This is a genomic window from Phaeobacter sp. JH20_26, from assembly GCF_048056275.1.
Lineage (GTDB): Bacteria > Pseudomonadota > Alphaproteobacteria > Rhodobacterales > Rhodobacteraceae > Phaeobacter > Phaeobacter bryozoorum.
Genome location: NZ_JAYMWL010000019.1, coordinates 54,340 through 109,694 on the forward strand (window position 1 = coordinate 54,340; position 55,355 = coordinate 109,694).

The 55,355-nt window shown below is 60.5% G+C and carries 56 protein-coding genes and 2 tRNA genes (2 of these 58 only partly in view); 33 read left to right on the plus strand and 25 right to left on the minus strand.

Translation table 11 applies throughout. The annotated features are described in order from the left end of the window. From VWY60_RS15600 to VWY60_RS15620, 5 genes are all read left to right on the plus strand, one after another. Positions 1-849 carry the 3' portion of a carbohydrate kinase family protein gene (locus VWY60_RS15600; RefSeq protein WP_416541227.1) on the plus strand. The gene continues 138 nt to the left of window position 1, outside the view, so 849 of the gene's 987 nt are visible here — the last part of the coding sequence; its start codon lies off the left edge, out of view; the stop codon is at positions 847-849. Between the two features lie 80 nt (positions 850-929). Further along, on the plus strand, positions 930-1,862 hold the full coding sequence (locus VWY60_RS15605; protein ID WP_416592526.1) for a substrate-binding domain-containing protein: 933 nt from the start codon (positions 930-932) through the stop codon (positions 1,860-1,862). 67 nt (positions 1,863-1,929) lie between these two features. Further along, the gene (locus VWY60_RS15610) at positions 1,930-3,441 is read left to right on the plus strand and encodes a sugar ABC transporter ATP-binding protein (RefSeq protein ID WP_416541087.1); all 1,512 of its coding nucleotides are present in this window, start codon (positions 1,930-1,932) and stop codon (positions 3,439-3,441) included. Continuing rightward, complete coding sequence (locus VWY60_RS15615) at positions 3,438-4,403, plus strand: ABC transporter permease (RefSeq protein WP_340546636.1); 966 nt, start codon at positions 3,438-3,440, stop codon at positions 4,401-4,403. Before VWY60_RS15610 ends, VWY60_RS15615 begins: the two co-directional genes overlap by 4 nt. Beyond that, complete coding sequence (locus VWY60_RS15620) at positions 4,400-5,374, plus strand: hypothetical protein (RefSeq protein WP_416592527.1); 975 nt, start codon at positions 4,400-4,402, stop codon at positions 5,372-5,374. Before VWY60_RS15615 ends, VWY60_RS15620 begins: the two co-directional genes overlap by 4 nt. Here VWY60_RS15620 and VWY60_RS15625 read toward each other — a convergent pair. The 8 genes from VWY60_RS15625 to VWY60_RS15660 all read right to left on the minus strand — a co-directional run bounded on the left by VWY60_RS15625 (position 5,369) and on the right by VWY60_RS15660 (position 13,452). Then, entirely contained in the window at positions 5,369-6,400 is a 1,032-nt protein-coding gene (locus VWY60_RS15625) for a LacI family DNA-binding transcriptional regulator (protein WP_416541089.1), read from the minus strand. The genes VWY60_RS15620 and VWY60_RS15625 overlap by 6 nt on opposite strands. Positions 6,401-6,594: 194 nt before the next feature. Beyond that, complete coding sequence (locus tag VWY60_RS15630; RefSeq protein ID WP_416538180.1) at positions 6,595-6,990, minus strand: RidA family protein; 396 nt, start codon at positions 6,988-6,990, stop codon at positions 6,595-6,597. Then, positions 6,987-7,901 carry a sugar kinase gene (locus VWY60_RS15635; protein WP_416541090.1) on the minus strand — a complete coding sequence of 305 codons (915 nt, stop codon included), beginning with the start codon at positions 7,899-7,901 and terminating at the stop codon, positions 6,987-6,989. Before VWY60_RS15635 ends, VWY60_RS15630 begins: the two co-directional genes overlap by 4 nt. Positions 7,902-7,962: 61 nt before the next feature. Next, positions 7,963-9,018, minus strand: a complete 1,056-nt coding sequence (locus tag VWY60_RS15640) for a D-TA family PLP-dependent enzyme (RefSeq protein WP_416592528.1) — start codon at positions 9,016-9,018, stop codon at positions 7,963-7,965. Further along, positions 9,015-10,481 (minus strand): M81 family metallopeptidase, encoded by a 1,467-nt coding sequence (locus VWY60_RS15645; protein ID WP_416541092.1) that lies wholly within the window; start codon positions 10,479-10,481, stop codon positions 9,015-9,017. Before VWY60_RS15645 ends, VWY60_RS15640 begins: the two co-directional genes overlap by 4 nt. A gap of 89 nt (positions 10,482-10,570) precedes the next feature. Continuing rightward, positions 10,571-11,608, minus strand: a complete 1,038-nt coding sequence (locus VWY60_RS15650; protein ID WP_416541093.1) for a DctP family TRAP transporter solute-binding subunit — start codon at positions 11,606-11,608, stop codon at positions 10,571-10,573. Positions 11,609-11,645: 37 nt separating this feature from the next. Next, positions 11,646-12,929 carry a TRAP transporter large permease gene (locus tag VWY60_RS15655; RefSeq protein WP_416541094.1) on the minus strand — a complete coding sequence of 428 codons (1,284 nt, stop codon included), beginning with the start codon at positions 12,927-12,929 and terminating at the stop codon, positions 11,646-11,648. A 1-nt stretch (position 12,930) separates the two neighbouring features. Continuing rightward, positions 12,931-13,452: a TRAP transporter small permease gene (locus VWY60_RS15660; protein ID WP_416541095.1), complete on the minus strand. Its 522-nt coding sequence runs from the start codon at positions 13,450-13,452 to the stop codon at positions 12,931-12,933. 190 nt (positions 13,453-13,642) lie between these two features. Between VWY60_RS15660 and VWY60_RS15665 the strand changes: the two genes are divergently transcribed. The 5 genes from VWY60_RS15665 to VWY60_RS15685 all read left to right on the plus strand — a co-directional run bounded on the left by VWY60_RS15665 (position 13,643) and on the right by VWY60_RS15685 (position 18,619). Then, positions 13,643-14,578, plus strand: a complete 936-nt coding sequence (locus VWY60_RS15665; RefSeq protein WP_416541096.1) for a MurR/RpiR family transcriptional regulator — start codon at positions 13,643-13,645, stop codon at positions 14,576-14,578. 181 nt (positions 14,579-14,759) lie between these two features. Further along, positions 14,760-15,377, plus strand: coding sequence for a paraquat-inducible protein A (locus VWY60_RS15670; RefSeq protein WP_340546647.1), 618 nt, complete (start codon positions 14,760-14,762; stop codon positions 15,375-15,377). Beyond that, entirely contained in the window at positions 15,344-15,979 is a 636-nt protein-coding gene (locus VWY60_RS15675) for a paraquat-inducible protein A (RefSeq protein WP_416538186.1), read from the plus strand. The genes VWY60_RS15670 and VWY60_RS15675 overlap by 34 nt, the downstream gene beginning before the upstream one ends. Further along, complete coding sequence (locus VWY60_RS15680) at positions 15,976-18,060, plus strand: MlaD family protein (RefSeq protein ID WP_416541097.1); 2,085 nt, start codon at positions 15,976-15,978, stop codon at positions 18,058-18,060. The genes VWY60_RS15675 and VWY60_RS15680 overlap by 4 nt, the downstream gene beginning before the upstream one ends. A gap of 1 nt (position 18,061) precedes the next feature. Further along, the gene (locus tag VWY60_RS15685; protein WP_416538188.1) at positions 18,062-18,619 is read left to right on the plus strand and encodes a PqiC family protein; all 558 of its coding nucleotides are present in this window, start codon (positions 18,062-18,064) and stop codon (positions 18,617-18,619) included. A 197-nt stretch (positions 18,620-18,816) separates the two neighbouring features. Here the strand turns inward: VWY60_RS15685 and VWY60_RS15690 are convergent, their stop codons facing one another. Then, the gene (locus VWY60_RS15690; RefSeq protein WP_416541098.1) at positions 18,817-19,839 is read right to left on the minus strand and encodes a GlxA family transcriptional regulator; all 1,023 of its coding nucleotides are present in this window, start codon (positions 19,837-19,839) and stop codon (positions 18,817-18,819) included. A 54-nt stretch (positions 19,840-19,893) separates the two neighbouring features. Here VWY60_RS15690 and VWY60_RS15695 point away from each other — a divergent pair, with 54 nt between their 5' ends. The 6 genes from VWY60_RS15695 (at position 19,894) to VWY60_RS15720 (ending at position 25,240) form a co-directional block, all read left to right on the plus strand. Next, positions 19,894-20,280 carry a RidA family protein gene (locus VWY60_RS15695; RefSeq protein WP_340546652.1) on the plus strand — a complete coding sequence of 129 codons (387 nt, stop codon included), beginning with the start codon at positions 19,894-19,896 and terminating at the stop codon, positions 20,278-20,280. 218 nt (positions 20,281-20,498) lie between these two features. Continuing rightward, positions 20,499-20,909, plus strand: coding sequence for a cupin domain-containing protein (locus VWY60_RS15700; protein WP_416541099.1), 411 nt, complete (start codon positions 20,499-20,501; stop codon positions 20,907-20,909). Positions 20,910-21,166: 257 nt separating this feature from the next. Continuing rightward, positions 21,167-22,621, plus strand: a complete 1,455-nt coding sequence (locus tag VWY60_RS15705; RefSeq protein ID WP_416535564.1) for a M20 family peptidase — start codon at positions 21,167-21,169, stop codon at positions 22,619-22,621. A 218-nt stretch (positions 22,622-22,839) separates the two neighbouring features. Then, positions 22,840-23,295, plus strand: a complete 456-nt coding sequence (locus tag VWY60_RS15710) for an ATP-dependent zinc protease (protein WP_340546655.1) — start codon at positions 22,840-22,842, stop codon at positions 23,293-23,295. After that, entirely contained in the window at positions 23,292-24,197 is a 906-nt protein-coding gene (gene rimK, locus VWY60_RS15715) for a 30S ribosomal protein S6--L-glutamate ligase (RefSeq protein WP_340546656.1), read from the plus strand. Before VWY60_RS15710 ends, rimK begins: the two co-directional genes overlap by 4 nt. Then, complete coding sequence (locus VWY60_RS15720) at positions 24,197-25,240, plus strand: succinylglutamate desuccinylase/aspartoacylase family protein (RefSeq protein WP_340546657.1); 1,044 nt, start codon at positions 24,197-24,199, stop codon at positions 25,238-25,240. The genes rimK and VWY60_RS15720 overlap by 1 nt, the downstream gene beginning before the upstream one ends. 66 nt (positions 25,241-25,306) lie before the next feature. Here the strand turns inward: VWY60_RS15720 and VWY60_RS15725 are convergent, their stop codons facing one another. After that, positions 25,307-26,197: an AraC family transcriptional regulator N-terminal domain-containing protein gene (locus VWY60_RS15725; protein ID WP_416541100.1), complete on the minus strand. Its 891-nt coding sequence runs from the start codon at positions 26,195-26,197 to the stop codon at positions 25,307-25,309. 286 nt (positions 26,198-26,483) lie between these two features. Between VWY60_RS15725 and VWY60_RS15730 the strand changes: the two genes are divergently transcribed. Then, a complete protein-coding gene (locus VWY60_RS15730; protein ID WP_416541101.1) occupies positions 26,484-27,296 on the plus strand; it encodes an SDR family oxidoreductase in 813 nt (270 codons plus the stop codon). Positions 27,297-27,532: 236 nt separating this feature from the next. After that, on the plus strand, positions 27,533-30,412 hold the full coding sequence (locus VWY60_RS15735) for a Hint domain-containing protein (protein ID WP_416541102.1): 2,880 nt from the start codon (positions 27,533-27,535) through the stop codon (positions 30,410-30,412). Positions 30,413-30,822: 410 nt separating this feature from the next. Here VWY60_RS15735 and VWY60_RS15740 read toward each other — a convergent pair. Together VWY60_RS15740 and VWY60_RS15745 are read right to left on the minus strand one after the other, a co-directional pair. Beyond that, positions 30,823-30,898 (minus strand) — tRNA-Ala (locus tag VWY60_RS15740). A gap of 175 nt (positions 30,899-31,073) precedes the next feature. Next, positions 31,074-31,400: a TIGR02300 family protein gene (locus VWY60_RS15745; RefSeq protein WP_416535560.1), complete on the minus strand. Its 327-nt coding sequence runs from the start codon at positions 31,398-31,400 to the stop codon at positions 31,074-31,076. Between the two features lie 100 nt (positions 31,401-31,500). Here VWY60_RS15745 and VWY60_RS15750 point away from each other — a divergent pair, with 100 nt between their 5' ends. The 3 genes from VWY60_RS15750 to VWY60_RS15760 all read left to right on the plus strand — a co-directional run bounded on the left by VWY60_RS15750 (position 31,501) and on the right by VWY60_RS15760 (position 33,305). Beyond that, a complete protein-coding gene (locus VWY60_RS15750) occupies positions 31,501-32,193 on the plus strand; it encodes a M48 family metallopeptidase (protein ID WP_416541103.1) in 693 nt (230 codons plus the stop codon). 86 nt (positions 32,194-32,279) lie between these two features. Further along, entirely contained in the window at positions 32,280-32,936 is a 657-nt protein-coding gene (locus VWY60_RS15755; protein ID WP_340546682.1) for a GntR family transcriptional regulator, read from the plus strand. Between the two features lie 219 nt (positions 32,937-33,155). Further along, on the plus strand, positions 33,156-33,305 hold the full coding sequence (locus VWY60_RS15760; protein ID WP_416545178.1) for a hypothetical protein: 150 nt from the start codon (positions 33,156-33,158) through the stop codon (positions 33,303-33,305). A 76-nt stretch (positions 33,306-33,381) separates the two neighbouring features. Here the strand turns inward: VWY60_RS15760 and VWY60_RS15765 are convergent, their stop codons facing one another. After that, positions 33,382-34,344, minus strand: coding sequence for an acetyl-CoA carboxylase carboxyltransferase subunit alpha (locus tag VWY60_RS15765; RefSeq protein ID WP_340546683.1), 963 nt, complete (start codon positions 34,342-34,344; stop codon positions 33,382-33,384). Between the two features lie 120 nt (positions 34,345-34,464). Here VWY60_RS15765 and VWY60_RS15770 point away from each other — a divergent pair, with 120 nt between their 5' ends. Next, complete coding sequence (locus VWY60_RS15770; RefSeq protein ID WP_416541104.1) at positions 34,465-35,301, plus strand: AraC family transcriptional regulator; 837 nt, start codon at positions 34,465-34,467, stop codon at positions 35,299-35,301. Positions 35,302-35,304: 3 nt separating this feature from the next. Here the strand turns inward: VWY60_RS15770 and VWY60_RS15775 are convergent, their stop codons facing one another. Then, entirely contained in the window at positions 35,305-35,901 is a 597-nt protein-coding gene (locus tag VWY60_RS15775) for a LysE family translocator (protein WP_340546685.1), read from the minus strand. Positions 35,902-35,974: 73 nt separating this feature from the next. Between VWY60_RS15775 and VWY60_RS15780 the strand changes: the two genes are divergently transcribed. Beyond that, the gene (locus VWY60_RS15780) at positions 35,975-36,427 is read left to right on the plus strand and encodes an Lrp/AsnC family transcriptional regulator (protein WP_416534626.1); all 453 of its coding nucleotides are present in this window, start codon (positions 35,975-35,977) and stop codon (positions 36,425-36,427) included. Between the two features lie 53 nt (positions 36,428-36,480). Here VWY60_RS15780 and VWY60_RS15785 read toward each other — a convergent pair whose 3' ends face one another. Both VWY60_RS15785 and VWY60_RS15790 read right to left on the minus strand, forming a co-directional pair. Next, on the minus strand, positions 36,481-37,086 hold the full coding sequence (locus VWY60_RS15785; RefSeq protein ID WP_416541105.1) for a hypothetical protein: 606 nt from the start codon (positions 37,084-37,086) through the stop codon (positions 36,481-36,483). Positions 37,087-37,138: 52 nt separating this feature from the next. Further along, positions 37,139-38,101, minus strand: a complete 963-nt coding sequence (locus VWY60_RS15790) for an L-malyl-CoA/beta-methylmalyl-CoA lyase (RefSeq protein ID WP_340546688.1) — start codon at positions 38,099-38,101, stop codon at positions 37,139-37,141. A gap of 315 nt (positions 38,102-38,416) precedes the next feature. On the opposite strand from VWY60_RS15790, the gene dgcN reads away from it, so the two are divergent. The 3 genes from dgcN to VWY60_RS15805 all read left to right on the plus strand — a co-directional run bounded on the left by dgcN (position 38,417) and on the right by VWY60_RS15805 (position 41,429). Then, entirely contained in the window at positions 38,417-39,418 is a 1,002-nt protein-coding gene (gene dgcN / locus VWY60_RS15795) for an N-acetyltransferase DgcN (RefSeq protein WP_340546689.1), read from the plus strand. 174 nt (positions 39,419-39,592) lie between these two features. Further along, positions 39,593-40,558, plus strand: coding sequence for an N-acetyl-D-Glu racemase DgcA (gene dgcA / locus VWY60_RS15800; protein ID WP_340546690.1), 966 nt, complete (start codon positions 39,593-39,595; stop codon positions 40,556-40,558). A 10-nt stretch (positions 40,559-40,568) separates the two neighbouring features. Beyond that, entirely contained in the window at positions 40,569-41,429 is an 861-nt protein-coding gene (locus VWY60_RS15805; protein WP_416541106.1) for a D-amino-acid transaminase, read from the plus strand. An 80-nt stretch (positions 41,430-41,509) separates the two neighbouring features. Here VWY60_RS15805 and VWY60_RS15810 read toward each other — a convergent pair whose 3' ends face one another. The 4 genes from VWY60_RS15810 to ald all read right to left on the minus strand — a co-directional run bounded on the left by VWY60_RS15810 (position 41,510) and on the right by ald (position 45,163). Next, a complete protein-coding gene (locus VWY60_RS15810) occupies positions 41,510-42,184 on the minus strand; it encodes a type 1 glutamine amidotransferase domain-containing protein (protein WP_340546692.1) in 675 nt (224 codons plus the stop codon). A 30-nt stretch (positions 42,185-42,214) separates the two neighbouring features. Further along, positions 42,215-43,246 carry an NADP-dependent oxidoreductase gene (locus tag VWY60_RS15815; RefSeq protein ID WP_340546693.1) on the minus strand — a complete coding sequence of 344 codons (1,032 nt, stop codon included), beginning with the start codon at positions 43,244-43,246 and terminating at the stop codon, positions 42,215-42,217. A 73-nt stretch (positions 43,247-43,319) separates the two neighbouring features. Beyond that, a complete protein-coding gene (locus tag VWY60_RS15820) occupies positions 43,320-43,904 on the minus strand; it encodes a TetR/AcrR family transcriptional regulator (protein ID WP_416541107.1) in 585 nt (194 codons plus the stop codon). A gap of 143 nt (positions 43,905-44,047) precedes the next feature. Then, positions 44,048-45,163 (minus strand): alanine dehydrogenase, encoded by a 1,116-nt coding sequence (gene ald / locus VWY60_RS15825; RefSeq protein ID WP_340546695.1) that lies wholly within the window; start codon positions 45,161-45,163, stop codon positions 44,048-44,050. A 137-nt stretch (positions 45,164-45,300) separates the two neighbouring features. Between ald and VWY60_RS15830 the strand changes: the two genes are divergently transcribed. The 3 genes from VWY60_RS15830 to ppk2 all read left to right on the plus strand — a co-directional run bounded on the left by VWY60_RS15830 (position 45,301) and on the right by ppk2 (position 48,586). Continuing rightward, complete coding sequence (locus VWY60_RS15830) at positions 45,301-45,759, plus strand: Lrp/AsnC family transcriptional regulator (protein WP_014875917.1); 459 nt, start codon at positions 45,301-45,303, stop codon at positions 45,757-45,759. A gap of 102 nt (positions 45,760-45,861) precedes the next feature. After that, positions 45,862-47,451 carry a GMC family oxidoreductase gene (locus VWY60_RS15835; RefSeq protein ID WP_416541108.1) on the plus strand — a complete coding sequence of 530 codons (1,590 nt, stop codon included), beginning with the start codon at positions 45,862-45,864 and terminating at the stop codon, positions 47,449-47,451. A 217-nt stretch (positions 47,452-47,668) separates the two neighbouring features. After that, positions 47,669-48,586: a polyphosphate kinase 2 gene (gene ppk2 / locus VWY60_RS15840; RefSeq protein ID WP_340546697.1), complete on the plus strand. Its 918-nt coding sequence runs from the start codon at positions 47,669-47,671 to the stop codon at positions 48,584-48,586. A gap of 480 nt (positions 48,587-49,066) precedes the next feature. Here ppk2 and rpsU read toward each other — a convergent pair whose 3' ends face one another. Continuing rightward, on the minus strand, positions 49,067-49,273 hold the full coding sequence (gene rpsU / locus VWY60_RS15845; protein WP_005614280.1) for a 30S ribosomal protein S21: 207 nt from the start codon (positions 49,271-49,273) through the stop codon (positions 49,067-49,069). Between the two features lie 241 nt (positions 49,274-49,514). Between rpsU and VWY60_RS15850 the strand changes: the two genes are divergently transcribed. Both VWY60_RS15850 and VWY60_RS15855 read left to right on the plus strand, forming a co-directional pair. Continuing rightward, the gene (locus VWY60_RS15850) at positions 49,515-50,237 is read left to right on the plus strand and encodes a COQ9 family protein (protein ID WP_340546698.1); all 723 of its coding nucleotides are present in this window, start codon (positions 49,515-49,517) and stop codon (positions 50,235-50,237) included. 91 nt (positions 50,238-50,328) lie between these two features. Continuing rightward, the gene (locus VWY60_RS15855; protein WP_416541109.1) at positions 50,329-51,321 is read left to right on the plus strand and encodes an NAD(P)H-quinone oxidoreductase; all 993 of its coding nucleotides are present in this window, start codon (positions 50,329-50,331) and stop codon (positions 51,319-51,321) included. 49 nt (positions 51,322-51,370) lie between these two features. Here the strand turns inward: VWY60_RS15855 and VWY60_RS15860 are convergent, their stop codons facing one another. Together VWY60_RS15860 and VWY60_RS15865 are read right to left on the minus strand one after the other, a co-directional pair. After that, entirely contained in the window at positions 51,371-52,228 is an 858-nt protein-coding gene (locus tag VWY60_RS15860) for a DUF2189 domain-containing protein (RefSeq protein WP_340546700.1), read from the minus strand. 214 nt (positions 52,229-52,442) lie between these two features. After that, the gene (locus VWY60_RS15865; protein ID WP_416541110.1) at positions 52,443-53,126 is read right to left on the minus strand and encodes a ribonuclease T2 family protein; all 684 of its coding nucleotides are present in this window, start codon (positions 53,124-53,126) and stop codon (positions 52,443-52,445) included. A gap of 142 nt (positions 53,127-53,268) precedes the next feature. On the opposite strand from VWY60_RS15865, the gene VWY60_RS15870 reads away from it, so the two are divergent. Both VWY60_RS15870 and VWY60_RS15875 read left to right on the plus strand, forming a co-directional pair. Beyond that, positions 53,269-54,039 (plus strand): DUF1013 domain-containing protein, encoded by a 771-nt coding sequence (locus VWY60_RS15870; protein WP_340546702.1) that lies wholly within the window; start codon positions 53,269-53,271, stop codon positions 54,037-54,039. A 255-nt stretch (positions 54,040-54,294) separates the two neighbouring features. Then, positions 54,295-54,371: transfer RNA gene (locus VWY60_RS15875), tRNA-Met, on the plus strand. Between the two features lie 152 nt (positions 54,372-54,523). Here the strand turns inward: VWY60_RS15875 and recR are convergent. Next, positions 54,524-55,123 (minus strand): recombination mediator RecR, encoded by a 600-nt coding sequence (gene recR / locus VWY60_RS15880; protein WP_416534616.1) that lies wholly within the window; start codon positions 55,121-55,123, stop codon positions 54,524-54,526. 157 nt (positions 55,124-55,280) lie between these two features. Further along, positions 55,281-55,355 carry the 3' end of a YbaB/EbfC family nucleoid-associated protein gene (locus VWY60_RS15885; protein WP_019298230.1) on the minus strand. The gene runs 270 nt beyond the window's last position, so the window shows 75 of its 345 coding nt (coding positions 271-345); the start codon falls outside the window, past its right edge; its stop codon occupies positions 55,281-55,283.

Sequence of the window (55,355 nt, forward strand, 5' to 3'; positions counted from 1 at the left end):
TGGCCGATGGGCGCCATCGGTCAGGATGACTTCGGGAAATTTATCAAGGCGCACTGTCATGAACTGGGTCTTCCAACGCATCTGATCTCGGAAAAACCAGACACCGCGACGGCACATACCCATGTCATGTCTGTTACCGGAAGATCGCGCACGTTCTTCTATCAGGGCGGCTCCAATGACGTGCTGTCTGATCAAGATTTCCCGACGGGCGTTTTTGAAAGCCATAAAGCGCGCATTTTCTATCTGGGCTACCTGACCCTGTTGGCCGATCTGGATCGGATCACGGATGATGGCAGCACGCCTGCGGCGAGGGTGCTCTCCCGTGCCGGCGCCGCAGGTATGACCACCTGCGTTGATCTTGCTTCGGTTGATCGCCCTGATTTCTCGAAGATCGTCGCGGCGACAATTCCACAAATCGACTATCTGATATTGAACGAAATCGAATTGGCCCGCGCGAGTGGCCAGACTCCACCTGTCGCCAGTCAGACGCCGAATATGCAGGACATGATCGAGATGGCAAAGGCGCTGATCAAAGACGGGGTCCGGCGGGCCGTGGTCGTTCACTGCCAGCAAATGGCGCTCTGGATTGGGGTTGATGGGCAGGTCGCACACGTCCCGGTCGTGCCCTTACCGCGTGAACTGGTCGCAAGCCCCTTGGGCGCAGGCGATGCCTTTTGTGCCGGAATTTTGTATGCGCTTCATGAAGGCTGGACACCGCAGCGTGCCCTGGAACTGGGCCATGCCATCGCAAGGGCCTCCTTGCGCGGGGTCACAGCCACCGAAGCCATCCCGAATCTGAACCAACTGACCGATCAACTGGATCGGCAGACAAAAGGCATCACGACATGAACCAGCTTCATGTGATGTCAAAACTGTCTTTAGAGGAGGAAAAGACAATGACTATCATCCCCAGACGTAGCTTTTTGGCAATGACGACCGCAGCAATGACGGCAATGCTGCCGCTCGGTGCGATCGCACAGGACGCCCCGGTAATTGCCAGCATCGTGTTCCAGGGCGACCAGTTCATGCAGTTCCTGCAAACGGGTGTGCGCGAAACCGCCGAAGCGGCGGGCGCAGAAGTACTGGAAATTAATATCGACGGCGATCAGGCGCGTGAAATTCAGGCCATTGATACCTACATTTCGCGCGGCGTCGATGCGATCGTGATTGCGCCACTTTCGGCCGCGAATTCGGGCCCTGCTTTGCAGCGCGCACGTGACGGCGGTATTGTTGTGGTTGCCCTGAACGGCGGCCTTGAGGATGCCAGCATTGCACACGCGACCTTCTCAACGGCCAACCGTGATCTTGGGGCATCCACCGGCGCTGCCGCCGCCAGCTTTGTAAGTCATAGCCTTGGTGGCAAAGCAAATGTCGCCATTCTGGCGTTCTCGTCGCTCTTGCCGGAACAGTCTGGCGACCGGACAGGCGGTTTCAAGGATGCTGTCGCTGAAGGCAATTCCATCGAGATCGTGGCCGAGCAGGACGCCTGGATGCCAGAAGCCGCAGTTACTGTGGCCACCGATATTCTGACCGCCCACCCCGAGGTCAATGTCATCTACGCGGCAAACGAAGGCGGCACCGTGGGGGCGATGCAGGCGGTGCGCAACGCGGGTCGTGCCGGTGAGGTCTTTGTCTTTGGCATCGACGGATCGGAACAGCTGGGTCGGGGTCTTTTGGCGGGCGACAATGTTCTGCAGGCGGTGACTGCTCAGGCGCCGCTCCAGATGGGTGCCATGGGTGCCGAAGCCGCCCTTGCCATTCTTGCAGGCGAAGAAGTCGAGGCACAAACCACTGTGCCGGCAATGCTTCTGAGCAGGACCGACGCGGATGGCGTCACCGCGTTCCTGGAAAGCATTCAGTAGAATCAATGGCAGGGGGCCGTGTTGGCCCCCTGTTTCACTGATCATCACAGGCAAAGGCAGGTAACCCGTGTCAAATCTGATCCTTGATCAGCTCACCAAGCACTACGGATCGGTCAAGGCACTTGACGGATTTGTACACGAGTTCACAGCCGGGCAGGTTCACGCACTGATTGGCAAGAACGGTTCTGGCAAGAGCACCTTCGTCAAGATGATGTCAGGAGCGATCCAGCCGACGTCAGGGTCGATCCGGATTGGCACTGTCGAGACACGGTTTTCCAATCCGCGTGAAGCGCAAGAAGCCGGCATCGCCACCGTCTATCAGGAACTCAGTCTTGTCCCGGAATTATCGGTCGAAGAGAATATCTTCCTTGGTCGGCTACCCCACAAACGCTCTGGCCTGATTGATTGGGCGCGGTTGCGTCGTGATGCCAGCGACCTGTTCAAAGAGATTGGTGGGCTGGACATCGCGCCGCAAACCCGCGTTGCGGATCTTTCGGTTGGTCAGCAACAAATGGTCGAAATCGTCAAAGCGATGAGTTTTCGACCCAAAGTCCTGCAACTGGATGAACCCACCTCTGCGCTGGCGCAGGCAGAAGTTCGGCAACTCTTTACTCTGGTGCGTCGGCTGCGCGAGCTTGGTGTTACCGTCATCTATATTACGCACCGGCTGTCTGAACTGGATCAGATCGCGGATACCGTCACCGCAATCCGGGACGGAAAATTCGTGGATTCCGTACCGATCAAGGAGGCCACCCCGGCCGTCATCCTTGATATGATGTTTGGCAATCTTCCGCCTCTCCAGCGCCCGACCAAGACGATAACGCGGGAAACACCGGTGCTGAGCGCGCGGCATCTTGCACTCGCATCCCATTTCGACGACGTGAGCTTTGATCTTTACCCGGGCGAGGTTCTTGGCATTGCCGGAATGCTCGGATCGGGACGAACCGAGTTGTTGCATTGCCTGTTCGGGGCCATCGTGGCGGATCAAGGTGAGATATCAGTGAACGGGCAGATCGTGGCGCGGCCCGATATCCCGACGATGAAGGCGCTGGGGATTGGCTACACCTCCGAAGATCGCAAGCATTCCGGCCTTGTGCAGCTGTTGTCCTCACATGCCAATCTGTGTCTTGCCGGACTGGATCGGATCGCACCCAAAGGCTGGGTCAGTCACCGTACAGAAAAGCCGTTTGTCGACCGCCAGATTGCGGGGCTTCACATCAAGGCCGGCGATCCGATGTTACCGGTCTCTTCTCTTTCCGGCGGGAACCAACAGAAAATCGTTGTCGGCAACTGGATGAACAACACGCCCGACATTCTGTTGTTTGACGAACCCGCCCGAGGCGTCGATGTGCAGGCGAAACGCCAGATTTATGAACTCATCTGGGAAAAGGCGCGCGAGGGTCTGAGCTCGATCGTTGTTTCGACCGAATTGGAGGATCTGACCGAATGCTGCGACCGTATCCTTGTGCTGCGGGATGGTCGTATCGCCGAAGAATTCATCAACGAAGGCCTTGATGCCAAGGATATCTATGCAGCTTGCATGGCGGCACCCACAACCCAACAGGAGAGCGATGCATGACGCGCGACAAATTCATTTCCCATCTGCGCCGAAATTCGATGCTGATGATCCTGCTGGTCTTGTACGTGATCGTTGCGACAACGGCGCAGGGCTTTTTCACCCTGAACAACCAGCTGAATATCCTGAGGAATATTGCCGTCCCGGGTATGATTGCCTTTGGCATGGCTCTGGTGATCATTGTCGGAGAAATTGACCTGAGCGTCGGCTCCATGGTGGCCGTGTCCGCCTGTCTGACCGCCTGGATCGTCGAGAAGCTGGCCGGAAACGCCATTGAACCTGCCACCTGGACCGTCATTGCCGCCTTTGCCGGGACGCTGCTGTTTGCGGCCTCGGTCGGGTTCATGTCGGGCAAACTGCGGCAATTGGTTCAGGTGCCGACCTTCATCACGTCTCTGGCGATGATGGCAACCCTTGCGGGCTTGGCCAACCTGATCACCAATGGCGTCCCGATTTCGAGCTTTCCAAGCTGGTATTACGTCATCGGGTCAGGCCGTTTCTGGGGTGTTCCGGTTCCGGTTTTCCTGCTGGCGATTGCCTTTGCCATCACCTTTACCATCTCGAATTTCACGGCGCTGGGCCGGTCGATCTATGCGGTCGGCGGCAATATGGAGGCCGCGCGCCTGTCGGGCATCAATGTCTGGCGCACCAAGACCATCTGCCTGATGATGACCAGTGTCTTTGCTGCAACCGGAGGTATTATCTATTCGTCGCTGGTCAATGCCGGCAATCCGACCATTGCGCGTGGGCTGGAGCTTGAGGTGATCTCGGCCGTGATCATTGGTGGCATCAGCCTGTTCGGCGGCAAGGGGACGATCTGGGGCGCATTCATCGGTGTGCTGTTTCTGGGCGTACTGCTGAACGCGATGACGCTGTGGGGTTTCAACCCCTATGTGCAGCAAGTGATCAAAGGCGGTCTGATCCTTGGCGCGGTCTTCATCAACTTTTTCATCGACCGAAAGTGACTTGGCTCAACTGGGATAAAGGGCGTGCGCGTCTCACCCGATTTGGTGCGATGCTGACCGACCTTGAGTTTGACCTCCCGGACGGTCGCCGCATTGCGCCTTTGCATAAAGCACCCTGGCTGGGTGAGGTGTTGCCCAATGGTGTGCCGCCGCTGCTTGCCTGGCTGCAAGGAGAGTGGCCCTGTGTTCCCTTTGGCATGGCGCCACAGGGCCCTCTGGCCGGGGATTGGGCCGGTCTCTCCCGCATGCCTGATCCATGGCCGCACGGGTATGCCGCCAATCACGACTGGCGCATAACACCCGATGGCCCGCAGGCGGTGCGTGCAGACATCGCCTATCCGGGGACCGATCCAATCCATCACCTGACACGGCGGGTGAGCGGGGTGAGCGGCAAGGCTGCGGTAGACATCGCTCTTGGCATCCATATGCGCCGCAAGGCCTGCCTGCCAATTGGGTTGCATCCGGTCTTTCGTCTGCCAGCGGCCACCGGACAGGCGCGTCTGTGTCCCGGGCGCTATAAGCAGGCGTTTTGCTACCCCGGTGATACCGGCGGCCCCCCCGGTATTTCACGCCCCGCGCCGTTCCGGTTGGAAGATCTAACAGGGTTCGGGTTTGATCCAGTGGCGCTGCCCTATCCTGACCGGTCCGAGACGCTTTTGCTCCTGAGCGGCACCGACGGGACCTTCGCGCTGGAGAACCGCGCCGAAGATTATCGCGTCACACTTGATTGGGATGCAGAGGTCTTTCCCTCGCTCATGCTGTGGATCAGCAATGGAGGGCGAAACGCGCCACCGTGGAACGGCCGCCATTGGGCGCTTGGGGTCGAACCCGTTTGTTCCGCATTTGATTTGGGATGCTCGATTTCAGCGACAGAAAATCCCCTGACAAAAACCGGTGTGCAAACGTCGCGCATGCTGGCGCCGGATAGCCCATTTGACACCCGCTACAGCATATCCATCGCCGCGCTATAGGGTCTTGGGTGCGGGTCCGGTGCTGTCACGTTCGACGATCTGCAAGCTTAGAGCTGAAAGATCCGGTTTCGCGAAACGCTCCGGGTTGATCCGGTTCAGAAGCGTTTTTGCGGCCAGCTCTCCCAGCAATGAAATCGGCTGATTTACGGTGGTCAGGGTCGGAAAAATATGGGCGCTTTGTGGCAGGTTGTCGAACCCGATCACAGAAATGTCCTGAGGCATTTTCAGACCGCGTTCATGCGCGGCATGGATCGCGCCGATTGCCGCGATATCGGTTGTCCCAATCAGGGCGGTTGGTCGGTTTTTCGCCAGCACGTCCCGCGCCAGGGCGAAACAGGCATCAAAGCTATGATCTTCGCCAAGAGACACGCTGACCGGTTCAAGCCCCTGAGCCGCCAACGCCTCTTTGATCCCCTCCAGGCGCAGGGTGATGGGTCTTGAATGGGTGGGCGCGCCAATGACACCAATTTGCCGATGCCCCAGGCGCAACAGATACTCTGCCATCAGACGCCCACCTTCCCGGTGGTCAACGGATACCAGATTCACCGCGATCTCGTCGGGAGAACGGTCAACGGCGATAATTGGAATATTCTGATCTGACAGCCGCGTGAAATTCTGGTTCGTTGCAACCGACGCTGCGATTATGCCATCCACTTTCTGGCCAATGAGGGTCGAGATATATCGTTTTTCATTCTCTTCATTCTCCTCGGTATTGCAGATCAGGCAGTGGTAGCCGTTTTGAAACAAGGCTTGCTCAAGCGCCTGCGCCAGAATGCCAAAGAAGGGGACATCAAGGCTCGGCAGCAGGACGCCGACCAGCCCGCTGCGACCGCTGCGCATCTGACGTGCGCCAGCGTTTGGTTCATACCCCAGCTCTGCAATCGCCTTCTCAACCTGCGCGCGCGTCTTGTCGCTCACCGAGGCGCTTCTGTTCAGAACACGCGACACCGTTCCAAGCGATGTCCCCGACAGTCTCGCAACATCTTTTACGCTTGCCGGCTGTTGTTTTGGAGGCTTTGACGGCACAGGAAATCACCTTGTCAGTTGTGCACCGAGTTTAAGTGACCGGGACAGTTTAGACCAGCTGTCAAAACCTGCTTCGTGACCTGGTATTGCCTCTGATACTGGTCGGTATTGCATGCGAGAATTTGGGTACATTTCTGGCAGGTGACGAGTGTGCCGATCCCGAAGGAACGGTTCTCGTTTGAAGCTGGCTTGTCCTAGAGGGGTTTATAGGCGATGGCGTCGATCTCGACCTTGGCGTCCACCATGATCTGTGAGCGCACTGTGGACCGTGCCGGTCCGCCGTTTGGGAAATAGCTGGCATAGACACGGTTGAAGGTCCAGAAATCACGCGGGTCATCGAGCCAGACGCCGATTTTGGCAACATCTTCCAAGGTGCAATCTGCCAGGGCGAGGGCTGCGATCAGGTTCTCCATAGTCCTGCGGGTCTGGCTTTCGATGCCGCCTGCTTCGATCTCGCCGTTTTCCTTCATCGCAACCTGCCCTGAGATGAACACCAGATCGCCTGCGCGCACGGCGGGGGAAAATGGCAGCGGCTGCCCCCCGGCGCCGGTTCTGTCATTGCCGATGCGCTCGATTGTTTTGCGGGTCATGTCGGACGTCCTTCTTTTGATTGCAGTGTTGGTCTGTGCGGGATCGGCGCAACCGCCCCGTAGCCGGTGGTGGACAATGCAGCGCCGAGGTTCGCATGTTCTGCGGCTCTGATGCTGTCGCCATGACGCAGAAGCTCGGACAGGAATATGCCGTTGAAACAATCACCGGCGCCGGTTGCATCGACCGATTCCACAACCGCCCCCGGAACAAATGTGACCCTCTGATTTTCCGATACCGCCACGCCGTCGCGACCCAATGTCAGAGCAATGATGCGCGCGCCGAGGTTGTGATAGAACCGGATGATCTCGTCAGGGCTTTGACGTCCGGTGAGCTGTCGGGCGTCATCAAGTCCGGGAAGCGCAATATCGACGTGGCGCATCAGATCATGTGTCACGGCGCGTGCCTCCTCCAGTGACCAAAGCGCAGTCCGCAGGTTTGGATCAAATGCCGTGGTCACGTTTGACGCACGCGCGGTCATGACGGCGTGATAGGTTGTGGCGCACATGGTGCTGCTGATGCCGAGATTGATCCCTGAGGCGTAGAATATCCTAGCGGTGCCGATGGCATGTGTTGGCAGGTCGTCGGGGGTCATCCTGCTGGCGGCGGAGTGCCGTCGCCGATATAGAAAATGATGCCCCAGGTCGTCGTGGAACACGAAGTAGAGGCCGGTTTCCCCGCCTGCGACTGTCGAGACCAGGCTGCTATCGACATGCTCGCGGTGCCAAAGCTCCAGCAGCGCCTGGCCAAAGCGATCATCGCCGAGGCGTGATATCAGGGAGGTTGCCGTGCCCTGTCTCGCCGCCGCGATTGCAACATTCGAGACATCGCCGCCATATCCCATTACTAGCTGCCCGTCGGGTTTTTGATTGAACTCGATGAGGGGTTCGCCGAGGCAGACAAGATCAGTCATTTTCCACCTCGCAGATCAGGGCCCGGCGGAGCCGGGTATTGGATGTATGGAAGGGAGGCTGTCACCAGACTGCCCCCCGCGCGGCGACGGGGCAGGCGCCCAGAGATGTGGATCCGCGAATGAGCTCGACCTGATCAAGCATGTTGCTGACCACACAGGCGTGGTTGGGAACGATCCTTAGACGGTCGCCAACGTTGAGATGGATCGCCTCGGCCCGCAGAATGCCGTGTTCCTCGGATAGGCTGTCGACCCGGATATCCGGGCGGCCCATTACGTGGCCATGACCGTTCAGGCCCAGAAGGTCCGAGGTCAGGACTTTGGAGCCGGCGTCAATGATTGCGCGATCTTCGGTCGGGACGGACACCACCGTTGCCAGGACTGTCAGAGCGCAATCATCCCATGTGCAGATGCCCCGCGCCACCAGCGAGCGATCATTGTAGACGTAGGTTCCGATCCTGTATTCGGTCGCGATCGGGACATCCTGCGCCTGCCACATGCCCGGTGAGCCGCCGCTGGACACGACGCTGACTGTCTCGCCCGTTGCGTGAATGCGTGCTCTGGCCTCTGCGAGCCAGTTCTGGACGGATGCGTCTTTTCCAACAGGGGGGTAGGTCATCAACCCGCGAAACGCCAAGCCGGGGCGCGAGGCGATATAGCGGGCCAAGCTTTCAGCTGCCTGAGCGGTTTGCACACCGCAGCGCCCGGCCCCGGTGTCGCACTCGACCAGCACATTCAGCGGGGCCTCGGCGGTTTCGAAGGCCTGGGACAGGCCGTCGACAGTTTCGGTGTTGTCGGCGACAACGCTCAGCTTCACCTGCTCTGACAGGGTCCGAAGCCGCTTCAGCTTGCGCTCGCCAAGAATATTGTAGGTGATCAGAACATCGTCAATTCCCCCTTCGGCCACCATGGCCTCGGCTTCGCTGATCTTCTGGCAGGTGATGCCAACCGCTCCGGCCGCGATCTGGCGCCGCGCCAGAAATGGCAGTTTGTGGGTCTTGATGTGGGGTCGCAGGGATAGGTTGTGCCTGTCACAATGGGCTTGAAATCGGTCGATATTCGCTTCGGCAATATCAAGGTCGACAAGGACTGCCGGTGTGTCGATCTGGGAAAACATCATGAGCCCTTCGATGCGTGCGGGTTTTCCACAATCGGCCAGATCGCGCGGGTCAGCCGTTTGTAAGCCGTCTTGGTGGGATCATTCGGATAGGGCCCGTCGACAGCGGCATAGAGGATCTTGGATGCAACTGCTGAGAATGCGCCGTGGAAGTGATTGGTGGATTTGACGACCAGAATTTTCTTGCTGTGGATATCAATGCCCAGATTGGTGAAGAGATCCGGCGAGAATGCCTGACTGCGGTTGGTATTCAGCACAACCTCGATGCCATCGACCCTGATGACAGAACAATCTCCCAGTGGAACAACCGAGGTCCCGAAGCTCTGCACCGCGTTGCGCTGGTTGCGAAGAACGGTCACGACGGCGTCTATCGGATCACCGGCAAATGCAGAGGTCTTGCTGCCAAATCGCAGCTCCAGTTCCGCACCTTCCCCGGCGGCGTGACACAGGCGGACGGCAATGGGATCCCAGATTGTGCCGAAGGCCGCAGAGGTGATGCCCTGGCGTAGCGCTTCTGCGAGGATCAGCGTGGAATCGCCAGCTACGCCGCCGCCCGGATTGTCCCAGACATCGGCAATGACCACGGGGCCGTTTGGTGCATTCTGGGCCAGTCGCAGAGCATCAGCGGGGGGCAGATATTCGGGTTTGGCGATACCTCGAAATGAAAACAACTCTTGCCCCAGCTCGCGGGCAATTTTCTCAGCTTTTGGCAGGTCGCCGTCAGTGATCACGATGATCTTTGCGCCAAGATCGGGGGAATCCCCGGCCATGAACCCGTGAATGGCTGAGACGGACAGAACCTCGCCCGCTGCTTCCATCGCCTTCATCCTGTCGACAAATCCGCGCATCGGGTTGCGGCTGGTCGGCAAGACATCAATCATGCGAACGTCGTAGACTGCTTTTGTTGGCGTGATTTCGCCACGGGCCCTACGCAGGGTCAGGTCTACGCAGGCTTCACCGGTCTCGACAAAATCGGTGTGCGGGAATTCCTTGAACACCGTTATGATGTCGGCATTCTTCACCCGCTTGTCACTCAGGTGGCTATGCGGATCGAAGCTGACGCCGATTGTGGTCTCGGGGCCGGCGATCTGGCGCACGCTCTCGATAAGCGATCCTTCGCAATCGACGCAGCCTTCGGCGATCATGGCCCCGTGCAGGCCAAGCACCACGGCGTCCAGAGGCAGTGCCGCCCGGACCTGACCCATAAGTTCCTGCTTCAGCTGGTGCCAGGTGGACGCATTCAGCAACCCGCCGGGTTCGGCCCATGTGGCGGTTCCTTCAATGAGTTCAAACCCTTCCTCTTTGGATCTTCGGCGAAGCGCGGGAAAGACGGCGCTGCACAGGGTCGGAGTGTCAGGGTGCTTTCCCGGAGGGGCGTAGAAGCTCTGCTCGAAATTGGAAAAATCCGTGCGCAACGGGGAAAACGTATTCGTTTCGGTCGCAAGAGATGCGCAGAAGATCCGCATTGTTGTGGTCCAATCCGTAGGGAGATGCCGGAGGTGTGTCTTGGCTTCCGGTGGGCGTTTCCGCCGGATTGCTCCGGCGGAAGGGAGGATCAATCGAGATAGGCGTCAGCGTTTGCCGCGGAGACGGCATCACGGAACTGGCTGAGCAGTTCGCGCGCCTTGTCATCCATGTTTTCGGCGACATGTGCTTCGAACGCAGGCTGAGCCGCCTTTGCCATCGCGGTGCGTTGGTCGGCTGTCAGGGCGGTCACCTCGATTTTGTCCATCAGCCCGGCAAGGCCGCGATCGGATGCCTCGATGATCCGGCTCAGGCCACGGCTGGCTACGACGCAGTTTTCTGCGGCGGTATGGATGGTTGCGCGTTCGTCATCTGTCAGACCTTCATAGAATGCGCGGTTCATCAGGAATGTGTATGGCGAGAACAGGTGGTTGGTCAGCGTCATATACTTCTGCACCTCGGCAAAATTTGCGAAGGAGATGATTGGAACCGGGTTCATCTGACCGTCGATGACACCTGTTTGCAGGCCCGAGTAGACCTCGCCCCAGGACAGTGGATAGGCTTCGGCACCAAGCGATTGCATGATTTTCTGGTGCGATGGCAGCGTCATGGTGCGCACCCGAATGCCGTCAAAATCCTCGAGATTGGCAATCGGTCGTTTTGAGTTGGTGACAGCGAAGAATCCGCCGGTGTCCGGGAAGCCGAGGACGACGACGCCGGGCAGTTCTGCTTCGATATCGGCTTTCAGCGCCTCACCAAAGGGACCGTCGAACACCGCATATGTGGACGCGTTACCCGTAAATGCGAAGGGCAGGTTCAGAATGTCGATGCGCGGATAATAGCTGGCCAGCGCCCCAGTCGATGTCAGTGTCGCCTGGATGATACCGTCCTGTAGCTGCTGCACGTGCTCGGCGGCAGATCCGAGCTGGTTGGACCCAAAAACTTCGACGGTCACCGCGCCATTGGTATCGGCGGCGACGAGGTTCGAAAACACGGCGGTACAAGCATGTGCCGGGTTTTCGAATGGGTCGGTTTTATTGTCATGGCCAAAGCGGATGACGCTTTCTGCGCTGGCAGCATTTGCCGTCGTAATGGCCGCGACGGCCAGTCCCGCGAAAAGAGATTTCATTTTTTCCTCCAGTTGGTTCTTGGTTGGTTGGGTCGTCTTATTGGGCGTAGCCAAGCGCTCTGGGCAGCCACAGGGCCGCGTCCTCCCAGAAGGCAAAGGCGAACAGGATGCCGATTTCCGCGATCAGAAACGGAAGGAGCTTGATCGAAATTCTCTCCAGTTTTTCACCGGTGACAGACGACAGAACGAAGAGGCAGGCCCCCACCGGAGGCGTCATCAGCGAGATGTTGAGGGCGAGAACAAAGATGATCCCCGCGTGGATCGGCTCAAGGCCGACGCTTTCGGTCAAAGGCACCAGAACAGGAGCCAGGATGATGAGAATGGCGGTGATATCCATCACCATGCCGATGAGCAGAAGCAGGCCGATAATGATGGCGATGACCATGTAGCGGTTGTCAGAGAGGCTCAGCACGGTCTTGGCAATCAACTGGGGGATACGTTCGAAACTCATCCACCAGCCAAGAATGCCTGCGAAGGCGATAATGACAAAGATAACGCCCATGATGCGCGCGGTGCGCACAAGCATCATGTAAAAGCTCTTGAAGGTCAGCGTCCGGTAAACAAAAACGCCGATGAACAGCGCATAGGCCACCGCGATAGAGGCCGCTTCGGTTGGCGTGACGACACCGCCCAGAATACCGCCCAGAATGATAACCGGCATCGCCAACGCCGTAAGCGAGGACAGGAATGTCTCCCAGATTTCTCGCAGGGTGGCGCCGCGGATGGCTTTCGGCAGGTTTTCGCGTTTGCCGCCGATGACTATCACAATCATGCAGACGAGGCAGATCACCAGCCCGGGCAGAACACCCGCCGCAAATAGTCCCGCAATAGAGACGCCCATCAATGAGCCGTAGACCACCATGAGACCCGATGGCGGAATGGTCGGCCCGATGATTGACCCAGCAGCGGTCACGGCACAGGCGTAGTCGCGTTTGTAGCCCTCCCGGACCATGGCGGGCACAAGCGTACGTCCGAAAGCGGCGGCGTCGGCCGTGGCCGATCCGGTCAGCCCGGCAAAAAACACCGACGCCAGCATGTTGGTATGTGCCAAACCGCCACGGAACCGCCCGACCAGAACCTGCGCGAGTTTGACAAGGCGGCTGGTGATCCCGATGTCATTCATGATCTCGCCGGCCAGAATGAAGAACGGCATGGCAAGAAACGGAAAGATGTTGAGACCGTTGAAGATCTTGCTCGGCCCAACCGCGAGAAAGTTTCCGCCCCCCATCTCGATAAGGCCGACAACCCCGGCAAGACCGATAGCAAAACCAATGGGCATGCCAAACAATACGAGAACGACAAATGCGGCGGCAACGATCATGCTATCGCTCCTCAGCCTGGCCGGGATCCATGACCGGCGGGCGGTCGACATAGGTGCCCAGATCACGCACCAGGACGAGCAGGATCTGCACACAACAGATGGCGGCAGCGGCGGGGATTGCGGCGTAGAACGGGGCCAGGCTCATCCCGAATATCATCGCGTCACGCGGGGCCCCGCTCATCGCGAAGCCGACGCCGTAATAGGCGACGTAGAGAAACAGCAGCAGCGTCAGAACATCCATCAGTATCAGAAGCGCCTGACGCATCCGGACCGGAATGGCATGGATAAATGCGGTCAGCCCGATGTGTTCGCGGCGTGAGATGCCGGAGGACACTGCAAGCATCGCGGCCCAGATCATGAGATATCGGGCGATCACTTCGGGCCAGGGGAGCTGCCAGTGAAAGTAGTAGCGGTCCATAACGCCCAGCCAGACATCCAGCACCAGAGCCAGCATCAATGCCGCGACAATCGCTTCGATCACCGCATTGATTTTCGCGCTTGTCTGCGCAAACGTCTGTCGCATGAACATCCCTCCCAAAAAGGCCGGCAGCGTAACCGAGTTACACAATTGCAGGGAAAACTGTGACCATCAAGACAAATTTGTTACTAAGGTCCGTTATTGCTGTTAAAACCCTCGTGTGGCGACCCCATCTTGCGAAAATTCTGCGCCCTGTGTAACTTAGTTCCGTTGCACTTTCTGAGGGAACTGAAACTTGAAAAGCCCCGCCAACTCGCTGCAGAACCGAGATATCCCGCCGCAAAACGCGCAGCTGAGCCCCGTTGATCTGATCTCCGTCCTACGTCGCACGGACGGTAGTTTTGCGTCGCAGGAGCAGAAGGTGGCGGATTTTGTGCTGGAGAACCTCAATACCATCAGCTCGATGACAATTGGGGATCTGGCAGACAAATGCGGTGTCAGCAAACCCACGGTTATTCGTTTCTGTCGCAGCCTTGGTTGCGAGGGCTACCGGGATTTCAAGCTGCGGCTCGCTCAGAATGTTGCGGTCAGTGCCCAATATCTGTTCGGCGACGCAGACGATTCATCGAACTCAGGAAATTCAACGCTCGATCAGGTTCTGGGAGCGGTATTTGCCACCCTGAATGTGATGCGGCGTCAGGTTGATGTTGACCAGCTGATGCAGGCCAAAGCCGGGATTCTGGGGAAACGCCAAATTCTGTTTGCCGGAATAGGCGGTGGATCGTCCACAGTCGCACAGGAAGCATCGAACCGGTTTTTCCGCCTTGGCATCCCGTCATACTTTGTCAGCGACAGCTACGTCCTGCAAATGCGCGCGGCTGCGCTTGGTCCGGAAGACGTTCTGTTTCTGGTGTCGGCAAGCGGTGAAGCGGATGCAATTGTGGGGGCGGCAGAAGTCGCCAATGGATATGGCGCAACAACCATCAGCCTGACGAAACCCGAAACACGCTTGTCATTGCAGACAAAGATCTCAATTCACACCGATCTGCCCGAAGACAACGACATCTATAAGCCAACCGCATCCCGCTATGCGCATCTGGCCATCATCGACACGCTTGCCATGATGGTCGCGCAGGAACAGTCCAGTGAAACCAAGGAAAACCTGAGGCGCATTCGTGCGTCCCTGACCGCCTACCATGGCCGGACAGGCCCGCAACCACTTGGCGATTGACGACATTCGAGCTGATCATAGGGGCGGGCGCGAGCAAGCTCTTGCAGGCGCGGAAGATATTGATGACCAGATAGGAGCGGCGTCGCCCGAAGGGCGGAAGAGGAAAGGCTCCCGTCGCAGGCCTAGGCAGAGTAACATCCGAATCGTTGCGGATTGCGCAGCTTGGCCGGGTGGGGATGATATGGACATCGAACAGCTAATTGCCTGTCCTGTCTGCGACGTGCTGCACCGCGACCAGGCTGTGGCGGCGCATACGGTGGCCAGATGCGCCCGATGTGGCACGGTGCTGGCGGCCCCCAGAACCGGTGCCATGACCCGGATCGCGATGTTGTCGCTGACCGCTCTGATCCTGCTGGTCGCCGCTGCCGGTTTCCCGTTTCTGGAGCTGAAGGCGCAGGGGTTGTCTCATCGGGCCTCGGTGCTGGATGCGGTCATGGCCTTCTCGCGCGGGCCGATGGCGCCGCTGTCTCTGGCGACCGGTCTCCTGATCGTTCTGTTGCCTGCCGCACGCTTCAGCGCGCTGATCTACACCTTGGCGCCGATGGCTCTGGGCTGGCACCCTGCGCCGCGCGCTGCAGCTGTCTATCGCTGGGCGGAGAAGCTGAAACCCTGGGCGATGGCAGAGATATTCATCATCGGTGTGGCGGTGGCCCTTGTCAAAGTCTCCGGCCTGGCGCAGGTCGGGCTGGGGCCTGCGTTCTGGGCCTTTGCAGCGCTGCTGGTGGTGACAATCCTGACCGACAATTCGATTTGCAGGCTGACTGTATGGAAAACACTGAAGACGCGCAGCGCTTCCTGACCGCCGCTGCGGCCGGTCTGGTCGGCTGCCGCGCCTGCGGCACGGCGAACCCCGGAGGCGCGCGGTCCTGTGGCTGCTGCGGCAGCAGCCTGGAGCCTGCCGGGCCGGGTGGCCTCCAGCGTGTCTGGGCCTGGCTCGTGGCGGGGATGATCGCCTATGTTCCCGCCAACCTATACCCGATGCTGCGGACCACCACCTTTGGTCGCAGCTCCGAGAATACACTGATTGGCGGCATAGCCGAGCTGTTCAGCCATGGCGCCTATGGGGTTGCCTTTATCGTTTTCCTTGCGAGCATCGTAATCCCGGTCGCAAAATTCCTGGCCATCGCCTATCTTGCAGTTTCGGTCCGAAGGCCCGCAGCCTTGGGCAGCCATGGTCGACTGGTGCTCTACGAGATTGTCGAATTCATCGGACGGTGGTCGATGATCGATGTTTTTGTCGTGGCGATCCTGACCGCCCTGGTCCAGCTGGATTTTGCGGCGGCCATCACGCCGGGGATTGCAGCGGTCAGTTTTGCATTGTCGGTTGCCTTCACTATGCTGGCGGCTCAAAGTTTCGATCCGCGCCTGATCTGGAACGCGGAAAAGCGAGAATATGAATGAGCACCCCTGAACCCGCCCCGATGACCATCGCTGCGCAGCGTGTCTCGCCCTGGCGGAACCTCTCTCTGGTCTGGCTGGTACCGCTGGCTGCTTTGGCCGTATCGCTTGGGGTAGCCTGGAAGGCCTATAGTGATCGCGGCGTCCTGATCCGCATTACTTTTGAGAACGCCTCCGGCATCGTGGCCAATGAAACGACAGTGCGCTATCGCGACGTTGTTATCGGCCAGGTCGAGGATGTGGGGTTTGCCGAGGACCTGAGCAAGGTCGCCGTATGGGCGCGTATCGACAAGAAGGTTGCCCCCTATCTGGATCGGGATGCCGCCTTCTGGGTGGTGCGCCCCGAAGTCAGCGCGCGGGGGATCTCGGGTCTCAGCACGGTATTGTCCGGCGTCTACATCGAAGGCGCCTGGGACCAGGACCGGGGCAGTGCCGAAATCAGTTTTGAAGGGGCCGACCGGCCGCCCCTTGTGCAGCCGGGCCGGGGTGGGCGGCGGATTACCCTGCGCACCAACGACGGGCGGATGATCTCCGAAGGCGCGCCGGTGCTTTTCCGCGGCATCGAGGTTGGCCGGCTGGAAAGCCCGCGTCTCACCGTCAGCGGCAACAGCATTGTTGTCGATGCCTTTATCGAGGCGCCCCATGACCAGCGGATCAATTCGGCGACGCGTTTTTGGGATACATCCGGCTTCTCGGTTTCCATTGGCGCCAGCGGGCTGTCGCTTGATGTGGATAGCATCGCTTCGCTGGTGGCAGGCGGGATCGAGTTCGACACGGTATTCGATGGCGGCCGACCGATCAGTTCGGGCGCCGTCTTCGACATCCACCCGGATGAGGCCGCAGCCCGCCGCACGGCCTTTGCCCGTTCGCTGACGGGCGGGGTCGCGGTTTCGGTTGCCTTTGGCGAGTCGGTTGCTGGCTTGACCAGCGGTGCCGCGGTCAAACTTGGCGGGGTGAAGGTCGGCGAGGTCAGCAGTCTGAACGCCGCGATCGAGAACGGAACCGACGAGGCAGAGGTCAGGCTGATTGCCAAACTGATGCTTGAACCGTCGTTGATGGGCCTGCCGCCGGGAGCGGGCGAAACCGAAGTGCTGGATTTTCTGGAGCAGGCGACCGCAGGCGGTCTGCGGGCCAGGCTGGCTGCGGCCGGGCTGTTCAGCTCTGAGCTGATTGTTGAACTGGTCACCTTGGATGCGGCGGAGCCTGCACTCTTCAATCGCAACGCGGAGCCCTTCCCCGAATTGCCCAGTGCGCCCTCGGACCTGCCCGATTTTACCGCAACCGCAGAAGGCGCATTGGAGCGGATCAGCGAGCTGCCCGTCGAAGAGCTGATGGCGCAGGCGATCGCGACCTTGGCCAGCATTGAATCCCTGGCCTCCGCTGAGAGTACCCGGCAGGCGCCTGCGGCGGCGGTGGCCCTGATGGATGAGACCCGGTCGCTGGTCGCGGACCCGGAGACGCGAGCGCTGCCGGGGGAGCTGCGTGCAGCTGTGGCTGACCTTCGCGATATTCTGTCTGAGTTGCAGCAAGGCAGAGCGGTGGCCAGTTTGACAGAGGCATTGGAGCAGGGCAGCCAGGCCGCATCCAGCCTCGCGGCGGCATCGGAGGAATTGCCGGCGCTGGTCAGCGATTTCCGCGCCCTGGCAGCCAAAGCCAACGCATTGGAAGCCGAAGAGTTTATCCGGTCCGCCAGCCAGCTGATGCAAAGCGCTGACAGCATGATCGATTCCGATGGCGCGCGCGCGCTGCCTCCGGCCCTGACCAGCGCGCTGGATGAAATGCGCCTCACCCTGTCGGAGCTGCGCAGCGGCGGGCTGGTAAACAACGCCAATGCGACAATGGCCTCGGCCCGCAGTGCTGCCGATACCGTCGCGGCCGCAGCCGAGGGGTTGCCGGCGCTCTCAGCCCGGCTTGAACGGCTGGTCGCACAATCCGAGACCTTGATCACAGCCTATGGCGCTCGCTCGAACTTCAACTCCGAAGCGCTGGATGCGCTAAGGGAGTTCAAATCGGCCGCCCGTTCGGTCTCCCAGCTTGCCCGCAAGATTGAACGTGACCCGAATTCCCTTTTGTTTGGAAAGTAAGATGAAAAAAGCCATGTTCCTGACGCTGACCCTTCTTGCGATGGCAGCCTGTGCTCCGACCAATGATGCCCGGTATCTGATCTCTGCGGCCCCGGGCGAGAAGATAGCCAATCTGCGCTCCCGTACGATTGAGGTCCGGCTGGCCTCTCTGCCGTCTTATGCGGCTGCGTCCGATATGGTCGCCGAGGGGGAAGGCGGCGCGCTCTTTGCGCTTGGTGGTGCGCAATGGGCGGATGATCCGGCTCGCGGCATAGCCGCCGCCCTGGCCCGTGGGCTGACGGAACGCACTGGCGCCTCTGCCGCAATCGAACCCTGGCCGCTGAACACCGGCCCTGACGCCCGTCTGGATGTAAGGGTGGACCAGGCCTATGCGCGTGCTGACGGAGTATTCGAGCTGACAGGCCAGTTCGCGGTCTCCTCCCCCGAAGGCACAGTGCGGGAATTTGTTAAGCGTTTCGACATCCAGACACCCGTCAGCGGTGAAGGGCCATCCGCAACCGCCGATGCGCTCGCCCTGGCCCTGGCGGACCTCGCCCGACAGATCTCTCTGGCAATGTAGTGGCCTGCCGCGAGGGGGACCATGAAAGGGGCACTGCATCGCCCTCACAACATTGAGCTGACAGTGTCTATTCGCTGTTGGGAGTCAAAGGACACCGATCAGGCCGCAGCTCACAGGGGGGTTCGGAGGCAACCCGGCCTTGCAGCAGGTTGAAGCGTGCCGGGTACACTCCGGCGACATCGGTCGGGCGCCCTTTGTCAGCGATTGCTGTGGTCACCACCAATGGCGGTTTCCCCGAACCGGTTCCGATAGTCGGTTGGCAGGATGCCTAGCAGTTTCATGAAGCTGCGCCGCATTTTCTGTTCAGTCATATATCCTGACAGCGCGGCGATTTCCTTGATGGGTTTCCTGCTGCGTTCCAGATATATTCGGGCGACTGCAAGCCGCCGCTCTTCGACGAAGCGCGAGGGGGTTTGGCCAAATTCATGTGTGAAATCGCGGTGCAGCGTCCGCTCGGTCGCGCCTGCTATCTCGGCCATCCTGGACACGCTCCAGGCGGCGCTCGGGTCTTGTTCGATGAGGTTATAGAGTTCGGTTAAACGCTTGCTTGATGTCGCCTGTGCCTTGAGCGGTTCTGAGTACTGAGATTGTCCTCCCTGCCTTTGCATGAACACCACCATTTCCCGAGCGACGCCCAGGGCAACCCGCCGTCCGTGATCCACTTCAACAAGTGAAAGGGCGAGATCAATCCCGGCCGTCACACCTGCCGAACAATGAAATTTGCCGTCATGGGTGAAAATCTCGTCCAGATGCCAATTGACACCCGGAAACCGCGCGCGGGCCAAGTCTACCCGTTCCCAATGTGTCGTGGCCTTTCTGCCGTTCAATAGCCCGGCAGAGGCGGTAAGGAGGCTACCTGAGCAGATCGAAACGAACCGCCTTACGTGAGGGTCCATTCGCGTCAGAAAACGTTGCAGGAGCGGATCATCAAGCCGTTGATCGACAACGGGGCCGCCCGGAACGATGAAGACATCCGCCTGGGTCATGGTTGCGAAGGATCCATGAGCGCGGAGGGTCAATCCAGTGTCGGTTACAACATCCGCGCCGTCCTCGCTTACAATGGCAATGTCGTAAGCTTGCCAACCCAAGATCTTGTTTGTGGATGTGAACACCTGTGCCGGACCGGCCACGTCCATCAGAAGGACGTCGGCGAGGCCCATGATGACAACAGATTGAGGGCGCTTTGTCTGATTTTGAAGGCAGATGGTCACGCCTGACATCAGTCATGCAGCCTAGGATGCTGTCAACAGCTTCCTTTGCAGTGAGACCAGCACATGCCACGCCAATTTATCACCGACGTCCCGGGTGTCCCCACATCACGCTCGCCGATTTCTCAAGCGGTCGTCGTTGGGAATACCTGCCATATCTCGGGTCAATTGGCCGTATATGAGGACGGCTACCGACCCGGCAGCGCAGCCGAAGAGACTGACAGGGCTTTCGATCTGGTGTTTAAAATCGCTGCCGCAGCGGGGTTCTCTTTGGAAGAGATCGTTTATGTGGATATCGCGTTTTCTGACATTGAACGGGATCTGGCGGAGGTAAATGAAGTCTGCCGAACGCGGTTCTCGCAGTTTCCGGCAAGGACGATCTATGAGGCTGCGCGACTGCCTTATGGTGCAAAAATCAAGATACAGGCCATCGCAATGAAAGACGGCCTGTGACGGAAGGATAAGGTCGCTTGCGGGATAATCATTGGTTTGGCTGCGGTGGCACCTTTTACGGGGGGCTGTCGCTGGCGGGCGTGAAACGTGGCGGCTCGGTGTGCTCGTCAACCTGTCCAATTCAAAGGGCATCGTCTTCGGTATGCGCCTGATGATTGGGCGAAGCTGAAGCGGATACCTGCTATTGATGATAAGACCATGCAAAGGGATGGGAAACGATGACCGGTAAGACAGACAACACGAAATCCGCGCAGACATCAGCTGCGCGAACCGCATCGGCAAGATCAAGCGACGTGGTGCGACACCCTTTTTCGGATGTTGCTAGACAGCTGACCGAAGCCGCGCCCTTTGACGTCGTGTTCGAGACGCCCGAGGTGACCGTGGAACTCTACGCGCCTGTCGGCATAGACAAACAGAAACCGCATGAGCGGGATGAACTCTATATTGTCGCGACCGGTACAGGTACTTTTTCGCGCGGTGACCAGTTGGTGCCATTCGGGCCAGGCGATCTGCTTTTCGTTCCCGCCCACGTGCCGCATCGCTTTGAGAGCTTCACTGACGACTTTAAGGTCTGGGTGATCTTCTATGGAGATGTGCGGTTCAAAGAGACAGGTGCCCATCCGAAATAGCCGCCAAAAGCGGAGCCTGAGAAGCGGCGGAACGGGTGCTGCGCGGTTCAGTCATGATCCCTGGTCCGCAGGTGGCGCTCACATCATGCCACAGCGTCCCGTAATGGTGTGGCGGTCGGTCGCCATCTCGAGATGGGGTGACAAACTTCGGGCTCCGCTTTCAGAAATTCGGGATGGCTGTCGTAAGGTCATCTTTGACAGGTTATCCAACTGTGTCTCTGCTCGGCGGTTAGGGCGTGTTGGGAGGGCGCGGAGACATGCGGACGATTTTTCGAAAGAGCCTGCTGGGGCTTTTGGGTGTGTTTATGGTCATGCTCGCCGTCCTTGCGATCAATACGATGCGATATCGGGCTGACATACGGACCGATGTGGCAGCCTATAGCCTGGGTGCGGATATTGGACAGGCGACGGAGTTGCTGTCCCGGGCTATTCAGTTTGAGACGGATAGCACCAAACCCGATGCGGCTGATTTCAGCGCCTTCACGGATTTTCTTCAGCAGGCGTTTCCGGGCGTCTTTGCAGCTGTGGATCTGGAGATGATGGCCGCGAACACGCCGCTCCTGAGGTGGCAGGGAACTGATCCAGACCTCGCCCCCGTTCTTCTGGCGGCGCATTATGACGTCGTGCCCATCGCACCGGGATCATTGGATCGCTGGGATCATCCGCCTTTCGCTGGTGTGGTTGCCGACGGCTATATCTGGGGGCGCGGGACGTTGGACAACAAGGGCGCGCTGATCGCAATGCTCAGCGCGGCCGAGCATCTCATCCAAGAGGGTTTCACCCCCAAACGGTCTGTCTACTTCAGCTTCGGTGGCGATGAGGAAGTCGGCGGCGACGGCGCGCGGTCTGTCGCCAAACATCTGAACCAACAGGGGGTCCAACTGGCCTGGACATTGGACGAAGGGTCTTTTGTACTCGACAACGTGATCCCCGGGCTCGATGTGCCGGTGGCAAGTATCAACCTGTCCGAAAAAGGCTTTCTGACAGTGAAACTGGTGGCAGAGGCCGAGGGCGGGCATTCTGCTCTGCCACCCAAGATGACGGCTGTCGGGCGTATCGCCCGCGCGGTTGATCGCGTGCAGAATTCACCGCTGGAAGGTGGGCTTGACGGTGTGACGGCTGAGTTCTTTGATGCTTTGGGTCGTCACTTTACCTTGGACAAGCGCGCATTGTTTGCGAACCAATGGCTGTTCAGCCCCCTGCTTGAAACGGGGCTTTCGAATGCGGCCTCGACCAATGCGATGCTGCGCACGACGACAGCGCCAACCATGTTGAGCGGATCAAACAAGGCCAATGTTCTGCCGACCGAGGCGACCGCCACGATCAACTTCAGACTTCACCCGCGGGATACTGCCGAACATGTGATTGCGCATATCGCGAAGGTCATTGACGACCCGGAGATTGACATCGTTTTTGATCCTGCGGCGGTGCGCGAAGCCTCTCCTGTTGCAAGCTCATCTGCGCAGGGGTTCGAGGATATCGAGAGCTCGATCCTATCGGTTTTTGGGGAGATTGCTTCCGTTCCCGGCCTGACAATTGCGGCGACGGATGCCCGCCACTACGCACAGGCTTCGGACAACGCATATCGCATCAATCCGTTCCTGGTCGAAGACGATGATATTGCGCGTTTTCATGGAACGAATGAACGCCTGTCGGTTGCAAACCTGGAGCGCGGGATCAATTTCTTTGGCGCCCTCATAACCAGACAGTAGCGCAGAACCGGCCCGCCGCTCAGCTGCCCCCGCCGCACGGTCGCTATTGAGGCGACCGGCGGCGGGGTTTCCGCGGATCGGGCAGACACCCCTTGTGGATGCTCATAACCCTCGCTGTTCATTTGCAAATGACCGTTCTGACAGTCCGCTACCCCAATTGGCTAATCATTCGGGAGCTGTCATAACAGGGGCAGCTATGGAAACAGGAGACGATTCATATGCTCGTTGTCGGCTGGCAGGAACGGGTTGATCTCCCGCTTCTTGGACTTACGAACCTGAAGGCGAAAATCGATACAGGTGCGCGCACATCGGCGCTTCATGCTACAGATATTGTGACGTTCGAACGCGATGGCGTTCCCTGGGTTCGTTTTCACACACGGTTCGACGATGATTCACACGACACCGACGTGGAATCTCCGATCCATGATCAGCGCGAGATCAAGAACACCAGCGGCATTCCGGAAACCCGGATCGTTATCCGGACCAGATTTCGGATATCGGACCGCTTGTGGAAGATTGATCTGTCGCTGACCGAGCGTACCGAGATGAAATTCCGCATGATCGTGGGGCGCACGGCCCTGCGCGGGCATTCCATCCTGGTGAACCCCGCCAAGCGCAATTTGACGGCACCGAAACCAGCAGCCGCAATCGTCGGCAGAAGGAAAAACTCATGAAAATCGCGTTGCTCGCCAGAAACGCCAATCTCTATTCCCACAAACGGCTGGTGGAAGCCGCCGAGGAACGCGGTCACGAGATCCACGTCATCAATACGCTGCGGTGCTACATGAACATCGCGTCGCGGCGCCCGGAGATTTATTACAACGGAGAAAAACTGGAAGGTTACGATGCGGTCATTCCGCGGATCGGGGCCTCTGTCACCTTCTATGGCATGGCGGTTCTGCGCCAGTTCGAGATGATGGGTGTCTACCCATTGAACGAGAGCGTGGCGATCGGGCGGTCGCGCGACAAACTGCGCTCAATGCAGCTTCTGGCGCGCGACGGGGTTGGCCTGCCGGTGACGACCTTCGCCCATGATCCCAAACAGACCGAAGAGGTGCTGGAGCTTGCGGGCGGTGCGCCTCTGGTGATCAAGCTGCTGGAGGGGACACAGGGGCTTGGCGTTGTTCTGGCCGACACGAATCGCTCCGCGAAATCGGTCATTGAAGCGTTTCGTGCGACCGACACGAATATCCTGATCCAGGAGTTCATCAAGGAAGCCGGCGGGACCGACATCCGCGCGATCGTGATCGGGGGACGGGTCATCGCGGCGATGAAGCGTACCGGGGCCGAGGGGGAATTCCGGTCCAATCTGCATCGTGGCGGCTCGGCGCAATTGATCAAACTCTCGCCGGAAGAGCGCTCAACCGCCGTGCGGGCTGCGAAATCCATGGGGCTGAATGCCTGTGGTGTCGACATGCTGCGTGCAAATCACGGGGCGGTGGTGATGGAGGTGAATTCCTCACCTGGACTGGAAGGCGTTGAAAAGGCGACCGGTCTTGATGTTGCTGGCAAGATGATCGAGTTCATCGAGAAGAACGCCAAACCCGGCAAAACCAAAACGAAGGGCAAGGGCTAATGATCAAACGCCCGGGGTTTGATATCGGCGGGGAGCTGATCCCGCCCGGCACCCGGCGCACCGTTGATCTGCCTGTCAGTTCACTGTCAGACCATACGCCGGTGAATATGTCAGCCCATGTCGTTCATGGCAAAACGGAGGGGCCGGTTGTCTTCGTCAGCGCAGGGGTGCACGGCGACGAGGTGATTGGCATCGAAATCGTACGGCGACTGCTGAAATCACCTGCGTTGCGGGGCCTCAAGGGCACGTTGATTGTGGTTCCGATTGTGAACTCCTTTGGGTTCATCAACCGGTCCAGATATCTGCCGGACAGGCGGGATCTGAACCGCTCTTTCCCTGGGAACGAGGGCGGATCGCTTGCTGCGCGTCTTGCGCATCTGTTCCTGAAGGAGATCGTGTCGCGCTCTGACGTCGGGATCGATCTCCACTCGGCGGCGATCCACCGGATCAACTATCCGCAGGTGCGCGTGTCGCCGGAGGATGCCGTGGCACGGGAGATGGCGGATGTCTTCGGCGCGCCGATCATCATGGAATCGGCGATACGACAGGGATCCCTGCGAAACTCGGCAAAGGAGCTGGGAAAGACCGTTCTGCTCTACGAGGCGGGTGAGGGTCTGCGATTTGATGAGGTTTCGGTGCGCGCCGGGCAGGCGGGCATTCTCAGGGTGATGAAATCATTGGGGATGATTTCCGCCCGCGGCGTGGCGCCCGCCAAGGCGCGCCCGCAGTTCTGCCCGTCCAGCAAATGGCTGCGGGCGCCGATGGGTGGCCTGTTTCGCAGCCTGAAGGCCGACGGCGATCCGGTGCGCCAGGGCGACGTACTGGGGGTGGTGTCTGATCCCTTTGGCGAAGAAGAAACCGAGGTCGTCGCGCCGTTCGATGGTATCATCGTGGGGCGGGCGGTACTGCCGGTGGTGAACGAAGGTGACGCCGTGTTCCATCTGGCGCGGGTTCAATCCATGAAACAGGCCGAGAATGCCATGGATGATCATTCATCACAGCTCGCGGATGATCCCATGTTCGACGAGGATGAGATCATCTGATCCAGGCGGCATGGGCATTTCAGTGTTCCCACTGTTGTCCGACAGCCCGCGGCGAGACAGGGGGGGCTAGGTCGGTGTCGCGGTATTGCGGTCCTGCCTTGGAGATCTGCCAAACTTGCGGGAGTATTCGCGCGAGAACTGCGCCGAGCTTTCATAGCCGACGGAAAAAGCTATTTCCGACACTTTTGCATCGGTTGACCTGAGCGCGTCGCGGGCTTTCAGTAGGCGCAGATCCTTTTGGTATTGCAGCGGGGATGTGCCGGTCACGGCCTTGAACTGTTCGAAGAAGGCAGAGTTGCTCATGCCGATCCGGTCGGCAAGCTCGCCGATTGCGATTGTCTGCGAGAGATTTGCCTGAAGGTCACGGGTGGCGAGATGGATGCGGCTTGCTGTGCTTTGGTGCCAGAGCAGCCGTTGCAGACCAGCCGCGTGCTGCCCGATCAGCAACCTAGCGTGGACTTCGCGGGCGGTGATCGGGGCCAGCACTTTTGCTGTCTCAGCCCCCTCGCATTGGTTGAGATAGCGCGAGAGGGCGTCCTCAAGGCCGGGATCGGTATCACACAGGCAGATCGAAAACGGGTCGCAAGGAGTGGATGTCGAGGCGGGCGGCACCGCAGATGCCAGAGACCGCAGCACATCCAGGTCCAGTGGGAAGACAAGTGCCGTGTAGGGGTGTTCGGCCGATGCCTGGGTGATGCGCGAGATGACCGGGAGTGTATGGCTGACCACGAGGGACTGGCCCGCGCTGACGGTGAGGGTTCTGTGGTTTGAGCCGACGGATTTTGCGCCCTGCAGAATCAGACATAACAAAGGTCTGTAGACGGTCGACTCCAGCCCCGTGCTGGCGTGGAGGCGCAGCATATGCGTGTTGCTGGCGTCGTGGTGTATCGCGCCATCCCTGACCCCCGACCGATCCAGTATCGCGGTCACCTGTGCGTATAGACTCTGCTTGGCCATGCAGCTTTTCCTCCAGGGCTGCTTCGGACATAGCAGTCGGTGAGGTCTCTACATAACAGAAATCACCAGTTTCGGAGGATCAGGCAAGTATTCTGGATAATCGAGAAAGAATAACGGCGGGTCGGAGAGCATTGTGGGATCAGTGATGGTTGTGAACTTCAACAGAGGGGAGATGCACCATGATGGAAAAGGCGACGAGCCGGTGCCTCACCACATCACCCGCCATGTCACGACGCGCGTCGGTATCGAAGAGATGTTCACGCAGAACCCCTGAAGGAGAGCGACTATGAAAACCATTCTGATTACGGGCGCCTCGTCGGGTATCGGCGAAGCCACTGCCAGACACTTTCAGGCGCAGGGCTGGAATGTCATCGCGACCATGCGAAGCCCCGACAGCACGGGCGAGCTGGCGGCACTCGACAACGTCCATCTTGCGCGGCTGGATGTGACCGACCCGGCGTCGATTGCAGTGGCGGTCAAACAGGGCATTGAGCGTTTTGGCCGAATTGATGTGCTGCTCAACAATGCAGGCTATGGCGCCTATGGCGCGCTTGAGGCGTTTTCGATGGAGCGGATCCGGCGCCAGTTCGACACCAATGTGATCGGGTTGCTGGAGGTGACCAAGTCCGTGTTGCCGCATATGCGGGAGAACCGGTCAGGCACGATCATCAATATCTCCTCCATCGGCGGACAGATCACATTCCCGCTCGGCACGCTTTATCATGGCACAAAATTCGCTGTCGAAGGTCTTTCGGAAGCGCTGCATTACGAACTGGAACCGCTGGGCATCCGGGTTCGGATTGTCGAGCCGGGCATGATCAGGACAAATTTCGGTGGCAGCTCCTTTGATTTTGCACTGGATGACAGCCTGCCTGACTATGCGCCCACGGCTGAGGCCATGGGGCGGGTGTTCAGCAGGCTGGCCTCCAGCCCGTCTGCCCCTGCAACCGTCGCCGAAGTGATCTGGGAGGCCGCCAATGACAGCGGCGACCGTCTGCGCTTTCGGGCCGGGCCAGATGCTGTTGCGCTTCTGGATCAGCGGCATCAGCAGGATGACGCCACATTTATCGGTGGCATCAAGGAGCTGATGAAACCATAGTTTCAACGGTTTCGGCGCTGGCTTTCAGCGGTTGCAAAGTGACGCAGGGAGATCGGGCCGGATATCGGTTCGGGCGGGCCGTTTTACGGCTGGAACACGCGTTTCGGCGCCAGTTTACTCTTTTTTATCGCAAGACCTCTAAATTGGCTTTGGTATGTGTAGATACCATTGGCCATGGGTCCGTTCCCACTGGTCATGAATACTGCGTTTTGATCAGCTAAGGATTGATACCCGCCATGCCCCGTCCAAGTTGGCTCGAAGATCTCCTTGCTACTCTTGTCGGTGGCCGGGGTAATGACAGAATGGGCGGCACCACCGGTGACGATACCATGGATGCCGGTGAGGGAGACGATACCGTTGCCGGTGAGGAGGGCAGCGATGTCATCGACGGGGGCCTCGGCAATGACGTCATCTATGGCGATATGGGGGACGGTTTTGCGCAGGGGGCAAACGCATCACCGCTGACGCTCGACATCAACAACATCCAGAGCGTGGTCCATGACGGCAGCACCGGCTCCGTCGGGAACTATGCGATTTTCAGGGATATCGCCAAGCTTGAGGATGGCACCAGCATCTCCGGCAGGCTGATCCTGCTTGAAAAATCCAACGCCAATATGTCGGTTGAATTCGGTTATACCGCCGGCGCGGAAATCCTCTTGACCGGGAACCAGCCGGGGGATCAGGCCAAATTCCGGCTGGAGTTTTTTGATCCCATAACCGGTGAAACGGTCTATCTGAACTCGACCGCGACCTTCAACGACATTGATGACAACAGTCAAACCGGCGACGCCGAGGCGGTGATCATCGATGGCAACAGTTTCACCTCTTTTGGTATTTCCTCCGATTCCTCGCTGACCACGGGTATCGACGGAAATGTGGTCAAGGCCACCGGTTCGGAACTGAACGATTATACGGATCAGGATTCCTGGTTCTCTGCCTCCTTTGAAGATCGTTCGTCGATCGAGTTCACCCTGCAGACCCGTGTCGGATTGTCGGGTTTTACCCTATCGGGTGATATTCTGGACGATCCGGTCACCACGATCATCGAACAGGGCGCCGATACCGTGCTGGCGGGCGATGGCAATGATATTGTCTATGGTCAGGGCGGCAATGACTCCATCATGGGCGAGGAGGGGGACGACCATCTGGAGGGTGGTGATGGTGATGACGTCATGGATGGCGGCGTCGGCGCGGATACCCTGATTGGCGGCGAGGGGGGCGATACCCTCGCCGGCGGTGACGGCGATGACTATATCGAAGGTGGTGCCGGTGATGACCAGCTGTCCACCGGAATTGGCAACGACACGCTGATCGGCGGCGAGGGCAATGACACCCTGAACAACTCGGCCGGCGATGACAGCCTGGTCGGCGGGGTTGGCAACGACAGCATCGTTGCGACCGACGGTTTTGACACGCTGGAAGGTGGTGCTGGCGACGACACCATGTACGGGGGCAATGACGGCGACCTCCTGCTTGGCGGCGCTGACAACGACCTGATGTATGGCGAGTCCGGAAACGACAGTCTCGACGGCGGTGATGGCAACGACGTCATGGACGGCGGCATTGGCAATGATACGTTGATGGGTGGTCTCGGGGCCGATACCATCTCCGGTGGTGACGGGGATGATTACATTGATGGCGGCGATGGCGACGACAGCCTGACCACCGGCCTCGGGAATGACACGCTGATCGGGGGTGCAGGCAATGATACCCTGCGCAACTCGGCCGGTGACGACAGCCTGGTGGGCGGGACCGGCGATGACAGCATCGTCGCAACCGATGGCAACGACACGCTGGAAGGCGGCGATGGCGCCGACACGATGTACGGCGGCAATGACAACGACCTGCTGGTCGGGGGCAGCGGCGCTGACAAGATGTATGGCGAAGCGGATGCCGATACGTTCCAGATGTCGGACGGCTTTGGCAATGACACGATCTCGGGCGGTGAGGCCGGCAATGACTCCGACCACATCGACATGTCGGCAGTCACCAGCAGTGTCACGGTAACCTATACCGGGTTTGAAGCGGGGCAGATCACCGACGGCGCCGATACGGTCACCTTCAGCGAGATTGAACGGCTGACCCTGACGAACCAGGGCGATGTGGTTGATGCCTCGGTTGACAATGCCGGTGTCAATATTGATGCCGGTGCCGGGGATGACACCATCACGCTGGGTAGCGGCCAGGACTCGATCATCGGCGGCGCCGGCGATGACCGGCTGATCCTCACCCAGGCGGGCGGCGTTGATACCGTCGGCGATTTCGATCTCAACGATGACGATGGCAATGGCTTCTACAACGATCAGCTGGATGTTTCGGGGCTGACTGGTGGCAGCGGAGTCGGCGGCGCGGTCATGACCAGCGATGTTGTCGTTTCCGACGATGGTTTCGGCAATGCCCTGCTGACCTTTCCGGGGGGTGAACAATTGGTGCTGCAGGGGGTTACCCCCGCGCAGATGAGCAGCCACAATCAGCTCTATTCAGCGGGGATCCCCTGTTTTACCCCGGATGTCCTGCTTGCAACGCGGCGGGGGGCGGTTCCGGCCGGTCAGATCCGGGTCGGCGATCTGCTGCAAACCGCTGACAACGGCTTTCAGCCGGTGATCTGGGTCGGCAAGCGTCATCTCAGCTCGGCCGAGCTGCTGCAGCGCCCGCATCTGCGTCCTTATTGCCTGCGCCCCGGTGGGATCCTCTCGCCCGAGCGTCCGATGCTGCTGTCACCCCAGCATCGCCTGATTGTCAGTGATCGCGCCCTGATGCCGGATCATTCCCGCGACGAAAAGTTCATCTCGTCGAAATTGCTGGCCGAAGCGGATCCAGACTTCACCTGCCAGATCGCGCATCACGCACCCGTCACCTATGTGCATCTGATGACCGAGCAACATGAGGTTATCTTTGCCGAAGGCATCGCGACCGAAACTTTCTGGCCCGGCCCCGAGGCCATCCGAGGCCTTTCGGTCGATGATATGCGAGAGCTGCTGACCTTGTTCCCCGACCTCGCTGCGGTGCATGGGTTGACCGGCGAGCCTGGACGTAGCCGCGTGCGCGGAGCCTATGGCGATCTTGCACGTCGATCCCTCAGGCGCCGCGACATCGGGCATCTGCACGCGGCCTGACACGGCGCGAGGGCGAGGGGCGCTGACGCTCGCGCGGCGCGAGGTGCCCGATCTGGGGATCGGCATGACCGCAAGGTGACCACGCCGCGTGACCGCATATCTGCTCGCAGCACATCTTTTCAAGCCATCGTCGCGTGCGGCGGGCGTCATGAGCGGATGGTGGTTGTGCTGTGGCCGTGGTCTTCGGCTCAGGGTCTATTATGCGCTGCCAAAAATGCAAAACGAGGAGATGGTCGCCCATTTGCCGCCCCCCGTTCTGACAGGAGAAAGGACTGCAAGGCGATCTTTCTGCCCAAGGGTGCGGATCAATGCAGCAGTGATTGTTGAGTGAAAACAGCACCGTGCGGCACAGATGAGCCAGTTAACGCTGTGGGGTGAGCCACGCCATCTTACTCATTTCAGAGGGGGTTTGGTGGAGCCTAGCGGGATCGAACCGCTGACCTCCTGCATGCCATGCAGGCGCTCTCCCAGCTGAGCTAAGGCCCCAAACCGCCGCGTTTCGTTTCCGTCTCGCGGTGTGTGACGGTGATTTAAGGGAGGCTGGCGCGGGCCGCAAGCGGAAAATGCACCATCGTCCGAGATTTTTTTGGCAGCTGAATTTCGGCTGTAATTCTGGCTGTCCGGGGGAGGTGGCAGCACCTCCCCCAAGGGCCGTGTGGCCTTAGGAATCGTCGTCTTCAGAGGCGACGTCGGCGATATCTTCAAGCGAGACGTTGTCCTCGTCGTCATCGTCATCCAGGACGTCGTCGCCCAGATCCAGATCGACGTCATCTGCATCATCAAGCACCGCGTCATCGCCGTCGGTGTTTTCCTTGGCCTTGCGGCTTGCCGCGTCTTCGGCGTCGGCTTCGATCATCCGGCTTTTGCCGTTGTTCAGTTCGACCACCTCGCCAGTGTATGGGCTGATGATCGGGTTCTTGTTCAGGTCATAAAAACGTTTGCCGGTTGTCGGGCAAACGCGCTTTACACCCCATTCTTCATTGGGCATGTGGATCCCCTTGATTTTCTGCTGAGTCGGTTCGACGATTCAGGTGCCTTGCCATATGCGCCGGGTGCTGTCAAAGCCTTTGCCAAAAGGGGAGGTCGCCATGGCTGATCATCACCTGCCCGGAGATCCGCCGGTTCCGCTGACGCTGCGCCGCTCGGCGCGGGCGCGGCGGATCAGTTTGCGGATCTCCGGGCTGGACGGGCGGGTGACGCTGACGCTGCCGGCGCGGGTGCCAGAGCGAGAGGCGCTGGCCTTTGCCCAGGAAAAGGAAGACTGGATCCGCGGCCATCTGGCGCGGCACCCGGATCCCATAGAGGTAGGCTATGGCAGCCTGCTGCCCATTGACGGGCAACCGCGACGGGTGGTGGCTGGAACCGGGCGTCGCCTGCTGTTGCAGCCGGGACAACTGGCGGTGCCGGGGGCGGTGAACGGGGCGGGGCCGGGGCGCCGCATCCAGCGCTACCTGCAAGAGCTGGCCCGCGACCGGCTGGCGGCGGCGTCGGATCAATATGCGGCGGCGCTGGGCCGCAGCTATTGCCGGATCAGCCTGCGGGATACGCGATCGCGATGGGGATCCTGTTCCTCCGATGGCGCGCTGATGTACTCTTGGCGGCTGATCCTGGCGCCACCGGAGGTGCTGCGCTACGTCGCGGCGCATGAGGTGGCCCACCTGGCGGAGATGAATCACTCACCGGCCTTCTGGGCCATCGTCCGAGAGCTTTACGGGCCATATGACGGGGCGCGTGGCTGGCTGCGCAGCGAAGGCAACAACCTACATCGCTACCGGTTCTGACGGCGCCGGGGCGCGCGGGGGAGGGCTCAGGGCCTCACGCTGTGAGAGCTGTTGACGTGACGTGGTTTTGTGATCACAAGAACCTCATGTCCAATCCCGTTCGCCCCACCGCCGAGCCGCCCACAGGGTCCGCCCATGATCGGGTCTACCGTACCTTGCGCACGCGGATCATGCATGGCGAGATGACGCCAGGGGAGGCGCTGACCCTGCGGGGGATTGGTCGCGAGTTTGATGTGTCGATGACGCCGGCCCGCGAATCGGTACGGCGGCTGGTGGCTGAGGGGGCGCTGTTCCTGTCGTCTTCGGGCCGGGTGTCGACGCCGGAGCTGACAAACGAGCGGATCGAAGAACTGGCGGCCCTGCGCGCGCTGATCGAGGTGGAGCTGGCCAGCCGGGCGCTGCCGCGTGCGCATATTGCCCTGATCGACCGGTTGCAAAGCATAAATACCAATGTGGCCGAGATGATCTCCAAGCGCGATGCGGTGGGCTATATCCGCACCAATCTGGAGTTTCACCGGACGCTTTATCTGCGGGCGCAGGCGCCAGCGATGCTGGCCATGGCAGAGACCGTCTGGTTGCAGCTGGGCCCGACCATGCGGGCGCTCTACGGGCGGTTGCGGCGGACCGAGCCGCCGCAGAACCACAAGCTGATCATTGCCGCGCTGAAGGCGGGGGATGAGCCGGGATTGCGGCTGGCGGTCCGGTCTGACGTGACCCAGGGGCTGCGGCTGCTGGCAGGGTGAACGCCGGATCTGCGGTGTCCCAATGTCGGCCGGGTGCTCCCGCCGGCTCCGGCCAATTATAACAATTGTCCTCGCAGTTGGGCCTGGCCCGGCGCCATGCGCCGGGCCAGGCCCAAGGCCGCCAGCGGCAGCGGCGTAAGCCGGTGACGCGTGGCCGCGGGAGCGCTTGCGTACCGTTGCCCTGAGGGCCGGCGCTGATCGAGGATCGGAGGGAGCTGGATGACCGATCCCTCCTGTCTGGCCGATGAGGACGGCGAGACCGGGCCAGCAGTGCGGGCCGCTTTGCTCAGTTGCCGGTTGGCAGCCGGTGATGCACCGCTGATGTCACAAAGCCGACCGGGCGAGGGTCGGCTTTGTCGGCTGCTGTAGTGATGGCCATGCGCCCTGGTCCGGGCAGTTATGCCCCCGGCGCCGCAAGGATGCGGACTTCAGGGCGGGGGAGGCGTCAGGCCGCCAGCCCCTTGGAGCCGATGTCCAGGAACTTCTGGCGCCGGTCCTTGATCAGCGTGGCCGCATCTTTGCCCTCCAGCTCGGCCAGCATCTCAGCCAGCGCGCCGCGCACCGCCTCAAAGGCGGCTTCGGCATTGCGATGGGCGCCGCCGAGCGGTTCCGGGATGATCTTATCCACCACGGCCAGCTCCTTGAGGTTCTGGGCGGTAAGGCGCAGGGCTTCGGCGGCTTCACGCATTTTCTCGGCATCCTTCCACAGGATCGAGGCGCAGCCTTCGGGGCTGATCACGGAGTAAACCGAATGTTCCAGCATCGCGACGCGGTTCGCGGTGGCAAAGGCCACGGCACCACCGGAGCCGCCTTCGCCGATGATGATGGAGATCAGCGGCACACCGATCTTGAGGCACATCTCGGTTGAGCGGGCAATGGCTTCGGATTGGCCGCGTTCTTCGGCACCTTTGCCGGGATAGGCGCCTGCGGTGTCCACAAGGGTCACCACCGGCAGGCCAAAACGACCGGCCATTTCCATCAGGCGGATGGCCTTGCGGTAGCCTTCGGGGCGGGCCATGCCAAAGTTATGGGCGATGCGAGCCTTGGTGTTGGACCCTTTTTCATGGCCGATCACCATCACCGGCTGGTCGTTGAAGCGGGCCAGGCCGCCCATAACCGCCAGATCATCGGCAAAGTTCCGGTCACCGGCCAGTGGCGTGTATTCGGTGAACAGCGCATCAATGTAATCGCGGCAATGCGGCCGTTCGGGGTGACGCGCGACCTGACATTTGCGCCAGGGGGTCAGATCCTTGTAAAGATCGATCAGCAACTGCGCCGCCTTGGCGTCTAGCGCTGCGGCCTCATCTGTCAGATCGGCCTCTTCATTGGCCCGGGCCAGGGCGCGCAGTTCTTCCGCCTTGCCTTCGATTTCGGCCAACGGTTTCTCAAAATCCATGTACTGGGTCATGTCGTCTCACTCGAGCGGTTTGCCCGATATATGGCCTCAAGGGGCGGCGGATGCAACTCAGCAAGATTTGTGAAGTGCTGCTATGGCATCCAAAACCGGTCAGAAGAGGGACGTTTTCCGATGAGCAACTCCTATGAGGACCGCATTCTGCGTGTGCTGGCGTATATCTACGACAACCCCGAGGGGGATCTGTCGCTGGATGCGCTGGCGGATGTCGCGGCGATGTCGCGGTTCCATTGGCACCGGGTGTTTCGCGCCCTGACCGGGGAAACCTGCGCGCAGGCGGTGCGCCGTATCCGGCTGCATCTGGCGGCGACCGCTCTGGTGCAGGGCAGCGCGCGGATCGAGCGTATCGGCGAGGCTGCCGGCTATCCCAATCCACGCTCCTTTGCCCGTGTTTTCGCCGATGCCTATGGGGTGTCGCCCGCTGCGTTTCGCAAAAGGGGCCGTCTTCTGCCGCCAAATCCCAACCTGATTGCCAAAGGAGAACCCATGTTACCCGTTACCCTTCGCACCGAACCCGGCCGCAGGCTGGCCGCGCTTGCCCACAAAGGCGCCTATAGCGAGATTGGTCGCAGTTTCGAGGCCTTTTCCGCGCTTTGTACGGCGCGCAATCTCTGGCCGCAGATGCACCAGATGATCGGTGTCTACCTCGACAGCCCGGATGCTGTTCCGGATGCGGAGCTGCGCAGCTTCGCCGGGGCCAGCACGGCCGATGACAGCGTCCTGCCGGAGGGGATGGAAGAGGTTGTCTTGCCCGGCGGCAAGACCGCAGTCCTGACTTACAAGGGGCCATACTCCGGGATCCATGCGGCCTATGGCGATCTGTTCGGGGCCTGGTTACCGCAGTCGCAGGAAGAGCCGGCCGATGCGCCCTGTTACGAGATCTATCTCAATGATCCGCATCAGGTCGCGCCGGAGGAGCTGCTGACCGAAATCTGCCTGCCGCTGAAGTGAGTGTCAGCCCTGTAGCAGGATCGCGGCCAGCGAGGCCAACAGCAGCGCCGCCATGGTCCAGTTGAATGCCCGCAGCTGAGCGGGCCGGGTCAGCAGCCGTCGCAGTTGCTGACCCAGAATGGTCCAGGTCGAGGCTGAGAAACAGCCAATCAGCAGATAGGTGCCCGATACCCAGAGGATCGCCGTCACATCGCGGCTGGCTGCATAGAGGGTGATCGCGCCGAGTGCCATTGCCCAGGCCTTTGGGTTGACCCATTGGAAGGCACAGGCCTGAAGAAAGCTGAGCGGCGTGCCCTGTGCCTCGCCGTCCTGCGGCGGGGCCGCATTGGCGACCTTCCAGGCCAGCCAGAGCATATAGGCCACCGACAGGGCGGTCATGATCCAGGTGAGTGGCGGGAAGGCGTCGAACAGCTGCATCACGCCAAGGCCCACCGGCAGGATCATCAGCGGAAAGCCGATCGCCACGCCAAGAAGATGTGGCAGGGTGCGCTGGAAACCGAAATTGGCGCCTGAGGCCATCAACATCAGATTGTTGGGACCGGGCGTGAAAACAGTGCCGAAGACAAAAGCCGCAAGGGCGAGGAAGAGTTCATAAGTCATGGCGATGAAAATGCAGGGTCTCGGCATGAATGAAATTGCGTTCTCTGCGTGAATGGATCATGTTTTGCAACAAATGGCGAAACTTGATCAAATAAACGACAAGATATTGCGTGAGCTGACCCGGGACGGGCGGATCAGCAATCTGGAGCTGGCCGACCGGGTTGGTCTGTCACCCTCGGCCTGTCTGCGCCGGGTACAAGAGATGGAGCGCAGCGGTCTCATCACCGGCTACCGTGCGGTGTTGAACCGTCAGGCGCTAGGCGTGGGGTTTGTCACCTATATCGGCGTTGGCCTTGGCGAACACACCAAGGAAGCGCAGGAGGCCTTTGAGGTTGCGATGCGACAGGCGCCGGAGGTGGTGGAGTGCCACAATATCACCGGCACCATCGAATATCTGCTGCGGGTCGAATGCGCAGATCTGCCAAGTTACAAGAAGTTTCACACCGATATTCTGGGCACGTCGCCTTATGTCACTTCGATCACCACCTATGTGGTCATGGGATCGCCCAAGGATCTGCGGGCCTGAGCGCCGGGGTGGTGGTATTTTTGAGTATTTGAGGAAAGGTGACAGGGCTGCTGTCACCCTTCGGCCAGGGCGGCGCGCATGGCGATGGCAGGGGAGGCCAGTACGGGGATCTCCGTTTTAACGAGATCAGCAGCCCCGGCCATCGAGGCCTGCGCCAGGACCACACAGGCGGTATCAGCCACCAAGGCCAGGCTGGTGCTGATCCAGGTGGCGATCTCGGTGTGGAACAACTCGCTGTTGCCATTGGTGAAATGAGGCCAGAGGCCGGTCAGCGGCAGGCTGCGGATCTCGGCGGTCTGGCCGTTTTGGGCGACGGCGCGTTCGAGCAGCGCAGTGGAGGCAGCGCGGGTGCTGTCCAGGCAGTAGGCGAGCAGCACCGGACCGCCGATCTGGGCGGCGGCCTGCATCATCGGCCAGTCGAGTCGCGTGGCGCCAGCGGTTTCTGCCAGCTCGCCCAGCGTGGTGCAGGTGCACAGGGCGGGACCGGTGACCTGGCGGATCTCGGCGGTGACCTCCTCGCGCAGGGTGTCGTCGATGCCATTTTGCGCCCGTTCGAGCCAGTCGGGGCGGACAATGTGGTGCAGTTTTGCCGAGCCGGCCAGCGCCTCGAAGGTTGCCACATGGACGTCGGCCGTATGGATGAGCGTGAGGTCGGTCATGGTCTGCGCCTGTGGCTGGGCGGGAGCGCGGTTGCGCTCCCGGCTTTCTGGGTCAGCTGTTGCTGGCGATCAGGTCCGATTGGGCGACAATCACCTCGGCCTGTTTGATCGAGGCGATATCGACCAGGCGACCCTTGTAGACGGTGGCACCTTCGCCGTTGGCCTTGGCAGTTTCCATTGCGGCGAGGATTTCGCGGGCCTCGGAGACTGCCTCTTGTGACGGGGTGAAGACCTGATTGGCCAGTGCGATCTGTTTGGGGTGGATGGCCCATTTCCCGACCATCCCCAGCGTGGCGGAGCGTTTGGCCTGGGCGATATAGCCCTCGTCATCAGAGAAATCTCCGAATGGACCGTCCACCGGCAGGATGCCATGGGTGCGACAGGCGGCAACGATGGCGGCCTGCGCCCAGTGCCAGGGATCGGACCAGTGTTTTTCGCCCGCGCGCAGCATGTAGTAGTCTTCCTGCGTGCCGCCGATGCCGGTGGTCTGCATGCCCATTGAGGCCGCGAAATCCGCCGCACCCAGCGACATGGCCTGAAGGCGTGGGCTGCTGGCGGCGATGGCTTCGACATGGGCGATGCCCGCAGCGGATTCGATGATCACCTCAAAGGATACCGGTTTGCTGCGGCCCTTGGCGCGTTCAATGGCGGTGACCAGCGCGTCGACCGCATAGACGTCTTCAGCGCAGCCCACCTTGGGGATCATGATCTGATCGAGGCGGTCACCGGCCTGTTCCAGAAGATCCACAACATCGCGATACCAATAGGGCGTATCCAGCCCATTGATGCGCACCGACATGTATTTGTTGCCCCAGTCGACCGTGTTCAGGGCCTCGATCACATTGGCGCGGGCGCTGTCCTTGTCGGAGGGGGCTACCGAATCTTCCAGATCGAGGTTGATCACATCCGCTGCCGAGGCCGCCATTTTGGGAAAGAGCTTGGTGTTGGAGCCGGGGCCGAACAACTGGCAACGGTTGGGGCGGGCCGGGGCGGCGGGTTGGATGCGAAAACTCATGCTGGTGACCTTTGGGTAATGAAGTGTCAAATTTTCCTTCTGTTTTGGTATTAAATTACGATCCGACCTGCAAGGAATTTGTGCAAGCGCAGCATTGCAGATGCAGAAAGCGGCAGCTCTGACGCGTGCCTGCGGGCGCAACCAAGCAAGGAACGCGCGCATCCGTCGCGAGGATCGAATAATCTTCGTGTAATTTGCGAAAACGTCGAAGAAATCTGCGTTGACCTGCGGATATTGCGCGGAATTCGGGAGCCTCTCGCAGAGCGGCTCTCTTACACTCGCGCGGAACTCGACTTTTACTCAGGAGGCCCCGCCATGATCGAGACCCCGTATCTGCTGTTTCTGGGCGACGCGCCCGATATGCTGGCTGCCAAGGTGGCCATCGGTATCCGTGACTGGCGGCCCGACCATGCGGTGGGCCAGATCCGCCTGCCAGGCTGTGGTGCCGATCTGGGGCTGACCGACATGACGCTGGCAGAGGCCAAGGCCGCCGGTGCCAAGACGCTGGTGATCGGTGTTGCCAACCGGGGCGGCGTGATCTCTCCGGCGTGGAAAGAGGTGCTGATTGCGGCCCTCGAGATGGGCTATGATCTGGCGTCTGGCCTGCACAACCTGCTGCGCGATGAGGGCGATCTGGTGGCAGCTGCCCAGACCCATGGCGGCACCCTGCATGATGTGCGCGTGCCCACTGTTGGCTATCCGATCGCCAATGGGGTGAAGCGCAGCGGCAAGCGCTGTCTGGCGGTTGGCACGGATTGTTCGGTCGGCAAGATGTATACCGCGCTGGCGATGGATGCCGAGATGCAGGAACGCGGGATGAAGTCGTCCTTCCGCGCGACGGGTCAGACGGGTATTCTGATCACCGGCCAAGGCGTGCCGCTGGATGCCGTGATTGCGGATTTCATGGCCGGTGCCGTCGAGTATCTGACGCCGGACAATGAAGACGACCACTGGGATCTGATCGAAGGTCAGGGCTCTTTGTTTCACGTGTCGTATTCCGGGGTGACCATGGCACTGGTGCATGGTGGGCAGCCGGATGCGCTGATCCTGTGCCATGAGCCGACCCGTGAGCATATGCGTGGCCTGCCGGGATATAAGCTGCCGAGCCTGGAGCAGCTGCGTGATACCGCGCTGCCGCTGGCGCAGGTTTCCAACCCGGACTGCAAGGTTGTCGGCATTTCCGTCAACACCCAGCATTTGAGCGAGGAAGAGGCGAAATCCTACCTCGCCGAGGTCGAGGCGCGGATGGGTCTGCCTGCGGTTGACCCTTATCGCCATGGCGCTGGCCGTCTGGTGGACGCGCTGAACGCGGTGTGATCTAACCTCGCTGTCGCCGGGGTGGTCCGACAGGATCGGAGCCTCCGGCGGGAGTATTTCGGGAAAGATGACATCCGGGGCCTGCGTCCTTGCCGGCGCCTTGTCCGGTTGGATCCCGCGCGGTCGGATTTGACCAAATAGAGATTGACTAAAACCGCAGTGATGGAGACAGCCATGCAGATCAGCGTGACCCCCGATACCTTCAAGCTGGCGCAGGTCTTTACCATCTCCCGCGGCTCGCGCACCGAGGCCAAGGTGCTGACGGTCCGCATTGAGCAGGATGGTATGACGGGCTGGGGCGAATGTGTGCCCTATGCGCGCTATGGCGAGACGCTTGAGAGTGTCACTGCCGAGATTGAAGGTCTGCCCGAGACTTTTGGTCGTGAAGAGCTGCAATCGCTCCTGCCTGCGGGCGCGGCGCGCAACGCAGTGGATTGTGCGCTATGGGATCTGGAAGCGAAACGGGCGGGCAAGCGCGTCTGGGAGCTGGCAGGTCTGCCGGAGCCAAAGCCCGAGATCACCGCCTATACGCTGTCGCTTGATAGCCCCGAGAACATGCAGGCGCAGGCAGCGAAGAATGCCTATCGTCCGCTTCTGAAGATCAAGCTGGGGACCGCTGACGATATGGCCCGCCTGGAAGCCGTGCGCGCGGGTGCGCCTGATGCGCGGATCATCGTTGATGCCAATGAGGGGTGGAGCGCGGAGGTCTATGCCGATCTTGCCCCGCATCTGGTGCGGCTGGGTGTGGCGCTGGTTGAACAGCCGCTGCCCGCGGGAGAGGATGAGGCCCTGTTAGGGATGGAGCGGCCGGTGCCGGTCTGCGCCGATGAGAGCTGCCATGACCGTGAGAGCCTTGCTGCGCTTGAAGGAAAATATGATGTCATCAATATCAAGCTGGACAAGACCGGCGGGCTGACCGAAGCGCTGAAACTGCGCGAGGCGGCACTGGCGCGGGGCTTTGATGTGATGGTGGGCTGCATGGTGGGATCGTCTCTGGCGATGGCCCCTGCGACACTGGTGGCGCAGGGTGCGGTGGTCACGGACCTTGACGGGCCGCTGCTTCTGGCCGAAGACCGCGAGGAACCGTTGAATTTCGACGCAGCCGGCGTGCACCCGCCGAACGCAGCCTTGTGGGGTTAAGGAGACCAAGATGACCCGTACCGTATATGTGAATGGCGAATACCTGCCCGAGACCGAAGCCAAGGTCTCCATTTTTGACCGCGGCTTTCTGATGGCGGATGCGGTCTATGAGGTGACGTCGGTTCTGGGCGGCAAGCTGATCGATTTCGAAGGTCACGCCGTGCGTTTGAAGCGCTCGCTGGATGAGCTGGAGATGGCGGAGCCCTGCTCGAAGGAAGAGCTGCTGGAGATACACCGCAAGCTGGTTGAACTGAACGGTATCGACGAAGGCCTGGTCTATCTGCAGGTCAGCCGTGGCTCGGACGGGGATCGTGATTTTGTGTTCCCCTCTGCCGATACCCAGCCGACGCTGGTGCTGTTTACCCAGAACAAACCCGGTCTTGCGGACAGCCCGGCAGCCAAGAAAGGCGCCAAGATCATCTCGATCGAGGACATCCGCTGGGGCCGTCGTGACATCAAGACCGTGCAGCTGCTCTACCCCTCCATGGGCAAGATGATGGCCAAGAAGGCCGGCGCAGATGACGCCTGGATGATCGAGGATGGTCATGTGACCGAGGGGACGTCGAACAACGCCTATTTCGTCAAGGATGGCGTGATCGTCACCCGCCCGCTGTCCAATGACATTCTGCACGGCATCACTCGCAAGGCGGTTCTGCGCATGGCGGAAGAGGCACAGCTGAAAGTGGAAGAGCGCCTGTTCACCATCGAGGAAGCCATGGCGGCGGATGAGGCCTTTACCACCTCGGCTTCTGCTTTCGTGATGCCGGTTGTTGAAATTGATGGTGTAGCGCTGGGCGATGGTACGCCGGGCCCGATCGCCAAGCGCCTGCGCGAGATCTATCTGGAAGAAAGCATGAAAGAAGCGATCTGATCGCGCTGTTCTGCGAGACCGGAAAAGGCCGCCCCCCGTGATGGAGGGCGGCCTTTTTATTGGTGGTCTGTCGCGCGTCGTTAGAGAAGCGACATCAGCTTGCGGGCTGCATCCTCGGAGGAGGCCGGGTTCTGCCCGGTGACCAGCTTGCCGTCGATGATGGCAAATTCCGCCCAGTCGTCCTGTTTTTCATACAGGCCGCCATTGGCTTTCAGCATGTCCTCGACCAGGAAGGGCACCACATCGGTGAGGCCAACGGCCTCTTCCTCGGTGTTGGTGAATCCGGTGACGCGCTTGCCCGCCACCAGCGGTTTGCCATCGGCCCCTTCGGTGTGGCGGAACACGGCCGGGGCGTGGCAGACGGCGCCGACCGGGCGGTCGCTCCTGGCGAACCCTTCGATCAGGCGGCGGCTGTCGGCGTCTTCGGCCAGATCCCAGAGCGGGCCGTGGCCACCGGGGTAGAAGATCGCATCGAAACCTGCGTCTGTCACCTCGGACAGCACCTTGGTATTGGCCAAGGCGCCCTGCGCGGCGGGATCGTCCTTGAACCGGCGGGTGGCTTCGGTCTGGGCGCTGTCATCGTCGCTTTTGGGGTCAAGTGGCGGCTGGCCGCCTTTGGGCGAGGCCAGCGTGACTTCGGCGCCGGCATCTTTGAACACGTAGTAGGGGGCGGCGAATTCCTCCAGCCAGAAGCCGGTTTTTTCGCCCGTGTCGCCCAGTTGGTCGTGGGATGTGAGAACCATCAGGATTTTCATCTCGGGTCTCCTTTCCATATGAAGTTCAGATCAGTCGGCGAGGTGAATGACGCGTTTGCCAAAGGCCTCGCCTCTCAGGAGACCAACGAATGCGGCGGGCGCTTGTTCCAGACCTTCGATCATTTCCTCGCGGTATTTCACTTTGCCGTCCTGTACCCAGCCGGTCATCTGCTTGGCGAACTCCGGGTAGAGGTGGCCGAAATCGTCAAAGACAATGAAGCCGCGCATGGTGATGCGCTTGCGCAGCAGCTGGCCCATCAGATAGTTCATCCGGTCGGGGCCTTCGGGCAGAGCGGTGGCATTATACTGGGAGATGAGGCCGCAGAGCGGGATCCGAGCCGAGGGGTTCAACAGCGGCATCACCGCATCGAAGACGGCACCGCCGACGTTCTCGAAATAGATGTCGATGCCATCCGGGACCGCCTTGGCGAGATCGTCGGCAAAGCTATCAGTCTTGTAATCTATGCAGGCGTCAAAGCCCAAAGTGTCGACGACATGCTGGCATTTTTCGGCCCCGCCGGCGATGCCGACAACGCGCAAACCGAGGATCTTGCCGATCTGGCCTACGGTCGCCCCCACGGGTCCGCTGGCGCCTGCGACCACCAGTGTTTCGCCTTCCTTTGGCTGGCCGATCTGGGTGAGACCCGCCCAGGCGGTGAGACCGGGCATGCCCAGAACACCAAGCGCCCAGGAGGGGTTCTGCGGGGTCTTGCCCATATTGATGGTGAGGGTGCCATCAGACAGTGCATAGTCCTGCCAGCCGCCGAAGGCGACAACCCAGTCGCCCGGTTCGTACCCCTGAAGGTTGGAGGTCACGACCTGTGCAACGGTGCCGCCCACCATGACCTCTCCGATTTCGACCGGAGCGGCATAAGACGGGGCGCTGCTCATCCGGCCGCGCATGTAGGGATCCAGCGACAGGTATTCGTTGCGCAGCAGCATCTGGCCTTCGCCGGGGGTCGGGATGTCGCTGGTTTCCAGGCGCAGGGTGCTGTCGGTCGGCTCACCCTTGGGGCGCTCTGCGAGGACGAATTTGCGGTTGGTGCTGTCGGACTGTGGCATGGGATGGTTCCTCTCTGATGAAGTTGCGAACTAGACCGATCGTCTAGTGGTTGGAAAATTTTTTTGGCGCGGATCAGCTCTGCGGTGGTGGGAGCATGATCAGGGTCTGGGACATGGCGGTTTCAAACGGCGCGCCGTCCTGGGACAGATGTGCCATGAGGCTGGCGCCCAGCCAGATCTGGTAGAGGGTTGTGGCGGTCTGGTCGGGATCGACACTTGCGGCCAGAGACCCATCCGCCTGCGCGCCGCGAAGGCAGTCGGACAGGCGGGCGACGATCGATTCAACGCCGTGTTGCAGGATCGCGCGCATGTCGGCGGACAGATCGGACACTTCTGCTGCTAGCTTCACGATCAGGCATTTCTGCTCTGCGTTGCCGGAGATCTGGCGATCTTTCCAGCAGCGGAAATAGCCCAGCACCTGATCCCGCCCCGACTGTTCGGGATCATTCAGCGTGTGCCGAAGCTCCAGCCGGTATTGATCAACATAGTGGCGCAGGAGCGCGCAGCCATAATCCTCTTTCGAGGCGAAATAGTGATAGAAGGAGCCTTTGGGCACCTGCGCCGTGCTCAGCAGCTCGGTCAGGCCAACCGAGGTGTAGCCGCGCTGTGCGGTCAGCTTGCGGCCGGTGTCCAGAATTTGCAGGCGTGTCTCACTCATGACGCTAGACATAAGCTGACTAGACCGATTGTCTAGTGACGCTTGCAGAATTATTTCTGCGGCGGATCAAACCTGCTGAAAATGCGACAAGGCCCCGCGATTGCGGGGCCTTGTTCAGGCTGATGCCAAGTGTGAGGGAGGTTTTACTTGATCATCAGTTGTGGGGAGACGACGTCGATACCCAGTGCCTTGCCGACGGCGAAATAGGTCAGCTTGCCCGCGTGGACGTTCAGACCGTTCAGCAGGTGCGGATCATCGGCGCAGGCCTGTTTCCATCCTTTGTTGGCGAGGTTCAGCATGAAGGGTAGGGTCGCATTGCCCAGGGCCTGGGTCGAGGTGCGCGCGACGGCGCCCGGCATGTTGGCCACGCAGTAGTGCATGATGCCGTCGACTTCGTAGATCGGGTCGGCGTGGGTGGTGGCTCTGGAGGTCTCGAAGCAGCCGCCCTGGTCGATAGCGACGTCGACCAGAACCGCACCCGGCTTCATCTCGCTGAGCTGTGCACGGGAGACCAGTTTCGGCGCCGCGGCACCGGGGATCAGAACCGCACCGATCACCATATCGGCGTCACGGACCAGCTCGGCGGTGGCACCAGCGGTGGAATACTGGTTCTTGAAGTCGCGACCGAAGACATCGTCGAGGTACTTCAGGCGTGTGAGCGACCGGTCGAGAATGGTGACATCTGCGCCCATCCCCGCAGCGATCTTGGCCGCATGGGTGCCGACCACACCGCCGCCGATCACAACAACCTTGGCGGGGGCCACGCCGGGCACGCCGCCCATCAGAACGCCACGGCCACCGTTTGCCTTTTGCAGGGTGTATGCGCCAACCTGCGGGGCCAGACGGCCGGCCACTTCGGACATCGGCGCCAGCAGCGGCAGGCCGCCACGGTCGTCGGTCACGGTTTCATAGGCGATGGCGGTACAGCCGCTTTCCAGAAGGTCCTTTGTCTGCTCCGGATCGGGGGCCAGGTGCAGATAGGTGAACAGCAGCTGGCCTTCGCGCAGCATCTTGCGCTCAACGGCCTGGGGTTCCTTGACCTTCACGATCATGTCGGCGGTGGCGAAGATTTCTTCGGCGGTGTCGATGATGGCGGCACCAGCGGCGACGTAATCCTCATCGGTGAAACCTGCACCCATGCCAGCGCCGGCCTGGATCAGGACAGAATGTCCGTGGTTAACGGCTTCACGGGCGGCGTCCGGCGTCATGCCGACGCGGAATTCCTGCGGCTTGATCTCTGTGGGGCATCCGATTTTCATGTAATCACTCCTCCTACATGCTTGCGCTATTGTGCCGCAGGCGCAGTGAAAAGTGCTTCTTTTTTGGGCAGATTAAAAAGGTGCAGATCGAAGGTTCTTCGAATATATTGTAACTTTGACGAAGGATCTTTCACCATATGTCACTTGATCACACGGATCGTCGGATCTTGCAGGTGTTGCAGAAGCAGGGCCGGATCTCCAACGCAGAGCTGAGCGAACAGGTTAACCTGTCGGCGTCGGCCTGCCACCGACGGGTCCAGCGCCTGGAGGCGGATGGCTATATCCGCAATTATGTCGCGCTGCTGGATGCACGCAAGATGAACCTGCCCGCAACGGTATTTGTGGAGATTACCCTGCAAAGCCAGGCCGACGAGCTGCTGGACGCGTTTGAGAAGGCAGTGGCACGCATTCCGGATGTGCTTGAATGTCATCTGATGGCGGGAACGGCGGATTACATCCTGAAAGTGGTGGCTGAAAACACCGATGATTTCGCCCGCATCCATCGCCAGCATCTGACGCGACTGCCCGGCGTGGCGCAGATGCAAAGCTCCTTTGCGCTGCGTACGGTGTTCAAGACCACGGCGCTGCCGGTCTGATCGGGGCAGCGCCCCTGTGGCAGGGCGGCTTGTCAGGCTCCGTGATCTGGGAAAGACTGCTCCGGCAGAACAAGACGGCAGGATCGTCGCGGGCGGGGGCATATGGACTGGGACTATATCATCATTGGCGCGGGCAGCGCGGGGTGTGTGCTGGCCAACCGGTTGAGTGCCGCAGGGCAGCGCGTGCTGCTGTTGGAAGCGGGAGGTCGGGACAACTACCATTGGGTGCATATCCCGATGGGATATCTCTATTGCATCAACAATCCGCGTACCGACTGGATGTATCGGACCGAGGCCGAGGCCGGGCTGAACGGGCGGGCGCTGATCTATCCGCGTGGCAAGGTGCTGGGCGGCTGTTCCTCCATCAACGGGATGTTGTACCTGCGCGGACAGGCGGCGGATTATGACGGCTGGCGTCAGCGCGGCCTGACAGGCTGGGGCTGGGACGACGTGCTGCCCTATTTCAAGAAGTCAGAGGATTATGTTGAAGGGCCGTCCGATCTGCACGGCTCGGGCGGCGAATGGCGGGTGGAAAACCAGCGGCTGCATTGGGATGTGCTGGACGACTGGATGCAGGCGGCCGCGGACTGGGGGCTGCCAAAGGTCACGGATTTCAACACCGGTAACAACGAAGGAGTCGGTTACTTCCGGGTGAATCAGCGTGGCGGCTGGCGGATGAACACCGCAAAGGCGTTTCTGCGGACCGCAACCGGCGAGACATTGAAGGTCGAGACCGGCGCCCATACACGGCGCATTCTGATCGAAGAGGGCCGGGCGGTGGGCGTGGAGTACAGCCAGGGGGGCGTGGTCAGGACCGCGCGGACGCGGGGGGAAATCGTGCTGTCGGCGGGCGCAATCAACAGCCCTCAGATCCTGCAACTCTCTGGCCTGGGTCCGGCGGAACTGCTGCGGGCGCATGGGATCGAGGTGCATCGTGACCTACCTGAGATTGGCCGGAACCTTCAGGATCATTTGCAGCTGCGCTGCGCCTGGCGGCTGAGCGGGGCAAAGACGCTGAACACGCTGGCAAACTCGCTGATTGGCAAGGTGAAGATCGCTGCCGAATATGCGCTGCGCCGGTCTGGCCCGATGTCGATGGCGCCCAGTCAGCTGGGTGCGTTTTCACGGTCGCGCCCGGATCTGGCGACGCCGGATCTGGAGTATCACGTGCAGCCCCTGACGCTGGAGGCCTTTGGTCAGCCGCTGCATGACTTTCCGGGGCTGACGGCGAGTGTGTGCAACCTGCGGCCCGAAAGCCGGGGTGAGGTGGCGATCACCAGCGCCGATCCGATGCAGGCGCCGCGTATTGCACCCAATTACCTGTCAACCGCAGGCGATCGTCAGGTCGCGGTCGCCGCGATCCGGCAGGCACGCGCGATCATGGGGCAGTCCGCCATGCGCCGCTATCTGCCGGAGGAGCTGAAGCCGGGCGGCGGATCCGATGAGGAGGCGGATCTGATGCAGGCAGCGGGTGATATCGGCACCACGATATTTCACCCGACCTGTACGGTGCGGATGGGCATCGAGGAAACGGCGCCGGTGGATGGGGCACTTCGGCTGCGCGGAGTGGCGGGGCTGCGGGTGGTTGATGCCAGTGTGATGCCGGTGATTCCCAGCGGCAATACCAATGCCCCCACAATCATGATCGCGGAAAAGGCAGCTGACATGATTTTGAGTGATCATCGCGCGTAATTGGCGTTTCTCGCACCGTGCCCCCTTGCGCCCGTTCGGATTATTCGATTCCCTGTTCTGACCCTGTCGGCGGTCGCGCCACGGGGAGCGATGGCCTGTTGGCAGTGACGGCGCGGAGTGCCGACGGATCTCTGCGACGGTATGGTGTGACATGAAACAATCACATCCGCCTGCTACTGCCGCGTGACTGACCACTAACCGACCAAGGAGCCCGAGCGTGACCAGCGAGTATGACCCTGATTCCTTTGACTGGCTGGACGCTGAACTTCAGGACACGTTGGACGAAGATTTCGAGATCGAGTTCGCCGAACCGATGCTGTCGATGGAGCTGCGCAAGATCTATCGCTCACAGCATCCGGAGATGCTGGACCGTAAGGTCTATTTCCGCAATCTGCTGCGGTTGCAGGCGGAGCTGATCAAGGTGCAGGACTGGGTCCAGCACACTGGGGCAAAGGTCTGCATTCTGTTTGAGGGCCGCGACAGCGCAGGCAAGGGCGGGGTGATCAAGCGGATCACCCAGCGCCTGAACCCGCGGGTGGCGCGGGTGGTGGCCTTGCCCGCCCCCAGCCGCCGTGAGCAGAGCCAGTGGTATTTCCAGCGCTATGTGCCGTATCTGCCGGCGGCGGGTGAAATCGTGCTCTTCGACCGCTCCTGGTACAATCGCGCCGGGGTGGAGCGGGTCATGGGATTTGCCAGCGATGACCAGGTCGAACAGTTCTTTCAGGACGTTCCCGAATTCGAGCGGATGCTGGTTCGGTCGGGCATCATCCTGCTGAAATACTGGTTCTCCATCACCGATGAAGAACAGCAGCTGCGGTTTCTCATGCGGATCCATGATCCGATGAAACAGTGGAAGCTGTCGCCGATGGATCTGGAGAGCCGAATCCGCTGGGAGCAGTATACCAAGGCCAAGGAAGATATGTTCGAGCGCACCAATATCCCGGAAGCGCCCTGGTATATCGTCGAGGGCAACGACAAGAAGCGCGAGCGGCTGAACTGTATCGAGCATCTGCTGACGAAGATTCCATATAGCGAGGTGCCGAGCGAACGGGTCTCGCTGCCGGACCGAGAGTACAAGCCGGACTACGAACGCCGGGTGCTGCCGGATGACCTCTACGTGCCCAAGATCTACTGACGGCAGGCCGTTTGTCGCGTCTGGACAGCCGCCGGGACCGGGCCCTGGCTGCGCCTGATCGGGCGGGCGCGCAGGCGTGGTGCGGGGCTGTTAGGGAAAGCGCAGTCAGGGCGCTGTCTACCCGTGGGTTCTGAGGAGAGAAGGAACCCGGAGCGGCAAATGCCTTGGTTGTAAGGGGGTAAGACAAGCGCCTGATGGGGGGGAGACGCTGCCTGCTCCGGGTTTAAACCACCGGGTGTTCCAGATCCGATGGAGCGGGCAGCTGCTGGGGAAACGCTTCAGCCTGCCCGTGCATTAACCAGACTAGCGCAGTTTTCCTGAAACGAACACACGTATTGCGTGTATTTTTTGATAAAATATTAATTTTATAGGCGACGGATTGTCGCACTCGCTATTTTCGGGGAGGCCAAAAACGACAAACCCCCGCGGCAAAGCCTCGGGGGTCGTCAATTTTGCGTCCAGAACTGCGGACCGAAGGGCTCAGAGGAGGCCTTCGCGCTGTGCTTTCTTACGTGCCAGTTTACGGGCACGGCGAATCGCTTCAGCTTTCTCACGCGCTTTTTTCTCGGACGGCTTCTCGAAATGTTGCTTGAGCTTCATTTCGCGGAAGACGCCTTCACGCTGCAGCTTTTTCTTCAGGGCACGAAGCGCCTGATCGACGTTATTGTCGCGAACACTAACCTGCATGTGGTTTTCACCACCTTTCTAAGTTGAGTTGCAAGGATTTGCAGGAGCTGGCCATATAGCAAGGTCGTGCTAGCTTGTCCAGTGCCGGGCAGGGGCGGTGCAGATGCTCCTGTAGCTGTTTGATGCGTCATTGTCGCTGAGCCAAACGGTCCGGGCGTGTCTGTCCGCGCCGCAGGTGATACCCGGTGTCCAGAAGACGCGATTGCGATTAGAGAGAGATGAGATTTCGGAAGGCGATATCATGACGATTGAGGATCACACCGACCCGCGCTCCGTGCCTGAGGCGGGCGACACCATCGAGCGGCTGCTGAATGCCGCATTACTGCATGTGCCCTTTGATGGCTGGAGCGCCTCGACATTCTCTGCAGCTGTGGCGGACGCCGGTGTTGCCCCGGCGCTGGCGGAGGCGTTGTGCCCACGCGGCGCGGTAGATCTGGCGGTTGCCTTTCACAGGCGTGGTGATCAGCTGATGCTTGAGCGATTGGCGCAAGAGGACATGACCGGCCTGCGGTTTCGTGACAAGATCGCACGGGCGGTGCGTCTGCGGCTGGAGGTCGTCGACGATAAGGAAGCCGTGCGCCGTGGCACCACTTTGTTTTCGCTGCCACAATACGCAGGCGATGGTGTTCGGCTGATCTGGGGCACGGTGGATGCGATCTGGACCGCGCTTGGCGATTCTTCGGAGGATATCAACTGGTACACCAAGCGGGGATCGCTTGCGGGCGTCTATTCTTCGACCGTGCTCTATTGGCTGGGAGACGACAGTCTGAACCACCAAGCCAGCTGGGAGTTTCTCGACCGTCGCATCGACAACGTCATGCAGTTCGAGAAACTGAAGGCGCAGATGCAGTCCAACCCGTTGCTGAAACCTCTGTTGGTGGGGCCGAACTGGCTGGCCCAGCAGATAAAGGCGCCGAGCGCGCGCGACGACCTGCCGGGCAGTTGGTCGACCCCGCGGCGCTGATGGGCGCAACGTTCTGGTTGCCTGCGCCAATGCAACGTCTTTGACGGGCAGCCGTCCTTTGCTAGGCAGTGACAACAGCGGAGGAATGCCAATGACCGAGATGATGCAGGCGATTGAGATTCGCGAGCCGGGTGGGCCTGAGGTTTTGCAGGGATGTGCGCGCCCGATGCCGACCCCGGCGCATGGGCAGGTGGTTCTGAAAGTGGCCTATGCAGGCGTCAATCGCCCGGATGCGCTGCAACGCGCGGGCAAATACGCACCTCCCCCGACCGCCAGCGACCTGCCGGGCCTGGAAGCCTCAGGCGAGGTGGTCGCCATTGGCGCCGGGGTCAGCGAGCTGACTGTGGGCGACCGGGTCTGTGCGCTGCTACCCGGCGGCGGCTATGCCGAATATGTCGCGACGCCAGCGGCGCATTGCCTGCCGGTGCCTGAGGGGCTGTCAATGAAGCAGGCGGCCTGCCTGCCGGAGACCTGTTTCACCGTCTGGTCCAACGTCTTTACCCGCGGGGGCCTGCTGGCCGGGGAGCGGTTTCTTGTTCACGGAGGGTCATCCGGTATCGGAACAACTGCGATTCAGCTTGCTTCGCAGCTGGGCGCGCGGGTCTTCACGACCGCCGGATCAGATGAGAAATGTGCGGCGTGCCTGACGCTTGGGGCCGAACGGGCGATCAATTACCGTGATGAGGATTTCGTCGAGGTAATGAAAAGCGAAGGCGGGGCCAATCTGATTCTGGACATGGTGGGCGGCGACTATATTCCGCGCAACGTGCGTGCGCTCGCGGATGATGGCCGCATGGTCCACATCGCGTTTCTGTCAGGTCCGAAGGTGGAGTTGAACTTTGCCCAGGTCATGGCGCGGCGTCTGACGCTGACCGGATCAACACTGCGACCACAGAGCGATCTGGCAAAGGCGCAGATTGCGCGGGATCTGCGCGAGGTGGTCTGGCCACTTATCGAGGCAGGGAAATTCGCGCCGGTGATGGACCAGACCTTTGCCCTGGAAGATGCGGCGGCGGCCCATGCACGGATGGAAAGCTCTGCGCATATCGGCAAGATTGTTCTGGAGGTCGGCGGCGAGGGGTAGGCCCCGCTGCGCGGGCTGATCGTGCTGGCGCGGTTGTCGCCGGCACGTGTCAGGCAACGGCTCGGCGATAGAGATGCCAGGTGGCGTGTCCCAATACCGGGACCACCACGATCATGCCCGCAAACATCGGGATCGCAGCAACCAGCAGCGCAAGCGCGACAATGAGGCCCCAGACCAGCGAGACCCAGAGATTCCGGCGCACCACGCGCAGGGATGTGGCGACAGCGATGGGCAGGCCGACATGCCGGTCCAGCAACAGCGGAAAAGACACAAGGCTGACCGCGAGCGCTGCAAAGGCGAAGATCCCGCCTACGGTGCCGCCGATCACCAGCATTGCCCAGCCGGCACCGGTGGTGAAGATATCCTGGGTAAAGGCCGCCAGAGATGTCGGGGCCTCGGGCCCGAGCGTGCGGTTGTAGATCGCCGCAGCCACCGTCAGCCAGAGGATGCAGAGCGCGGCCAGATATAGGCCCAGCATCAGGATCGACAGGAACGCCGGGGAGCGCAGCACGGCAAAGGCGTCCATCCAGCGCGGTGTGAAACCGGCCTCGCGGCGTGATGACATCTCATAGAGCCCAACGGCGGCGACCGGGCCAACCAGCGCAAATCCGAGGACCAGCGGGAGGATCAACGGCAGGAGGTTCATCGACAGGCTGAGGACAACCAAGGCCACGCCAATCAGCGGGTAGAGAAAGACAAGCGCCATGGCGTCAGACCGGCAGGCCGCGAAATCCTGCCACCCGGCCCGCAGCGCAGCACCGAGGTCTGCCATGTCCAGCTGGAGCACGCGGGGCATCTCGCCTGCCTTATCACTGCCCAGATGGTCCACCGAAGCGGAGAGATGGGAACTGGTCAGGCCAACGGATTTTGCCAGCCAGCTGATGGGGTTTCCGATGGTTCGTGCCATGATTATTCCTCTCGGGTTCGCGCAGTGCGCGGCAGTCCGGTCAAGGGAGGTGAGCACGACAGGTCCGGATCTGAGGTGCTCTCAGAGTGGTGCATATGCTCAGTCTACCATAAAGGCAGCGCAAATTGGGTCACTATGGCGCGAGGGATGCCATTTCCCGGTGCCTCTCCCTGTGCTTCGGCACAGGAGTCGTCTGGCCTTGCGGATCGCAGCGCTAGCGGATCGGCTCGAACACCGCGTTTTTCTGCGTGCAGTCCCGGATCACATCGCGGCCGCAGGGCACGGGTTTCAGGTCGCGGGACAGACAGATGCGGGCTTCCTGGATGTGGCCATCGCGGCAGGTGATGGTCAGCGTGTCGGGCTTCAGATCGGGGTTGTCCTGCAGAAAGGCCTGCTCCACCAGACTGGCGGGTAGGGTCACGGCTTGGGTCAGCCTGCGAAAGGCACGCGGTCGGTTGATCTCTGCGTAGGCCTGCCGGGAGAGGGCGAAATATTCGCGAGCGGACAGGCCACTACAGGTTCCGTGTTTCTTCCACTGATGCCAGGCGAGGCCGGAGGTCCCCATGATGTCGGCCATCTGCTGCGTCTGCTGGCGGGTCGGCGGCGCCTCTGCGGTGCGGCAGTAGCTCGGCCAGCCACGATGGAACTGCGGCCAGAGCCCATGCAGGGTCCAGCCATGATCGTGGCGGGGGTCACATTGCTCGGACCGTTTGGCATCGCCTTCCAGCGCACACCAGTTCGGCGACCAGCTGAGACTGAGGACATAGTAGTCGAACTGCCCGGCAATCTCGCCTTCGGCTGTTGCCTGTCTCGGCGATGTCGCGGCAAAGGCGATGCCCAGTCCGACAGTTGCTACCGCAATAAGGGCTGCCTTCAGGGTCCGTTTGATGCCGCGCATTCGCCTCTTTCCTTATAGAAACATCGCGACTATATAGAATTGAAGTTCCCCGACAACGGAAACCGCCCCAAATCGGGGAAGCCTCTTTCAGGCGACGGGAAAGATGTATCTGGGACAACCGTGTTACTAAGGAGATGAGCGCATGGCAAAACCGTTGATGGCCAAGGCGACCGCCGTGTGGCTGGTGGACAATACCACGATCAGCTTCAAACAGATTGCCGATTTTGTCGGTATGCACGAGCTGGAAATCCAGGGCATCGCTGATGGCGATGTGGCTGCTGGCGTCAAAGGGTTCGACCCGGTTGCCAACAACCAGCTGACGCAGGAAGAGGTGGATAAGGCCGAAAACAACCCGCTGCATAAGCTGAAGTTGAAGTTCAACCCGGCTGCTGCCGGTGAAGAGAAACGCCGTGGACCGCGCTACACGCCGCTGTCCAAGCGTCAGGACCGTCCGGCGTCGATCTACTGGCTGGTGAAGTTCCACCCTGAGCTGTCCGATGGCCAGATTTCCAAGCTGGTGGGCACCACCAAGCCGACCATTCAGGCGATCCGCGAGCGGACCCATTGGAACATTGCCAATATCCAGCCGATCGACCCGGTCGCTCTGGGCCTGTGTAAACAGTCCGAACTGGATGCCGCCGTACAGAAAGCCGCCGCCAAGAAGGCTGCCGAAGGTGGTGTGATGAGCGATGACGAACGTCGCAAGTTGGTGTCGACTGAACAGTCGCTGGAGATGGACGCAGAGCCCCGTATGCCGTCGGCGATTGAGGGTCTGGAGACCTTTACCCTCGGTGGCAGCGACAAGCCGAGCCGCGCCGAAGAAGAGGATGTGGTTGACGCTGACAGCTTCTTCAACCTGCCTGCCGGTGGCGATGACGAGGATGACGAGGACGATACGGATCCCCGTTTCTAAGCCACACGCGCCCCTGCACAGGGGTAACGCAAGATAGAAAAAAGCCACGGGATGCACAGCGTTCCGTGGCTTTTTTGCGTTTCAGGCGCCTTGCCTTCGGGGTGGCTGTGGCGTGGATGCTGGCAGGCCGCTGAGCTGCGGGCAGGCCAATTATTCGACCGTTACAAAAAATTCGCCTTTCGGTGCGGATCGCTGCATTTTTCTGACATTTCTGCCTTGACGCGCGGCCGTGGCTGGCGTACCTCGCACCCCGACGGCGCGGTAGCTCAGTTGGTTAGAGCGAACGACTCATAATCGTTAGGTCGGGAGTTCGAGTCTCCCCCACGCCACCATTTCTCCTTGAAAACAAAGACTCGACCACTGGCATAGTGCCGGGTGACTGCGCGGCGTTTCCGCCTGTGAACATCAGCGTCCAGCCGCTGTGTCTGATCAGATATCGCGTGGGCATGGGGCGTGGCCGTGGGCCGAGGGTGGCACGGGCGTGTCAGATGTCCTTGCGGGCGCGCAGGGCCGCCGTGATGGTGCCTTCGTCGAGGTAATCCAGTTCTCCGCCGATGGGCACGCCCTGCGCAAGAGAGGTGAGTCGAACCCGACCGTTGAGCTGATCGGCAATGTAATGCGCCGTGGTCTGGCCGTCGATCGTGGCGTTGAGCGCCAGAATCACCTCCGTGACGTTCTCGGCCTGAACCCGGTCCACCAGACGGGGAATGCGCAGCTCGTCGGGGCCAACGGCATCCAGCGCCGACAGGGTGCCGCCAAGCACGTGATAGCGCCCTTTGAAGACCGCCGCCCGCTCCATCGCCCAGAGATCCGCGACATCCTCCACCACGCAGAGTTCGCCGTTGGCGCGGGTCATATCCTCGCAGATGGTACAGAGATCGCTGGTGCCGACATTGCCGCAGTTGAGGCATTCACGAGCCGTGGCTGCAACGTCACTCATCGTTTCAGCCAGTGGTGTCAGCAGCAGGGCGCGTTTGCGGATCAGGTGCAAGACCGCCCGGCGGGCAGAGCGCGGCCCCAGCCCCGGCAGTTTGGCCATCAGGGCAATCAGGTCTTCGATATCGGTGGTGGAGTTCTTGATCATGCCTAACGCCCCTATCTGCCCTGCTATATAGGCTGATTGCCCTTGGAAAGCACAAGGGGGCGCAGGCAGTCTGTTCAGGTTTTGTTTTACAGTGCCTGCGGGGCAAAAGAAAAGGCGGCCACAAGGCCGCCTGATCGGGTCTGCATGATGCCGCAGCTTAGAACGGCAGCTTGATATCCTTGGGCAGGCCCATGCTTTCGGTCAGCTTGGCCATTTCGTCCTGCGCCTTCTC

Excerpts from the sequence above, each read along its gene's own strand:
- dgcN (WP_340546689.1), top strand. The coding sequence starts at position 38,417 with ATGATCGAGACCCCGTATCTGCTGTTTCTGGGCGACGCGCCCGATATG.
- VWY60_RS15695 (WP_340546652.1), top strand. The coding sequence starts at position 19,894 with ATGCCACGCCAATTTATCACCGACGTCCCGGGTGTCCCCACATCACGC.
- VWY60_RS15780 (WP_416534626.1), top strand. The coding sequence starts at position 35,975 with ATGGCGAAACTTGATCAAATAAACGACAAGATATTGCGTGAGCTGACC.
- VWY60_RS15870 (WP_340546702.1), top strand. The coding sequence starts at position 53,269 with ATGGCAAAACCGTTGATGGCCAAGGCGACCGCCGTGTGGCTGGTGGAC.
- VWY60_RS15805 (WP_416541106.1), top strand. The coding sequence starts at position 40,569 with ATGACCCGTACCGTATATGTGAATGGCGAATACCTGCCCGAGACCGAA.
- dgcA (WP_340546690.1), top strand. The coding sequence starts at position 39,593 with ATGCAGATCAGCGTGACCCCCGATACCTTCAAGCTGGCGCAGGTCTTT.
- VWY60_RS15720 (WP_340546657.1), top strand. The coding sequence starts at position 24,197 with ATGATCAAACGCCCGGGGTTTGATATCGGCGGGGAGCTGATCCCGCCC.
- VWY60_RS15820 (WP_416541107.1), bottom strand. The coding sequence starts at position 43,904 with ATGAGTGAGACACGCCTGCAAATTCTGGACACCGGCCGCAAGCTGACC.
- VWY60_RS15685 (WP_416538188.1), top strand. The coding sequence starts at position 18,062 with ATGAAAAAAGCCATGTTCCTGACGCTGACCCTTCTTGCGATGGCAGCC.
- VWY60_RS15860 (WP_340546700.1), bottom strand. The coding sequence starts at position 52,228 with ATGGCACGAACCATCGGAAACCCCATCAGCTGGCTGGCAAAATCCGTT.
- VWY60_RS15710 (WP_340546655.1), top strand. The coding sequence starts at position 22,840 with ATGCTCGTTGTCGGCTGGCAGGAACGGGTTGATCTCCCGCTTCTTGGA.
- rpsU (WP_005614280.1), bottom strand. The coding sequence starts at position 49,273 with ATGCAGGTTAGTGTTCGCGACAATAACGTCGATCAGGCGCTTCGTGCC.
- VWY60_RS15645 (WP_416541092.1), bottom strand. The coding sequence starts at position 10,481 with ATGCGGATCTTCTGCGCATCTCTTGCGACCGAAACGAATACGTTTTCC.
- VWY60_RS15855 (WP_416541109.1), top strand. The coding sequence starts at position 50,329 with ATGACCGAGATGATGCAGGCGATTGAGATTCGCGAGCCGGGTGGGCCT.
- VWY60_RS15760 (WP_416545178.1), top strand. The coding sequence starts at position 33,156 with ATGACCGATCCCTCCTGTCTGGCCGATGAGGACGGCGAGACCGGGCCA.
- VWY60_RS15775 (WP_340546685.1), bottom strand. The coding sequence starts at position 35,901 with ATGACTTATGAACTCTTCCTCGCCCTTGCGGCTTTTGTCTTCGGCACT.
- VWY60_RS15865 (WP_416541110.1), bottom strand. The coding sequence starts at position 53,126 with ATGCGCGGCATCAAACGGACCCTGAAGGCAGCCCTTATTGCGGTAGCA.
- VWY60_RS15735 (WP_416541102.1), top strand. The coding sequence starts at position 27,533 with ATGCCCCGTCCAAGTTGGCTCGAAGATCTCCTTGCTACTCTTGTCGGT.
- VWY60_RS15815 (WP_340546693.1), bottom strand. The coding sequence starts at position 43,246 with ATGCCACAGTCCGACAGCACCAACCGCAAATTCGTCCTCGCAGAGCGC.
- VWY60_RS15835 (WP_416541108.1), top strand. The coding sequence starts at position 45,862 with ATGGACTGGGACTATATCATCATTGGCGCGGGCAGCGCGGGGTGTGTG.
- VWY60_RS15660 (WP_416541095.1), bottom strand. The coding sequence starts at position 13,452 with ATGCGACAGACGTTTGCGCAGACAAGCGCGAAAATCAATGCGGTGATC.
- VWY60_RS15615 (WP_340546636.1), top strand. The coding sequence starts at position 3,438 with ATGACGCGCGACAAATTCATTTCCCATCTGCGCCGAAATTCGATGCTG.
- VWY60_RS15725 (WP_416541100.1), bottom strand. The coding sequence starts at position 26,197 with ATGGCCAAGCAGAGTCTATACGCACAGGTGACCGCGATACTGGATCGG.
- VWY60_RS15670 (WP_340546647.1), top strand. The coding sequence starts at position 14,760 with ATGGACATCGAACAGCTAATTGCCTGTCCTGTCTGCGACGTGCTGCAC.
- recR (WP_416534616.1), bottom strand. The coding sequence starts at position 55,123 with ATGATCAAGAACTCCACCACCGATATCGAAGACCTGATTGCCCTGATG.
- VWY60_RS15700 (WP_416541099.1), top strand. The coding sequence starts at position 20,499 with ATGACCGGTAAGACAGACAACACGAAATCCGCGCAGACATCAGCTGCG.
- VWY60_RS15630 (WP_416538180.1), bottom strand. The coding sequence starts at position 6,990 with ATGACCCGCAAAACAATCGAGCGCATCGGCAATGACAGAACCGGCGCC.
- VWY60_RS15655 (WP_416541094.1), bottom strand. The coding sequence starts at position 12,929 with ATGATCGTTGCCGCCGCATTTGTCGTTCTCGTATTGTTTGGCATGCCC.
- VWY60_RS15640 (WP_416592528.1), bottom strand. The coding sequence starts at position 9,018 with ATGATGTTTTCCCAGATCGACACACCGGCAGTCCTTGTCGACCTTGAT.
- VWY60_RS15810 (WP_340546692.1), bottom strand. The coding sequence starts at position 42,184 with ATGAAAATCCTGATGGTTCTCACATCCCACGACCAACTGGGCGACACG.
- VWY60_RS15750 (WP_416541103.1), top strand. The coding sequence starts at position 31,501 with ATGGCTGATCATCACCTGCCCGGAGATCCGCCGGTTCCGCTGACGCTG.
- VWY60_RS15680 (WP_416541097.1), top strand. The coding sequence starts at position 15,976 with ATGAGCACCCCTGAACCCGCCCCGATGACCATCGCTGCGCAGCGTGTC.
- VWY60_RS15745 (WP_416535560.1), bottom strand. The coding sequence starts at position 31,400 with ATGCCCAATGAAGAATGGGGTGTAAAGCGCGTTTGCCCGACAACCGGC.
- VWY60_RS15635 (WP_416541090.1), bottom strand. The coding sequence starts at position 7,901 with ATGACTGATCTTGTCTGCCTCGGCGAACCCCTCATCGAGTTCAATCAA.
- VWY60_RS15850 (WP_340546698.1), top strand. The coding sequence starts at position 49,515 with ATGACGATTGAGGATCACACCGACCCGCGCTCCGTGCCTGAGGCGGGC.
- VWY60_RS15765 (WP_340546683.1), bottom strand. The coding sequence starts at position 34,344 with ATGACCCAGTACATGGATTTTGAGAAACCGTTGGCCGAAATCGAAGGC.
- VWY60_RS15650 (WP_416541093.1), bottom strand. The coding sequence starts at position 11,608 with ATGAAATCTCTTTTCGCGGGACTGGCCGTCGCGGCCATTACGACGGCA.
- VWY60_RS15785 (WP_416541105.1), bottom strand. The coding sequence starts at position 37,086 with ATGACCGACCTCACGCTCATCCATACGGCCGACGTCCATGTGGCAACC.
- VWY60_RS15730 (WP_416541101.1), top strand. The coding sequence starts at position 26,484 with ATGAAAACCATTCTGATTACGGGCGCCTCGTCGGGTATCGGCGAAGCC.
- VWY60_RS15605 (WP_416592526.1), top strand. The coding sequence starts at position 930 with ATGACGACCGCAGCAATGACGGCAATGCTGCCGCTCGGTGCGATCGCA.
- rimK (WP_340546656.1), top strand. The coding sequence starts at position 23,292 with ATGAAAATCGCGTTGCTCGCCAGAAACGCCAATCTCTATTCCCACAAA.
- VWY60_RS15790 (WP_340546688.1), bottom strand. The coding sequence starts at position 38,101 with ATGAGTTTTCGCATCCAACCCGCCGCCCCGGCCCGCCCCAACCGTTGC.
- VWY60_RS15690 (WP_416541098.1), bottom strand. The coding sequence starts at position 19,839 with ATGTCAGGCGTGACCATCTGCCTTCAAAATCAGACAAAGCGCCCTCAA.
- VWY60_RS15770 (WP_416541104.1), top strand. The coding sequence starts at position 34,465 with ATGAGCAACTCCTATGAGGACCGCATTCTGCGTGTGCTGGCGTATATC.
- VWY60_RS15675 (WP_416538186.1), top strand. The coding sequence starts at position 15,344 with ATGGAAAACACTGAAGACGCGCAGCGCTTCCTGACCGCCGCTGCGGCC.
- VWY60_RS15830 (WP_014875917.1), top strand. The coding sequence starts at position 45,301 with ATGTCACTTGATCACACGGATCGTCGGATCTTGCAGGTGTTGCAGAAG.
- ald (WP_340546695.1), bottom strand. The coding sequence starts at position 45,163 with ATGAAAATCGGATGCCCCACAGAGATCAAGCCGCAGGAATTCCGCGTC.
- VWY60_RS15755 (WP_340546682.1), top strand. The coding sequence starts at position 32,280 with ATGTCCAATCCCGTTCGCCCCACCGCCGAGCCGCCCACAGGGTCCGCC.
- VWY60_RS15705 (WP_416535564.1), top strand. The coding sequence starts at position 21,167 with ATGCGGACGATTTTTCGAAAGAGCCTGCTGGGGCTTTTGGGTGTGTTT.